This is a genomic window from Streptomyces sp. NPDC088915, from assembly GCF_044749825.1.
In the GTDB taxonomy this organism is placed as follows: Bacteria; Actinomycetota; Actinomycetes; order Streptomycetales; family Streptomycetaceae; genus Streptomyces.
The window spans coordinates 57,672-115,342 of the sequence record NZ_JBIVIR010000013.1 but is presented as its reverse complement, the minus strand read 5'-3'; the positions used below and the strand labels follow the sequence as shown (position 1 = coordinate 115,342).

Genomic DNA, 57,671 nt, shown 5'->3' with positions numbered 1-57,671 from the left:
TTTCCGCTGGTCCGAGGGACAGGAGGACGGGCCCGATCCGCGGAGCGTTCTGGAGTCCGAGGGCGTTCCGTTCGACGAGTGGGGGCGCGCTCGCCGGGCCCATCGACTCACGGCAGGGGACCTGGCCGCTCTGGTGGGCAAGGACGACTTCGAGGACGAGACGCCGCCTCGAACCGATGAGGGGGCAGGAGACTCCGGGGGCGTTGGCGACGGGGAGACCGCGGCGGTGCGCTTCGAGAGGCTGTTGCGCGACAACCAGACGCCCGGCACGGCGGAGGGAGTGCTCGCGAGCCTGCGGTTCTGGGAGGAGCAGGGCGGCTCCCTCGACTACGGGAAGAAGAGCGAGACCAGCTGCTTCCCGATGCTGTCCCTGGGCGGCGCTCGCGCCCGATCACTCTGGCCCCTGGCCCTGTATCCGGTGACCGGCACCGCCGAGGTGGTCTTCCAGCACCTGAAGCGCCGGCCGCCCTTCGACGACGAGATGCCGCGGCGCGAGCTGATGGCACGACTGAACGAGGTGGAGGGCGTCGACCTCGCGGAGGCGAAGCTGGACCTGCGTCCCTCGTTCCCGCTGGAGGTCTTCGCCGACCACGGTGAGGAGCTGCGCGGCGTCCTGGAGTGGTTCGTCCACACGGTCGCGCTCGCGGAGGCCCGCCGACCCGTCGATGACGCTCCCGACGGTCCCGCGTGAACCCGCCCGACGGGACCTGACACAGTCGAGGGCCCTGGCCGGATCTGCCTTTAACGGAAGATCACTGCTCGGTTACTCTGCCGGGCAGTGATCGGTGTCACTCCGGGCGTGGGCGCGTGGCGGGTGGCCTGCGACCGGAGCGCGGGGGCGGATGGAGCACAACAACCACCAGGGCTGGTACGGGGAGACCTTCGTGGCCGCCATCGCCGCCGCGGCGGGTTTCCAGGTGGCCGTGCCCTATCCGGACATCGGCAAGGACATGATCCTCGGGCGGGATCACGAGGATCCCGAGCTCGACGTCCAGATCGCCCTTCAGGTGAAGACCCGGAGGATCGGCGAAATCACGCTCACCGGATCCGGGGTCTGTATCACTCTGCCGATCGACCAGTTCAAGCGCCTGCGGGGGCGTCGGCAGGTGCCCTGCTACCTGGTGATCGTCCTGGTACCGAGAGACCCCGCCGACTACATCAGTGTGAGCGTGCCCGAGTTGACCCTGAAGCACTCGGCGTACTGGGTCTCGCTGGAAGACCGCCCGCTCCCGATTCAGCAGGGACAGAAGAGTGTCACCGTCACTGTCCCGAGGGAGAATCTGCTTACGGTCGACGCACTGCACGAGTTCTTCCACAGGGCGTGCGAGGAGGTGCCCGCACCATGACGGCAGTAGGGGTGCCCGAGCGTGAGTTGGAGCGGCTGCGGCCGCGCGACGTGGAGCGGTATCTGTACCAGAGAGGCTGGCGCCCGGGCGGCCGTGTCCGCTACAGCGCCCGCTGGGAACGAGAGTGGGACGGCCGGCCCTGGCGCGTACTGCTTCCCCTGGACCGCGAGCTCGCCGACTACGCGGACCGCATGGCCGATCTGATTGGCGTGCTCGCCGAGCTGGAGGGGCGGCCCCCGGCCGCCGTCCACCAGGACCTGACCCTGTCCGGCCTCGACGTGCAGTACATCCGGACCATGCCGCGCACACCGTCGGGCACCATTCCGGTACAGGCCGCGGTGCTCGCGGTCACCAGTGCGCGGGACCTGCTGATGGCGGCCGCGTGCGACACCGTCCTGGACGGACCGCGCCTGGTCCATCCGCGGCGCAAGCCCCAGCGGGCCAAGGACTTCGTCGACAGCGCCCGATTCGGCCCGTCGGCGCCGGGAAGCTACGTCTTCCAGGTCCAGGTGCCGCTGCCGGAGGCGGCGGCGTCGCAGGGACACCTCTTCGAGGACGAGCCCGAGTGGGACATGGCGCCGGAGCCGTTCGCCCGTAAGGTCTCGCGCCGGATGTACGGGGCGGTGTCGGCCGCGCGCTGGGCAGTGGGGCTCGCCGACAGCCGAGACGACTCCGCCCCGTTCGCGGCGGGCGCCCGCGTCGGCATCTCGGCGGACCTCTGCGAGGCCCTCGCCGGCATGGGCGGTCACGATGGGCGGGACTCTCCGGCGCTCCACGGCTTCTCCCTTTCGTTCGCCTGGTCTCCTGCCTGGCCGGCTCCCGCCGACACCCACCCCGTGTCGTTCTCCCCGAGAGACGTCCAGGTCCTGCGTGAGGGCGCACAGGACCTCCGCCGCCAGGAGCCCGAGCGCGGCGTGACGATCGTGGGCCGGACCACGAAGCTCAAGCGCGCCGCCGACATCGGTCCCGGCGACGTGACCGTCGTGGCCCGGCTGATGCGGGAGAACGGCGACCTCGTCGGTCAGGAACGGCAGATCCACATACACCTCACGGAAGCCGAGTACGACCGCGCCACCGACGCCCACCGGGACCGGCGGGACCTTCGGATCGAGGGCGATCTGACACGGCGCGGCAACTACCACGAGCTGACCCGGATCACCGGCTTCGACGTGCTGTGACAACACCGGTACGCCGGGTGTCCGGCCGTGCCGGAGTGGGCCCGGTGGGCCGCCGCCCACGTGTTTGAATGGCTGTGTTTGACGTGTTCGCCCAGGCCGGGGCGGTAAGAGGAGTGCGGAGAGCGATGACGACGCCGACCACCGACCTGGCGGGTGTGGCACAGCGGGCGGTCCGCCGCAGCGCCGAGGCCGGCGACGAGCGGGCGGTCCCCGAGATCGGCGACCTCGTCGAGGTCCGGGGCCTGCGCTGGGTCGTGGCCGAGGTCGACCGGGGCGGGGCGGACACGGGCGGGACCGGCAGGCCCGGCGCGGGCTCGCTCGTGACCCTCAACAGCGTCGAGGAGGGCCGCTACAACGACACCCTCTCCGTCATCTGGGAGGTCGAGCCGGGGCGGCGAAGGCTGCCCGCCGGCTCCCTCCCCGACGTCTCGGCCGGCAAGTTCGACCCGCCGGAGCGTCTCGCCGCCTTCCTCGACGCCGTCCGCTGGTCGGCGGTCACCTCGGCGGACGTGCGGACGCTTCAGGCGCCCTTCCGGTCCGGCGTCGCCATCGAGCCCTACCAGCTCGAACCGGTGTCCCGGGCTGTCGCGGCGCCCCGCGTGAACCTGCTCCTCGCCGACGACGTCGGCCTCGGCAAGACGATCGAGGCCGGCCTCGTCGCCCTTGAGCTGATGCTCCGCAACCGGGCCCACAAGATCATGATCGTCTGCCCGGCCGGTCTCACCGTGAAGTGGCGGGACGAGATGGCCGAGAAGTTCGGCCTGGACTTCACGGTCATCGACTCCGAGCGCAGCGCCGAGGTCCGCCGCACCCACGGAAGCGCCGCCAACCCCTTCAACATCTACCCGCTGTCGATCGTCAGCCTCCCCTGGCTGCGCGGCGCCAAGGCCCAGCGCCTGCTCTCCGAGGTCCTGCCCGCCCAGGACTCCGACACCGCCGTACCCGCCAAGCGCCCCTTCGACCTGCTGATCCTTGACGAGGCGCACCACGTGGCCCCCTCCGCGCCCAAGCAGCTGTACCCCGTCGACTCGCAGCAGACCAAGCTGATCCGCCGTCTCGCCCCGTACTTCGAGCACCGGCTCTTCCTGTCCGCCACCCCGCACAACGGCTACCAGGAGTCGTACACCGCCCTCCTCGAGATCATCGACGGCCAGCGCTTCGCCCGGGGCGTCGAGCCCGACCCGGAAGCGGTCAAGGACACGGTCGTCCGCCGCCTCAAGGACGACATCCGCGACCCGGAGACCGGCGAACGCCGCTTCCTGAAGCGCGGGACCAAGGCGCTGCCCGTCGACTACACCGAGGACGAGCGGCGCATCCATCAGCTCCTCAAGGAGTACGCCGCGCTGCGCCGCGCCAAGCTCGGCACCCGCTTCAAGGGCGGACGCAAGGCCGCCGACCTCGTCACCCTGCTCCTGAAGAAGCGCCTCTTCTCCTCCCCGGACGCCTTCGCCCGCACCATCGAGGTCTACCTGGAGACCCTGCGGACCAGGAAGCAGGAGGCGGCCGAGGAGATCGAGGACTGGCAGGAGACCTTCTTCGACGACTACGCGGACTACGACGACGAGCCCCTGGCGGACGCCGAGGACGACGCCATCGCCCGCGCGACCACCCTCCAGCCCGGCACCGACGGCGACGAGGCGGGCCTCCTGGAGCAGATGCGGGAGTGGGCCGTCCGCCACCAGGCCCAGGCCGATTCCAAGGCCCGCGAACTGATCGGCTACCTCAAGGCACAGTGCCTGACCGCCGACGGCGGGCACTGGCTCAACGAGCGCGTGGTCGTCTTCACCGAGTACCGCGACACCCAGATCTGGCTCCAGAACCTCCTCCGCGACCACGGCCTCGGCGGCGACCGCGTCGCCCTCCTCCACGGCGGCATGAACGCCGAGGAACGCGAGCGGCTCCGCCTCGCCTTCCAGGCCGAGCCCACGGAGAACGACGTCCGCATCCTGCTGGCCACCGACGCCGCCGGCGAAGGCATCGACCTCCAGCGGCACTGCCACCGCCTGGTCAACTACGACATCCCCTTCAACCCCAACAAGCTGGAGCAGCGGATCGGCCGCATCGACCGCTACGGCCAGACCGCCGCGCCGCAGATCGTGCACTTCGTCGGCAGCGGCTTCGACAAGACCCTCGACACCTACGACGCCGACCTCGAATTCCTCGCTCGCGTCGCCACCAAGGTCGCCCGCATGGAAGAGGACCTGGGCAAGGTCAACGCCGTCCTCGCCGAGGCCGTCCAGCGGCGGATGACCGGCGACCTCGGCGCCGACTTCGACGTCGACCGGGCCGAGATGTACGCGAACAGGAAGGCCCGGCGCGGCGGCAACGTCGTCGCCGAGCGCGACGCCCAGGCCCAGGCCCAGCGCCTCAAGGAGCAGGTCGAGGCCACGGTCGACACGCTCGGCATCACCCCGGGCAGGGTGGCCCGGGTCGTCTCCACCGCCCTCCCGCTCGCCCGCCAGCACGACATCCGCCCGGTCCCCGACGAGCGGGGCCGTGCGGACGGCTTCTACGAGGTCCCCACGCTCACCAGCTCCTGGGAGCGCGCCACGCAGGGCCTGGCGGACAAACTGCGCCCCGAGATCCAGCGCCCCATCACCTTCGACGCGGCCTCGGCGAAGGGTCGCGACGACGTGGTCCTCGCCCACCTCGGCCACCCCCTGGTCTCCATGTCCACGCGCCTGCTGCGCGCCGCCGTGTGGAACAAGAACCAGGCCGGCCTCGCCCGGGTCGCCGCTGTCGTCAGCGACCACCCCGAGCTGGAGACCACCCTCGTCGGCGCGTTCGCCCGCTTCGTCCTCGTCGGCGCGGACGGCATCCGCCTCCACGAGGAGGTGCTCCAGGCCGGCGGCTGGCTCCGCGAGGAGGCCGGAGCCCCGGCCCGCTTCAGCCGCCTGGAGAAGGTCACCACGGTCCGCGAGATCCTCGACGACGCCCTCACCGACTCCACCCAGGCCTCCCCGCTGCTCCGCGACCGGCTCACCGCGGCCTGGCCCCACGTGGGCGAGGGCCTCGTCTCCTCGCTGGAGTGGCGCGCCCGCAACCGCCAGACCGCCCTGGAGAGCCGACTGGAGAACCGCCGCCGCGACGAGGCGGAGCGGATCTCCGCCCAGATCGACCGCTTCCGCGACTCCCTGCGAGCCGCCATCGGCAGGACGGACACCGAGGAGGGCCAGCTGGAGCTGGAGTTCGAGGAGGCCGAGCAGCAGCGCCGCGACCGCGAGAACTGGGAGCGGCGCGTCCACGCCCTGGAGAGCGAGAAGGAGCGCGAACTCGCCTCCGTCGCCGCGCGTTACGCGGACCCCAAGCCGCTCCTCTTCCCCGTCGCCGTCGTCTTCGTCGTTCCCCGCCGGGAGGCCGTCAAGTGAGCACCAACCGTACGAACGGCGCCGGCGGCCGGGGCCGCGCCCGCGGCGGAGCCTTCCGCCCTGCGGCTCCCGACGGCAAGCAGCAGCACCTCGGCTGGCTCAGCCTGGTCGACGTGTCCGGCCCCTTCCTCACGCTGCCCGTCCTTCTCAAGGCCTGGCCGCAGCTCGACGCGATCGACAAGCCCCTGCGGACGAGCCTCCGCTACGAACACGGCGTCTGGCTCTCCGACCCGGTGGCCGGCCAGGAGGCGTGGACCGCCTTCGTCCTCGGCGAACTCCTCGGCTGGGGGGACGCGTTGCGGACGGGCGAGAGCCTGACCGAGCCCCTCGCCGTCGACATCCCGGAACACGACGGCGAGCGGGTGGCCCCCACCTTCGCCCTCCTGGAGCCCGGCAGCACGGCCACCGACACGGCCTCCCTGGTCGCCGACTGCGCGATCCTCGGCCTGTCCGTCCCCGCCGGCCAGCACCCCGCCAAGCGCGTTCCCACCTCCACCTGGTCGGCCACCCCCATCGACCGTATGGCCCACCTCTGCCGCCACCACGGCATCGAGCTCGGCCTCGTCACCGACGGCCGCTGGTGGGCCCTGGTGTGGGCGCCGCGCGGCGGCGTCACCACCTCCGCCGTCTTCGACACCGTCGACTGGCCCGCACCCGCCGAACGCGTGGTCGTCCGCGCCTTCCGTTCGCTCCTCAGCCGCCGCCGCTTCTTCTCCGTCGAGGACGACGAGATGCTGCTGCCGCTCCTCCGCGAGTCCCTGGACAGCCAGGAAGACGTCACCGACGCCCTCGGCGTCCAGGTCCGCCAGGCCGTCGAACTCCTCGTCGAGGCCATCGGCCGCGCCGACATCAACGAACGCGCCGAAGGCCGCCGCGGACTCGCCGAGGTCCCCGCCCACGACGTCTACCGGGGCGCCGTCGCCATCATGATGCGCGTCGTCTTCCTCCTCTTCGCCGAGGAACGCGGTCTCCTCCCCAGCGACAACGAGCTGTACGTCCAGTCCTATTCGGCCGGCCGGCTCAGCAAGGACCTCGAGGACCGTGCCGCCGAGACCACCGAGGAGGACCTGGAGCTCTCCTGGGCCGGTTGGCACCGGCTCATCGCCCTCTTCAACGCGGTCTACGGCGGGGTCGACCACCCGTCGCTGCCGATGCACGCCTACGACGGCTCGATCTTCGACCCCAACGCCTTCCCCTGGCTCGAAGGCCGCGGCACGGGCGCCGACGACCCCACGGACCCGCTCCCGATCGACGATCGGACCGTGCTCCACATGCTCCAGTCCGTCCAGTACGTCTCGATCGGGACGGGTAAGAAGCGCGAGCGCCGCCGCCTCACCTTCCGCACCCTGGACGTCGAGCAGATCGGCTACGTGTACGAGGGCCTGCTCTCCTACCAGGGCCGACGCGCCGAGGACACGATCGTGGGCCTGGCGGGCAAGCCGGGTCTGGAGGCGGAAGTCCTCCTGACCCGCCTCGAGTTGTTGGCCCGCACGCACGGGGACGGCCTGGGCGCGGCTTTGGCGGACGAGTACAACAAGACGACCGGTCTGGGCGCGGCGGCCAAGGTGACCAAGGCGCTGGCCCCTTTGGACGAGCCGGCACTTGGCGAGGCCCGGCGCAAGCTCCTCGCCGCGACCGGCGGCGACGCGGAGCTCACCGAGCGGCTGCTCCCCTTCCAGGGCATCATCCGCCCGGACCTGCGCGGCCTCCCGGTCGTGATTCAGTCCGGAGCCTTGTACGTGACGGAGTCCTCGCTCCGCAAGAACACGGGCACGCACTACACCCCGAAGACCCTGGCCCAGCAGGTCGCGGACGGGGCGCTGGAGCCGCTCATCTACGAGTACGGCCCGCTGCAGACGGCGGACAGGACCCAGTGGCGCCCGAAGCCGTCGAGCGAGCTGCTGAAGCTGAAGGTCGCGGACATCGCGATGGGCTCGGCGGCGTTCCTGGTGGCGGCGTGCCGCTACCTGGCGAACGCGCTGGTGGAAGCCTGGAGCCGCGAGGGTGACGCGCGGGCCGCCGCCTACCTGGAGGCGGCGGAGTCGCTGTCCGCCTCGGCGGTGGACGCGGAGGCGGACCCGGTGATGGTGGAGGCGCGGCGGCAGGTCATAGAGCACTGCCTGTACGGCGTCGACATCAACCCGATGGCCGTGGAGATGGCGAAGCTGTCGCTGTGGCTGGTCTCGATGGACCGGGAGCGCCCGTTCACGTTCCTGGACGACAGGCTGGTGGCGGGAGACTCGCTGCTGGGCGTCACATCCGTGGACCAGTTGGAGGCGATGCACCTGGACCCGGTGAGGGGGCGGAAGCTCCACGGGGACGGCATCGACTTCACGGGCGGCGTACGGCGGGTGGTGACGGAGGTCGCCGACGAGCGCCGCAAGCTGGCGGGCATCCCGGGGATGGGCCTGGAACAGCTGGTGGAGAAGCGCGCGATTCTGGCGTCTGTGAGGGAGAAGACCCGGCAGGCGAGCGTGTACGCGGATCTGGTGGTGGGCGCGGCGCTCGCGAGCGCGGGGCGCGGAGAGAAGGAGCAGGACCGCCTGTCGTTCGAGGCGGTGACCGCTGCGCACAACGTGGCGGACGCGCCGGAGGGTGACGCCGAGGCGGAGGAGCTGGGGGCTGCGGAGCGGCTGGCGCGGGGGTGGCTGGCTACGGGGCAACCGGAGGGCGCGTTCGACCGGGAGCCGGTGCACTTGCCGCTGGTGTTCCCGGAGGTGTGGGAGGAGCGGGGCGGGTTCGACGCGGTGGTGGGGAATCCGCCGTTCCTGGGTGGCAAGAAACTGACTGGGTCATTCGGGTCAGCCTATCGTGAGCATCTGGTTGGAGCGTTGGGAAATGATGCCCGAGGGAATGCCGACTTGGTGGCTTACTTCCTTCTGCGGGCGCATGTAATGTTGAATCAGGGTGGGCAAACCGGACTGATTGCTACGAACACGCTTGCGCAGGGTGACACGAGAGAGGTGGGGCTTGACCAGCTGGTTGCGGATGGGGTCGAGATCCGGCAGTCCGTGAAGAGCGCTCCGTGGCCTTCGCGAAGCGCGATGCTCGAGTACTGCGCGGTCTGGACGACTAGGGCTGAGATGGCTGAGGAGGTCTCGCGCTTTGCTGACGGAGTTTCGGTGGCCGGGATCACTCCGTCTTTGGAGGCCGCTTCCCGTGTAATCGGCTTTCCGGAACGCCTGGCCGAGAACCGGGCGATTTGCTTCCAAGGCGCTGTGATTCTTGGGGTTGGATTCACTATGGAACCGGAGGCTGCCCGGTTCCTGATCTCTGAGGATCCGCGATACGCCAACGTTTTGTTCCCGTATCTCAACGGACAGGACCTCAACTCAAGGCCGGACAGTTCGGCGAGTCGCTGGGTTATTGACTTCCATAACTGGCCGGAGGATGAAGCCAAGCAGTATGGCGTGGCCTATGAACAGGTTCGTCGGCTTGTGAAGCCTGATCGTGACCGCAGCAATCGAAAAGTCTACCGTGAGCGCTGGTGGCAGTTTGCTGAGCGAGGGCCGGCTCGATTGGAGGCTGTGAGTGGGCTCCGAAGAGTGCTTGCTATTGCCCTGGTGAGCAAGGTTGCGATGCCGGTCATGGCGCCGACAGGGCAGGTCTTCTCGCATATGCTTGGTGTATTCGCTTCGGATGACCCCGCGTTGCTGGCTCTGCTGAGCAGTGCCCCGCACTACTGGTGGTCTATCAGTCGCGGATCCACGATGAAGGGCGACCTCCGCTACACGCCCTCCGATGTGTTCGAGACCTTCGTGCGCCCCGAACTCACCCCCGCCCTCCGCGAGCTGGGTGACCAGCTCGACACCCGCCGTTGCGAGATCATGCTTCATCGCGGTGGGCTCACCGCCACCTACAACCTCGTCCACGACGAGACCTGCACCGACCCCGACATCGCCGAACTCCGCGAGATCCACCGCGCCATCGACGAAGAAGTTGCCCGCGCCTACGGATGGGACGACCTCCTCACCCAGCCCGGCGGGCTCGACCACGGTTTCCACGACACACGCCAGGGCCCCCGCTACACCGTCGGCCCCGTCGTCCGTCAGGAAATCCTCGACCGGCTCCTCGAAGAGAACCAGCGTCGCTACGCGGCCGAAGTCGCGGCCGGCCTGCATGACAAGAAGGGCGCCAAGAAGAAGGCGGCGGCCCCCGTCAAGCGGAAGCCGAAGCCTCCTGCCGAGGAACCGCCGAGCCTGTTCTGACCCGCAGAAGAAGGGTGGCGGCGTTCCAGGACGCCGCCGTCCCACCCTCACCCCGCACGCCCCCGCAACACCGACGCCAGCCGCCTCGCCACATCCGGCCGGCACCGCCCGAGGTCCACGAGCACGGGCCCGTACGCGCTGGCCAGGGACACGGCGTCCAGCCCCAGGGACGGCAGTAGCACGTCCACCTCCGTCAGCGCCTGCCGCAGTTCGTCCCGCGCGGCCCTCGCGTCCGCGATCGCTTCAACAGTCGTCCCCTGACTCGCCGTTCCCATAGTCCGCGCACCTTCCTCGTCGTCCGTGACTTCCCGTGACGATCATGGATGCGTATGGCTACGGCCACTAGGGGTAACGGTTTTCGGAACCACAGAGCGAAAACGGGGGACCGCCAGTGTCCGCACCGAAGGAACTCGACCCATCGGCCTCCCTCGCGGCCCTCTACGGCGCGAAGTTGCGCAAACTCCGATTGTGAGCCGGGCTCACCCAGCGCCAGTTAGGTGCCGAGGTCCCCATCACGCACAGCCGGATCGCTCAGTTCGAACTGGGCAACAAGGTCCCGCCGGAGGATGTGGACGCCAAGCTGGACAAGATCCTGGGTGCCGACGGTGACCTGACGGACCTATGGGGCCACATCCATCGGACGCCGTTCCCTGATTGGGTCAGTAAGTGCATGGCGCTGGAGCGCAAAGCGATCAAGAGGCTCAAGTACATGGCGCAGGCCGTGCCCGGCCTGTGGCAGACGGAGGCATACGCGCGCGCTCTGCTCCATACCAGCTGCCCCCGTGACACGGACGAGGAGATCGAGAAGCTCGTCATCGCGCGCATCGATCGGCAAGACATCATGCGTCGGAGTAGCCCACCGCTGTTCTGGTGCATCCTGGACTAGGCGGTTCTCCGACGCCCTGTGGGCTCCCCTGGCGTCATGTACGAGCAGCTTGCGTCGCTCATGAGCCTCGCGCGGTCACCGCATACGGTTCTTCAAGTGCTGCCGTTCAGCGCGGGGGAACATCCCGTCATAGGCGGCTCATTGACACTGCTCGGCTTCGGAAAAGGGCCGGATGTGGCGTACACGCAGAGCCCGCACTCCCGTGAACTCGTCGGGGGCCAGAACGAAGTGGCCGAATACGCACTCGCTTACGATCTGCTGCAAGCGAAGGCCCTCGCCCCCGAGTCGTCGCTGGATGTGAGCTGTTCCGTCATGGAGGAGTACTAAGCATGGCCGCACGCCGCGACCTGAGCGGCGCCGCGTGGCGCAAGAGCACCTACAGCAACGGGCAGGGCGGCGACTGCGTAGAGATCGCTGACAACATCCCCCCACATCGTCCCCGTCCGCGACAGCAAGAACCCCGTCGGTCCTGCCCTCCTCATTCCCGCCCCCGCCTGGGCTGCCTTCGTCGAGGCGATCAAGCACGCTTGATCCCCCACCGGGACGCGCTCCCGCGCGTCCCGGTCGCCCGCGTCACCCAAAGAAAGAGAACCGGGTGAGAACCTACCCAACCAATCCCCTTCCTCACTCGAACGGGTGACGGGTCGTCCGGAAACCGGACAGGTGCGGTACGGTCGGCCCCAACATAACCCCATACACGCATTCGGCCCCCGGCAGGACGGCAATCCTGACGAGGGCCTGACCGATCAGGAAGCGAGACCTTCCCGATGGCTGACCCGCAGTCTAACGCGGTCACATCCGCGTACCCCAAGCTCCCCGCCGACGCCCCGCCCTCCGGCGTGATCCACATCCGGCACCGCCACACCGAGCGCTTCACGGTCGTCGGCAACCACCTCGCCCAGCACGCCGAGCTCTCCGCCGCCGCGATCGGCATCGCCGTCTACATCCAGTCGCTCCCGGACGGCGTCTCCGTGACCGCCAAAGCCCTGGCGCTCCACTTCAGCGAAGGCGAGACGACCATCCGCCGGGCCCTGAACGAACTGGAGCGCGCCGGATACATCGCCCGCCCCCGCATCCCCCTCGGCAGCGGCAGGTTCGCCACCCGCACGCTCGCGTACGACAAGCCCGGCTGCGTACCGGAGCCGAGGCCGAAACCGGCCCCCGCGCAGGCTCCCGCGCCTGCCTCCGCCCCTGTGGCCCCACCCGCACCGAGCGATCCCCAGGCGCAGCCCCAGCCCTCGGCCCGTCCAGAGCCGCCGCAACCTCCCACCGGCCCCGCCGCCGACCTCCTCGCCCGCCTCCGCCTCGCCGACCCCCGGCTGCTGCTCTCCGCCGGAGACGTCCAGCGCCTCGCGCCCGCCGTCGAGACCTGGCTCTCCCGCGCCGCGACGCCCGCCCAGATCACTCGGACCCTGACCGCGAACCTTCCGCCCGGGCCCGTACCGATCCACCACCCGGCCCGGTTCCTGGAGTTCCGGCTCGGCCATCTCCTCCCGCCGCCCCTGCCCGCGGAGGAGCCACGGCCGTCCGGCCCCGCGCCCCTCGTCACCTGCGACGGCTGTGAGCGGGCCTTCCGCAGCCACGACCCGGACGCCTCCTGCGGGGACTGTCGAGAGGCCGCCGCGTGAATCAGGCCCTGTCCACGACCGCCAGGTGATGGCGCAGCTCGTCGGCCACTCGCTCCGCATCGCCCGCACCCGGCAGGCGCCAGTCCGTCTCGATGCCCTGGTCCACGGCCGCCTCGCTGCTGAAGCGGATCAGATCGGGAGCGGGCAGGTGGTCGTCCCGCAGCCAGATCAGGAAGGGCGCGGCCTCACCGGCCGTCGTGTCGGCCAGCACCACGCAGTCCCGCCCGTGGACGGTGGCCGTGCCGTCGTACTCGGCGCCGTCGTCGGTGGCGGCCCAGAAGGAGAGGTACGGCTCGCCCTGATGGGTGTGGTCCTGACGGACCTTGTAGCGGGCCTCGGTGAACGACTGCCGCAGCGCTTCGCCCAGACCGGCGAGGTCCAGGGACCAGGCGTGCGGCTGCCGTTCCGGCGCGTAGAAGAGAAAGGTGGTCCGGTCGTCGTCATCGTGCGCCACGGGCAGGTCCTTAGGGGAGGGGGCGGTATGGGGAAACGGGAAGGGGAACGGGGCGGGCTCGGGGTCGGCGAACCCGGTGTCACTTCACATAGCGGGCGGTACCGGGCACCTGCTGGAGGGCCATGAGCGTCTGCCAGTAGGGCACGGCCTCCTTGTCGTTGGTGACGATCTCCAGGCCCCGGATCTGGTCGTGTTCGTTCATCGCCTGGCGGTACTTCTCGAGTTCACCCTCGTCCTTGCCGATGAGGACGTCCTTCTTGTTCCACTTCTTCGTCCCGTCCTCCTTGTACTCGTCCTCGATCTCGAACGTGGACTGGCGACGCCAGGTGCTCTTCCGGCAGTCGTCGTCGGCGTCCTTGACGTACTTGGCGTCCACCATCATCCCGTCGGCGGGCCGCATGCCGTCCGCGCCGATCGCGGGCTTCTCGTAGTCGGCGGGCAGGGGGATGATCCGCTCGGGGTAGCCGGCGATCCTCAGCTGGTAGGCGTTCTCCGGACTGGTGGCATCCGGCTTGCCCCCGAAGCCCGCCGGCTTCAGGCCGTTGACCCAGCCGACGAAGTCCTTCCGCTCCTCCGACGTGAGCAACCGTGGCGGAGGCGCCGCGGCCGGCGGAATCGGGTCCCGCCACGGGATGCCCGGATCGGGGTCCCGGTAGACCGCGGGCACGATCCCCGGCATCCCGCCGGTGTACGAGGCGAGGACGAGCGGCACAGGCACCGGTACCGGCACCGGAACGGGGATCAGCGGAGGCAGGAACGGCAGACCCGGTGCGCTCGGCCCCTTCCCGCCCTCCGGCAGCCGTACCCGCTTCTCGGCCGAGTCCAGGGCGTGCCCCACCTCGCCCAGACGACGGATCCACGGGTCGCCGAGGACGGCGTCGAGCAGACCTCCGTCGAAGCCGTTCCCGCCGAACATCGGGCTGTCCCAGGGCATGTCCATCGCGAAGAGGTCCAGCTTGTGCTGCCGGATCGCCGACTCGGCCGCTTCGACGTGCTCGGCGTACCGGTCGCAGGCCTTCGCGATCTCGTTGCAGGCGGCCACGAGGTTGGCGACGAGCGGTTCGTCCTCCTGGACCCGGCCGGGCGGGCAGGTCAGTCCGACGGACATCTTGAAGTACGTCCGGAAGGCGTCGGCGGCTTCACCCGAGTGCGCCTTGTCGGCCGTCATGGCCGATGCCTGGGCGTCCTCCAGGAACCGCAGCATCAGCCTGCCCCCGCGGCGCCAGGACCCCGCCACCTCGCGCAGCTTCTCGGGCGATCCGCGGTAGCGGTCGCTGCCGCCGCCGGGGGCGTACTGCTCGTACCACGCGGTCTCGCCGACCGTCTCCGGCAGCTCGCGGCCCAGGCCGAGGTAGTTCTCGGGACAGCCGTCCCCCGGGTCGCCCATGCCGGCGGTCAGATCGGCCTGCCTGCCGAGGAGCGCGGCCACGACCGCGCTCTCCTGGGCCATGAACTCACGGGCGTTGCGCATCAGCCCGCGGCCGGCCTCGCCGAGCACGTACGAGCTGGAGCCGATCTTGTCCAGCGTGGCGGCGGCCGCCGATCGATACACCTTCGCGAACGCGCGCCCCGCGTCGTCGTCCCCTGCCATCCCGCGCTGCCGGTCCAGCTCGTGGTACAGGGCGATGGCGGTGTCCCGAGCCCCCCGCATGGTGTCGGTCAGGCCCATCGCGCCCTTGATCATTCCCTCGGCGATGAACTTGAGGTGTGGCGCCAGTCCGCTCGTCACTTCGCCCCTCCCGTGCCCCGCGTCGCGGGTGCGAACAATCGACCGTGCGAAGACAGTTCTATCGCACGGTGACGACAACCGGGTCCGACGGCGGTGGGCTGCGGTAACTTGGCCGGTGTGACTGCCCTGGCCATCGAAGAGGTCCGCCTCACCGCGTTCAAGAGCTTCCGGGACGAGAGGTTCCCGCTCGCGCCGCTGACCGTCCTCATCGGGCGCAACAGCAGCGGCAAGTCGAACGCGCTCGACGGCCTCGAAGTGCTGTCGAGGCTCGCCCGCGGCGAGGACATCATCGAGGCTCTGGAGAGCCGGCGCAGCTCCTCCGGGCCGGTGCGGGGTGGCCTTGCCGGGTGTGTGCCGCACGGGTCGGACCGGTTCTCCCTCGGCTGCACGGTACGAACCGAGGACGGTCCCTTGGACCTGGACGTGACGGTCCAGGTGGAGCCCGAGGTACGGATCATCGAGGAGCGACTGACCAGGCGCACGGCCAAGGGGCCCCGGAAGATCCTCGTCAGCGGCGAGCCGAGCCCGTACTCCGGCGACATCCAGGCGTCCTGGCACAACGGCAAGCCCGGCAAGAACCCCAGCGGTCCCTTCCGCGGCTCCCGGCTGCTGACCTCCCAGCTCCCCGGCCGCGTCGCCGGCGAGAGCGAGGGGGAGTGGGAGACCATCTGGTGCGCCGAGGCCATGCTGGCCGCGCTCGTCGGAGTCTTCCACCTCGATCCGGTCCCGCACCTCATGCGCCAGTACGTCCAGGCCCGGGACAGTCGCCTCCGCCGTACCGCCGAGAACCTCTCGGCCGCCGTCGGCGGGATCCAGCGGACCCGGCCCGAGCTGTTCGAGTCCCTGGTGCACCAGCTCAGGGACCTGGCCGACCACGACATCGAACGACTGTCCGTCACCAAGTCCGAACTCGGTGACGTGATGCTCGCGCTCGACGAAGGCATGCTCGGGCTGACCCCCGCCCGTGAGATGAGCGACGGCATGCTCCGCTTCCTCGCCATCACCACGGCGCTGCTCACCGGCGGCGACGGGCTCGACCTGGGGTCCTCGCCCTCCTCCAGCTTCAAAGAGGGGACGTTCCTGATGATGGTGGTCGAGGAGCTGGAGAACGGACTGCACCCCACCCAGGCCTCCCAAGTGCTCAGGCTCGTACGGGACGCCAGCGCGGCGAACGGCACCCAGGTCCTTGTCACCACCCACAGCCCGGCACTCCTCTCCGCCCTCGAGAGCACCGACCACGAAGGGGTCGTGGTGTGCTCCCGTGACCGGAAGACGGGCACCAGCAGACTCACCCGGCTCACCGAGCTCGACGGCTACCCCAAGGCGATGGCGGCCGGGTCGCTGGGGGACGTCGTCACCCAGGGGCGGCTCGACCTGGCCGGTCGGGCCGAGCGCGACTACAGCGAGTTCAACCGGCTCTTCGGGATCGGGTGAGGCATGGCCCGCCGAGTGGAATTCGTCGACACGTCGATCCTGTGCAACCTCCTCGAGGTGCCGGGCAAATGCCAGGACCTGGAGAAGGTCAGGGAAGAACTGCGGGGAAAGCTGGCGGCGCACGACTGCGACCTCCTGCTCCCGGTGACCGCCGTCATCGAGACCGGCAACCACATCGCGCAGCTGGCCGACGGGTTCCAGCGCCGCACCTGCGCGGAGAAGTTCGTCGCGGTGCTGCGCTTGGTCGTGGCGGGTGAGGCGCCGTGGGCGCTGAACGAGGTCGAGTGGAACGCGGCCCACCTCGAAGCGCTGATCGCGGGCGGCAGCTCGGGAATGAGCCTCGTCGACCATGCCGTCAACAGGGTCGGCTGCGGAGACGTCAACATCCTCATCGAGCGCGACCGTTACCTCGCCCGTACCTCCGGTGTGGATGCCACGGTGTGGACGCTCGACGGGGGACTGGCCGCGCACACCTGACGGAAATCCGCTTCACCCCTGGTCAGAGCGCCGATGTGTCGTGATCATGGGGGCTTGTCAGTGGGGGCTCCTAAGGTCGTGGACAACACGTCAGCCGTGGCCGTCGTCCCCTTCCCAGGAGTGTCGCCCGATCATGACCTCGCCCGTGCCCCACGCGTCCACCTGCCTCGCCGACCTCGTTCCCGCCATTCGTTACGCCGACCCGCACGCGCTCGCGGAGCGGCTCGGCGACGAGCGGCTCCCGCTCGGCTGGTGGTACGCGACCCCGCTCACGACGGCCGAGCGGACGATCGGATCCCCGGCGCTGGCCTCCGTGGTGGCCCGGGTGCTTCGGGCCCTGTGGCCGCGGATCCGGACCGGCGAACTCCTCCCTGTATCGCGGTTCCTGGACGCTGAAGCGGTCCCGCCGCACACGAGCGCGGAAGAGGCCGGTGAGGAGGCGCTCGCCGCTCTGGTGGGCGTGCTGCTCGACCGGCTTCACGGGCGCGGCGTGCCCCGGGCCACCCCGGGCGTCCGGGCCGCGGTGGCCGTGATCTCCGAGTGGCTGCCCGCCGACGCGCCGGCCGAGGTGCGCGCGGCCCTCGCAGTGCTCCGAGAGCTGGAACACGACTCTGCTGAGACGCCGGACGAGCCGGGGGCTGGGGACGGCGCCGAGCGTCGCTCCGCCTCGGCCGCCGTGCCGGAGCCCGTCGTCCTGCCCGTGCAGCGCGCCCACGAGGAAGCCGTCGCACCACCGGCCGTCGGGGCCGGTGAACCGGCGGAGGAAGACGTGGTGGAGGAGGAATCGGAGCCGACGGCTTCCGGGCCGGCGGATGCAGAGGCTCAGCCCGGCAGCGAGCCTCCCGCCCCCCACCCGAACCTGACGGACACCCCGCTCGCGGCCTTCGCCGCTCACGCCTCCACCTGGGACGAGAGGGAGCGCACGATCGCCGCGCGGCGGATCTTCGCCGAGCAGCCGGAGACCTTCGCGGCGCTCGGCGACCGCTTCGAGATCAGCCGGGAGCGCGTCCGCCAGCTGGAGCGGTCCCTTCTGGACTCGATCGCGCAGTGGCTCGCGTACGACGAGCAAGGCCGTTCCTTCGCCACGCACTTGGCCGCCGTCGCGGGACGTCTCGGCGCGGTGGGACGCCTCGCGGAGGTCCGTACGATGCACCCCGACCACGCCCGGCCCGTGGACGCGCTCGGCCTGCCGCTCGGAGACGTCGTCGCCCGCCTCCTGCCCGACCGTGCCGTCGACGGCGAGTGGATCGTCCAGGGGGACGCCGCCGCACTGAGGACGGCCATGACGGACGACCTGCTCGCCGCCTGCGGTGAGACCCCGCTCGCGTGGGGCGAAGCCGTCGCCGTCGGTGAGCGCCATGGGGTCCGGGCCGAAGTGCTCGCGGGCTGGGCGGCCGAGATCGGCCGGTTCAGGACCATGGACGGACACATGCTGTACTGGGGCCGATCGGTCAACGACCGCGCGGTGGCCGTGCTCTCCCTGCGCGGAGAGCCGCTGTCCATGGAGGACATCCACGACCGGCTCGCCGACGGCACCACCCTCAACAGCATGCGCAACCAGATCTGGACCGACGCGCGCTTCGTCCGGCTCGACCGGAACCTGTACGGGCTGCGTCAGTGGGGCGGAGAGGAGTACCTGGGCATCCGGGAGATGATCACCCGGGAGATCCGGCAGGCCGGCGGAGAGATCGAGGTCAACGCCCTCGTCGACGCGATCTGCGGCCGTTTCGACGTCGTCCCGGCCTCCGTCCGCACGAACCTCGGCGCGCCCGAGTTCACCCGCACCCGACGCGGCTGGGTGGGGCTCGCCGCAGAGCAGCCGACGGAGGACGAAGCCGCTCCGTACAACCCGCGCAAGGACGTGGCCAGGACCAGGCGGTGCTTCGTCGGCACCGACGGCCGTTGGTGGTACCGCTTCGAGGTCACCGGGGACCACCTGCGAGGTTCCGGCGCCCCCGTTCCGTCCGGCTGGGCGGCTCACCTCGGTGCCGCGCCCGCCTGCGAGCCGATCCCGCTGCGGCACGAGGCCGGCGAGAGTGTCCTCCAGTGGCGGACCCAGCCCGTACTCGGATCGATCCGTCCGCTGATGGAGCACATCGGGGCGGCCGTCGGCGACCAGGTCTTCCTCAACGTGACCGATGGGGAACTGTCGGCGCTGCGGCTGCCGGCCGCGCAGCCGGAAGCCCGCCCGGAGGCCGGAGCGGCCCGGCTCACCGGTTGGACCGCCGCCGTGACCACGGCCGAGGCGATCGACGTCATCGGGCTCCGGACCGGCATGGGTTCCGGGCAGGAAGCGACCGCTCTTCTCCAGCACCTCGGTGACCGGGGGGACCGGGACATCGTCGGGCTCCTCGAGCAGGCGCTGACCGCGACCGTTCCGATGAACTGACCGGCTGTCGGAGCAGGCCGCTAGCATCGGGACCGTGGCGGCTCGGCACGGCCCCGGCGGCACAGCCGCACGACCGAACGGCCCGCACGGGGCCACGTACCAGGGACGAGAAGGGGACGCCGCGGATGCCGCCGACCAAGAACGCCGACGTATCGCCCGGATCGCTGGAGCGGGACCTCCTCCAGCGGGTCCGCGAGGTGTCGCAGTCGTTCAGCCCCGCGACGTCCTATCAGGTCAGGGAGGAGCTGGGCGAGCTCATCAGCCGAGACCTGCTGGGACCTTGGAACGGCTCCGACGAGGAGTTCGACTACCGGGCCGCCGGCCCCAGGGACCGCTATCTGGTGGGGATGATCGGCCCCAAGCGGGCGCTGACCACCTCGCCCGCGGCCGCCGACACCCAGACCCTGGACGACTCCGACGGTGAGGGGGACGGCACCGACCAGGGGCTTCCCGAGCGGCTCACCACGCAGAACGCCGGGCGCATGTGGGCTTCCTCGATGGGCCTCATGTGCGCCGTACCGGCGGACGAGGGGGTGGACGCGATCTCCGTCAGGGCCCGCTGGGGCCGCTACCACCGTTCCCAGGTGCTGAACGACGAGGGCGTCGCGCGGTCGACGTGGACGCGGGAGCAGGTCGAGGAGACCCGTGAGGTCCGGCTCGACGGCCCGGCCCGGCAGGTGCTGCCGCTGACCTCCGAGGACACGGAGGCACCCGGAGTGCGTCTGCTCGTCGAGGTCCGGCACCGCCCCGGGCCCGTCGGCCCCACCCGCGTCGTGGAGCTCGCCCTGGTCAACGCCCAGGAAGAGCCCTCGGCGGCCAAGGACACGGCCTGGCTGTTCCAGACGGAGCTGCACGTCACGGCTCTGGACGGGGGCTCTGCCGTCTTCCTGCCGATCTCCGATCCTCTCGACGAGGCGTCGCAGGGCGAGGACGCCCGGGGGCTCGACGACCCCGAGGAGCAGCACCTCACGCTCCTCTACCGCGACCGCCTGAAGCACGCGGCGGGCCGCAACGTCGCCGTGGACGTCGTACGCGAGGGCGACAGCCGCCGGGCACGCGCGCTCACCACGACCTGGCTTCCCACCCACGACGTGCCGGCCACGATCGCCCCGTCCGGGGAGCAGGCGACGCATCTGAACGGTCTCGAACTCTCCATGGACGAGCTCGCCCAATTGCCTCCCGCGGCACTGCGGGAGGCTCTCGCCCCGCTTGCGGACGGGTACAGCGCGTGGCTCGACGAGCGCGAGTCCGAGGCCGAGCAGTTGCCAGGATCCCTCCGGGACAGCGCCCTGAACGCCGTGCGGCAGGCCCGGGACTCGTCCGTCCGCATCGCCCTCGGCGTGGACCTGCTGTCGCACCCCGACCGCCCGGACGTCCTGGAGGCATTCCGCTTCGCCAACCGGGCCATGGCGCTCCAGCGGCGCCACACGGCCATCGCCGCCCTCCGCGAACGGGAGGGTCTCGGCTTCGAGGCGGCGCGCGAGCGGGTCGCCGAGCAGGGCCCGGAAGCAGCGTCCTGGCGCCCGTTCCAGCTGGCGTTCTTCCTGCTCAACCTGAGGGCGCTCGCCAATCCCACCTCGGCGGAGCGGGAGGCCTCTCCCGCGGCCCTGGTCGACCTCCTGTTCTTCCCGACCGGCGGTGGCAAGACCGAGGCGTACCTGGGACTCGCCGCCTTCACCTTCGCCATCCGCAGGCTCCAGGGCACCATCGGCACAGGCGAGGACGCCCGCAGCGGCGACGCGGGCGTGGCCGTCCTGATGAGGTACACCCTGCGCCTGCTCACCGCCCAGCAGTTCCAGCGTGCCGCCGCGCTGGTCTGCGCCGCCGAGGTGCTGCGCCGTGAGGCGTACGACGGGGGCGACTACCGGTGGGGCGCCACCCCCTTCCGTATCGGGCTGTGGGTCGGCGGAGCGGTCTCGCCGAACCGCTACGAGGAAGCCGCGCAGCAGATCGCCGAGGCGAAGCAGGCGGGCAGCGGGCGGGGCGCCAAGGTGCTCCAGACCCTCGCCTGCCCGTGGTGCGGCACGGCTCTGAGCGCCCAGGACGACCTGCACCCCGACGACGACCTGCGTCGGATCCTCCTCTACTGCGCCAACGGCGAGGGCAAGGGCGCCTGCCCCTTCTCGAAGCGCCGCTCGCCCCGCGAGGGCCTGCCCATCCTCACCGTGGACGAGGAGATCTACCGGCTGGCGCCCAGCCTGCTGATCGCCACCGTGGACAAGCTCGCGCAGCTGCCGTGGCGTGGAGCTGCGGGCATGCTCTTCGGCCGGGTCACCGACCTCTGCCCGCGCCACGGCTACCGGCACGCCGATCTCGACGCCCGCACGAAGTGCGGCGAAAGGCACCACGCCAAGGGCAAGCTGGAGGCCGTCAAGAGCACGGAGGTGACCCGACTGCGCCCGCCGGACCTGATCATCCAGGACGAACTCCACCTGATCTCGGGTGCGCTGGGCACGACGGTCGGGCTCTTCGAGGCGGCGGTCGACGAGCTGTGCACCTGGCGCGCGCCCTCCCCGGACGGGGGCCTCCGGCTCGTCGGACCCAAGATCGTCGCCTCCACGGCGACCACCAAACGCGCGGCGGAGCAGATCACCGGCGTCTTCGCACGGAAGTCGGCGATCTTCCCGCCCCAGGTCATCGACATCGGTGACACGTTCTTCTCACAGCAGGTCGAGCTCTCGGAGAAGGCTCCCGGCCGTCGCTACCTCGGCATCTGCGCCCATGGCGTCAGGATGAAGCAGGCCGAGATCAGGGTGGCGGAGATCCTCCTGCTGGCGGGCCAGACCCTGTTCGACAGGCACGGAGCCGTCGCCGACCCGTACATGACACTCGTCGGTTACTTCAACGCCACCCGTGAACTGGCCGGTATGCGGCGCTTCCTGGACGACGACATCTCCACGCGCGTGCGCGTCCACGGCACCCGCAAGGGGCTCTCGAACCGCCTGCTCCGCCGGACCGAGATGCTCTCCGTCCAAGAGCTCACCTCCCGCATCTCCTCGGGCGACATCACGGAGGTGCTGGCCCGGCTGGAGATCGGTTTCGACGAAGAGACGGACACGACGGCCCGCCGCCAGGCGGTCGTCGAGGAACTGAAGGCGGCGGCGCAGCACAAGCAGCGTCTGGACGTCTCGAAGCTGGGCCTCCGCAACGAGGGGGCCGGGGCCGTGGACGCGGTGCTCGCCACCTCCATGCTCCAGGTCGGTGTGGACGTGTCCCGCTTCGGCCTGATGCTGGTGGTGGGCCAGCCCAAGAACACCGCCGAGTACATCCAGGCGTCCTCGCGCGTGGGCCGTGACGCCAAGCGCCCCGGACTCGTCGTCACGCTCTACAACTGGACCCGGCCACGGGACCTGGCGCACTTCGAGAACTTCGGCCATTACCACGCCACCTTCTACCGGCAGGTCGAGGCCCTCTCCGTCACCCCGTTCGCGCGCCGCTCCCTGGACCGCACGACCGCGGCCGCCTGGATCGCCGCCGTGCGCAACGCGACCGCTCCCCATTCCCGTAACCAGGACGCGTACGACGTCGACCTGGACGGCGTGGTCGCGCAAAGCGTCACCGAGCGCTTCCTGGCCCGGGCAGACGTCGTGGGCGGCCCGCGGGCCCGGGGCTACCTGGCCGAACGCATCGAGGTGCTCAAGGACGCCTGGGCACGCAAGAGGCAAGGCAGCGCCCGTCTCGGCTACGAAGAGGCCAAGTGGCAGGGACAGCAGCTCAGCGGACTGCTCAACCGGGCGACGGGCGCCGGCTGGGACGAACTCACGGTCGCCCAGTCGATGCGCGAGACGGAGAACGAGATCAATCTGCTGCTGCCGGGCGGCGGTCTGTTCGACGTGGTCGGCGGAGCCCCGGACTGGAGCTGCTCCGGCTCGGGCGGACCGGACGGCACCGGGTACGAGGAATCGCCCGAAGGAGACGAGACCGGCGCGGTACTGGACACCCGATCCGGAGCCGCCGGGCAGCACGGGAAGAAGGCCCAGGCATGACGGACCAGCCCCAGTACCGCCGACGCGTCGGCTCGGTACGCCCCAGCCACCTGATGTACACCGGCGGTGTCGGCGCGCTCGTCGACCTCCCCAACTTCGCCGTACTCGTCCGGGGGATCGACGACTGGAACTACGACTCCTTCGACTGGACGGACCTCAAGGAGCCCCGGCTGCTGCGGGCGGTCAACGGACTCCTCGGCGACCAGAACGGATCGCAGGTCACCCAGCTGCGGCCGGCCCCCTGGACGGACGGGACGGACTCCGACCCCAGCGGTCCCGCCGCCCGAGTGGGAGTGCCCGTTCTCCCGTTCCCGCAGTGGCTCCGCTGCACCGCCTGCAACGCGCTCGGCGGACTGGACTCGAAGATCTTCAAGTTCGAGAACGCCAAACCGCGCCGCCCCGACCACGCCCGCTTCTTCCACGAGAACTGCACGGCCAAGCGCAAGGGCAAGCGTCCGCTCGCGGTGGCCGCGCGTTTCGTCCTGACCTGCTCCGACGGACATCTGGACGACTTTCCCTACACCTGGTTCGTGCACCGGGGAGGCGAGTGCGACAAGGCGAGTCATCCACGCCTGGAGATGCTCGACCACGGCGGCAACCAGGCCGCCAACGTCAAGGTGCGGTGTGTGAACTGCGGCAAGGACCGCAACATCCGCGACGCCATGGGGCAGCGCGGCGAGTCCACCCTGCCGCGCTGCCGTGGCCGACACCCCCACCTGGCGACGTTCGCCCCCCAGGGATGCCTTCAGTCTCCCAAGCCGCTGGTCATCGGTGCCTCCAACCAGTGGTTCGCGCAGACGCTCAGCGTGCTCGCCGTTCCCCCGACGAGCGGCAGCGCCCTCCAGGGCAAGGTCGAGCAGCTGTGGGGGGACCTCCAGGCAGCGACCTCCCCCGAGATCCTCAACGCCTTCTGGGGGCTCCAGCAGTTCCGCCCTCTGCACCAGTGGAGCCAGTCCGAGGTGTGGGAGGCGATCGAGGCGCAGCGCTCAGGGGCTCAGGACACGCCGACCGTGCAGCCTGCCTCGTACCCCGATCTCCTGACCCCCGAGTGGGAGATCTTCACCAGCCCGCAGGTACCGGAACCGACCGAGGACTTCGCACTTCACGACGTCCCCGTCCCCCCGGCCCTGAGCGGCGTGTTCTCCCACGTGGTCCAGGCGGAGCGGCTGCGAGAGGTGCGCGCGCTCATCGGTTTCACCCGGCTCGACGCGCCGGACCCCGAGGATCCGGCCCTCGTGGTCCGTGCCCCGCTGTCCCGTGCCCGGGTTCCCTCCTGGGTGCCGGCGAGTGAGGTACGTGGCGAGGGGATCTTCCTGCGTGTCGAGGACTCCCTGGTCGCCGACTGGGAACAGCGCGTCGCGGGATCCGCGGCTCTCGCGGCCCATCGCGACGCCTACGTCGAGTTCCGCCGCAATCGGTACTCGGGCCGGGTGCAGGACGCCGACGACCCCCTGTGCGGCTGGCCCGGAGCCCGCTACATCGCCCTGCACACCTTGTCGCACCTGCTGATCCGAGCGATCTCCCTGGAATGCGGCTACTCCTCGGCGAGCCTGTCCGAACGGATCTACGCCGGCCGCGAGGACGACCGGCGTACCGGCATCCTCATCTACACAGCCGTCCCGGACGCGGAGGGGACTCTGGGCGGCCTGGTGTCGCTCGCCGAGCCGGAGAAGTTCGTACGGATCGTCCAGCGCGCGCTCAGGGACGCCCAGCGCTGTTCCTCCGACCCGCTCTGTGCGGACCGGCTGCCCCGTCCCCCGCACGAGGACTTCCTGCACGGCGCGGCCTGCCATGTCTGCCTCTTCGTCTCCGAGACGACATGTGAACGAGGCAACCGGTTCCTGGACCGTCGATTCGTCGTCCCCATCGACGACCCGGAACTCGTTCTTCTCCAGAGCCTCAAATGAAACCGGCGACCTTGCACCCGGCAGCCTCGCGAGCACTGGCCGCGATAGGTGCCGGAGCACTCAGGACGCTGGCCGACGCCATGGCGTCGGGCCGCCCCCGCGCAGAGCTGCTGACGGCCCGTGCCTCGACGGACTACATGGAGGCCGCGGCCGCGGTCCTGGACGCCGCGGTGACCGACGGTGCGTCCCCGCAGGAGGCAGCGGCATACCTGCACGGTCTCGCCGCCGGATACGAACTCAGAGCGCTGGAACAGGACGTGTCCCTGGTGTGGAGCGGGCCGTCGACCCATCGCGTCCCGGTGAGATCGACAGCCCGGGTGCTGCTCCAGCTCGTCACGGAGGCGAGGGCCGAGCTGACCCTGATGACCTACTCGGCAAGGCGCTACGCGCCGCTCGAGGAAGCCCTTCGGGCCGCGATCGCCCGGGGGGTCGTCGTCGACGTCGTCGTCGAGACCCTGCAAGGCGCGGGCACCGCCCTCACGGGAGTGGAGCCCGCGATGGCATTCGCCGATGTGACCGGGATCCGCCTCTGGCACTGGCCCACAGGCCGCAGAGCCGAGAAGGGGGCCAAGACCCACGCGAAACTGGCGGTGGCCGACCGACGCACGCTTCTGACGACGAGCGCGAACTTCACCCTCTCGGGAGTCGACCGCAACATAGAGGCAGGCGTGCTCATCACCGGTGGCTCCGCACCTGCGCGAGCGGCGGAGCATGTGCGGGAGCTCCAGCGTCGGGGAGTGCTCGAGCGCTACTGGTGATGTCCGGGGCCGTTCACGGGGTCTTCCGGCACACCTTGCGAAGTGGTCTCGGCAGGATTCGAAGCTGCGCACACGGTGTTCTGTCGACATGTTTGTGGTGACGCGCCACATGGAGTGCGTGGCGATTCTGGAGCCCGCCGAGAAGGCCCGCTGACCTGCTGCTTTGTCGAGAGTGCGTGATGGGCGTCATGTGCGGTACGGGCGATGTCCTGACGCGTATTCGACGCGCGTGACGCATACATGACGCACGCCGGGCGCCTTTCCCGACGGGTGGTCACGGGGGAAGGCTGCCGCGGGAAGCAGGTCGTGTTGTCTGCCGGGAGAGGTGGTTGTCGCGCGGTGCGACGGTCCGTCCCTCGTCGCGTCGGCGTCCGCATGGTCTCTCGACGCGGTGACGTTCTGCAGTCGAGCCCGGAGGTGCTCGCGGTCTCCCGGCAGACCCAAGGGCACCAGGTGGCGTCGCCGGTCAGCTGGTTACGGTTCGTGGCTTCCTGGGCAGTACGGCCTCGCCGGCGGAACCTCATGAGGCATCTGTCGGAGTCCGGGTGGCAGCCGGGCCGTAAGGGTGTGGCTGCGTTCATCCAAGCCTTCCCCAAGGGCGGTTCCGGCACGCCTGTACGCGACCGAATCCCTGGTTGACGCGGCCGGTCCGCTCGCGGCTCAGGTCCGGGGCGGATATTCCGGATTCGCGGCCCGGTGGTCGAAGTCGGGCGGGACGCGGTTTCGGAAGGCGTTTCTGTGCTTGCTTGCTTGCGTCGATCGGCCGTGTATCCCGGACGTCACGGGTCGTCGATGCGGTTGGTGTCACCGAATGCCTCGACGTAAGAATTCTGCGGATGGCGCCTGCTGCGATGTGAACGGGCGAATTCCTTCCGGTCGGCCGTCATTTGTCGCGCACAGAACCGTACGGCGGTGCCGGCGGAGGCCCCGGTCGACCGGCTGCGGGCCGCGAGTGCGTCGGGGTCCGGCACCTGGTTCCGGCGGAACGGCGGGCTCGCGGCCGGGGCGGGGTATGCCGCCCGCCGTGGTCCTCGTTTCCGCCGTTCCCCGGGCCGGTGTCTCTGCCGCGACAGAAGCGCCGGAGTCGGCGGTTCCTGTCGCAAGCCGTCTCGTATGGCGGCTGTCACACGGCAAATCGGGACATCCGGGAAGTTCCCGTCGGGGGCGCCGGTCGGCCGCCAAGGCGGGCCCCGCTCGCTCGACGAGGTGCGTGTCCTATGAAACTTCCTGGAAGTGGGGCCGGGCGGTGATGTGGGTTGGCGGAAACTCCTTCCTTCGTGTCCGAAATTCCTTGGCGTGATTCTCTTGTGGCGGGAGTTTCCCCGGCCGGACGGTCGGCGGTCCATGATTGATTGTTTGTGGACAGTGTCGATTGGTGACTCTAGGATCTGGCCTGGTCTGGCTGGAGATGGCCGAGAAAACAAATCGATGAAACCTTGACTTTCGGGGGATCCTGATATGCCCAACCCCACCGTGTGGAATATCGTCTCGGACGCGCGATCCGACGCCGACACCGATATCGTGCTCGCGGCTGATTTTCCGGTGACGGGGCGGAACGAGGGTGGATTCGCCGATCTGGCGCCCGGTCTGAAGCTGGACTGCGACCTGTGGCAGACCGTCGCCCCGGTCCGCGACCCCGAGACCGACGCCCTGGACGACAGCTACCTGGAGCCCTGGCTCTCCGAGGTGGCCGCCTCCGGTCGCACGGTCCGCGCCGTGCTCGGCTACTGCGCGGGCTCCGTCTTCGCCGGTGTGCTCGCCGAGAAGATCGGCGAGCGGCAGCCGACCGCCCCCCGCGTGGTGCTGTTCGACCCCGAACTGGTCGACGTGCCCACCGTCCACCTCCAGTTCGGCCGGGTCGTCGGCAACATGACCACCGTGCTGACCCCGGAGGAGATAGCCGAGCTGTCCGGCGCCGCCGAGCGGCTCGCCGCGCGGCCCGACTCGGCCCCGGCCGCTTTCGCCGCCGGCCTGTACGCGGCCTTCCGCCCGATCGGCACCACGGCGCTGCGGCGCGCCGGGCTCGACGAGGACTACGCCGGCGAGCTGGTCCAGCTGGTCGGCTCGTTCATGTCCTACCTCGCCACCGCCGCCGGTCTCGACCCGCGCCCCGGCTGGAAGGGGGCCACGGTCGTCACCTCCGCCAGTGCGACCAGCGGACTGAACCGGATGCGCACCACACCCGGCGTCGCCCCCGTCGAGGTCGCGGACGAGCGGCGCTTCGAGGTCGAGCACCGGGACCTGCTGCGCACCCCCGCCATCGCCGAAGCCGTGGCCGGAGTCCTGGCATGCCGCCCGGGGGAGCACGCGTGAGCGCCGAAACCACGGCCACCCCGGTCCGGGGCGACTCCGGTCCCGCGGCCGGGCGCGTACCGGCGAGCCGCAAGGAGACCACCCTCTGGCTCCTCGACGAGCTGGTCCCCGGGAGCGGCGCCAACAACCTGTCGCTGGCCCTGCGCGTACGGGGCCGCCTCGACGCCGCCGCCACCGCGCACGCCCTGCGACTCCTGACGGAGCGCTTCGAGGTGCTGCGCACGGTCTACCACCGCGAGGGCGCCGAGCTGACCAAGACCGTCGTACCGTCCCTGGCCGTCGGGCTGGAGGAGGCGGAGCACCACGGCGGCGCGGAGGACGAACCGGCCGTCCTGACGGCCTTCGTGGCCCGCCCGTTCACCCCGGACGGCCGCCCCCTCGTACGCGCCCTGCTGCTGCACGGGCCGGACGCCGACGTGCTGTGCCTGGCCCTCCACCACGCCGTGTCGGACGTGCAGTCGACGGCCATCCTGCGTGCCGAGTTCGTCACCTTCTACGAGGCGGTGCTGGAGGGCCGCCACCCCGCCCCCGCCGAGGTGCCCGCCCTGCGCGAGCCCGCCCCGTCTCCCGAGAGCCGCGGCTACTGGCAGGAACGCATGGCCGGCTTCCGCTCCTCGGGCCTGGAACTCCTGTGCGAACAGCGCGACCGGCCCGTCACCACGCTCCGGGGTGACGAGGTCACCCACGTCCTGTCACCGGAGGCCCACGAGGTCGTACGCCGCCTCCAGCGCGAGCTGCGGGCGCCGGAGTCCGTCGTCCTCCTCACCGCCTACGCGGTCCTCCTCGCGGCGCACGGCGCCGGGCCCGACCTCACCATCGGCTCGCCGGTCAACACCCGCCCCCGCGAGGCGGTGGACGCGGTCGGCTACCACAGCAACCTCGTCGTCCTGCGCCTGCTGCTCGACCGTGACGCCACCTTCCGGGACCTCACGGCCCTGACCCGGCGGACGTTCATGGAGGCGATGGCGCACAAGGACGTACCGACCGACGACGTGCTCGACATGGTCGAACGCGACGGGTCCGGCTGGCGCAACGCCCTGTTCAAGCACGTCTTCAACTACGTCCCCTTCGCCGAGGACCAGCGCACCTTCACCCTCGCCGGTGCCGAGGCCGAACTCCTCGTCGTCGAGAACGGCTTCAGCCAGTTCGACCTCGAATTCTTCGTCTCGGCCAACGAGGAGACCGCCACGGTCCGCGCCGCGTTCTACACCGGGGTGCTGGACCGGTCGGACGTCGAACTGATGGTCCAGCGCTACGACGCCCTGCTGGTCGCACTGGGTACCGGGGCGGACACCCCGATCGCCTCCCTGCCGTCCTGGTCGGCCCGCGACCACGAGATCATCGACGCCGCCAACGCCACGGACCGCGCGATCGGCCTGCCGTCGGTGCTCACCGGCTTCGCCCGCCGCGCCGCCGCCGACCCCACGGCCGTGGCCGTACGGGAGGGCGACCGCACGGCCACGTACGGCGCCCTGTGGTCCGCGGCCGTCGACACGGCCGCCCGGCTGGCCGAGGCCGGCGTACGTCCCGGCGACGTCGTCGCGCTCCTCCTGCCGCGCGGCGCCACGCTGGCCGCGTCGGTGTTCGGCACCTGGCTCGCGGGCGCCGCCTACCTGCCGCTCGACCCGAACCACCCCGTGGAGCGCCTGACCCACCAGCTCGACGACACGCGGGCCCGCGTCGTCATCGTCGGCGCCGGGACCACCGCCCCGGAGGGCCACGTCCCCGTGCCCGCCACCGACTGGGACCGGGTACCCCGGGTGACGGTGGACGAGGCGGCGGTGAAGGCCGACCCCGACGCCCTCGCGTACGTGATCCACACCTCCGGCTCGACCGGCAGGCCCAAGGGCATCCCGATCCGGCACGGCAGCCTCGTCAACCACATCGTCGACTACGCCGAACGCTTCGGCGTGGCCGGCTCCACGCGCCCCACCGGCTGGCTCAGCACGTACAGCTTCGACACCTCCTCGCTCGAACTGATGATGCCGCTGCTCCACGGCGGCCACACGGTGGTGCTCCCGGACGAGGCGCGCACGGACGGCGCCCTGCTGGCGGCTGCCGTCGCCGCCCACGACATCGGCCTGCTGCAGGCGACGCCCACGACGTGGCGGCTCGTCGCCCGCGAGGCCGCGGACGTGACGGCCGGACGCGTCCTCCTCACCGGCGGCGAACCCCTGCCCGCCGAACTGGCCACCCGGCTGCTCGACGCCGGAGCCGAACTCTGGAACGTCTACGGCCCCACCGAGAGCACGATCTGGGCGACCGCCGGCCGCGTACCGGCGGACCACGACGGAAGGGTGGACGTCGGCTCACCCGTCGCCAACACGCGGATCTTCATCGCCGACCCGTACGGCAGGCCACTTCCGGTCGGCCTCCGCGGAGAGCTGTGCGTCGCGGGCGTCGGCGTCGCCTCCGGCTACCACGAGCGGCCCGACCTGACCGCGGAACGCTTCGGGGAGAACGCCGAGTACGGGCGCTTCCACCGCTCGGGAGACGTGGCCCGCTGGCGGACCGACGGCAGGATCGACCTGTTCGGCCGGATGGACCGGCAGGTCAAGCTGCGCGGCAACCGGATCGAACCCGCCGAGATCGAGGCGGTCCTGCTCGCCCACCCCGACGTCGAGGCGGCGGCCGTCGTGGTCGTCGGCGATCCCGGGGCGGACGGTCACCTGGCCGCCTTCGTCCGGGTTCCGGGCCGTCCCGAGGCCGTGGACGAACTGTGGGACCACGCGCACGGGCAGCTCCCGCGCTCGGTCGTCCCGCACCGGTTCATCGCCGTGGACGCCTTCCCCCGCACCGGCAGCGACAAGGTCGACCACCTGGCCCTCGCCGAACAGGCCGCCCGGTATTCCGGCCCGGCCGTCGGCGGCCACGGCAGCCACGGCGGCGAAGGCGGTGCCGGAGCCCAGGACGACCTCACGGCCACCGTCGTCGGCCTGTTCGCCGAACTGCTGGACCGCGGCGACCTCGACGTCGGCGCGCACTTCTTCGCCAACGGCGGGCACTCGCTGCTGGCCGTGGCCCTCGCCCAGCGGATCAAGGACATCACCGGTGTCCGGCTCGCGCTGACCGACGTGTTCGAGACCCCCACCCCCGCCGCCCTGGCCGACCGGCTGCGCCGACTCGCCTGACGGAACCGAAGGAGACGCTCTCATGGAAATCCTCAAGCTCGCCGTCAGCGGCTGGTTCGCCCGGGCCCTCGCGGTCGCCGCCCGACTGGAGATGGCCGACATCCTCGACGGCGGATCGATGACCTCGGCCGAACTCGCCGAGCGCACCGGGACCGACCCCGACATCCTCCACCGCCTCCTCCAGATGCTCACCGTGCCGGGAGTCCTGGAGCGCGACGGAGAGAAGTTCCGGCTGACCGAGGCCTACGCGCCGCTGCGCGCGGACCACCCCTTCACCCAGCGCCACTTCGCCATCCTCGCCGCCGAGCTGTACGACGACGCCTTCGCCGGCCTGATGCACACCGTGAAGACCGGCAAGTCCGGCTTCCAGGAGGTGTTCGGAGAGTCCCTCTACGGCTACCTGGAGTCCCACCCCGAGACGGCCGACCTGTTCGACAAGGGCATGGTCGACCTGGCGACGCCGGTGGCCCAGTGCCTGCTCGGCCTGCACGACTTCAGCGCCGTGAAGACGGTCGTCGACGTGGGCGGCGGGAGCGGCGGACTGCTCCCCGGCCTGCTGGCCGCCCACCCGGACCTGCGCGGCACCGTCGCCGATCGGGCCAGCGTCTGCGCCAGGGGCCGCACGGCCCTGGAGCGGGTAGCGAAGGAGGACGTGCTCGACCGCATCGACTTCGCCCCGAGTGACTTCTTCGTCGGACTTCCCGCCGGAGCAGACCGCTACCTGCTCAAGAACGTGCTGCACGACTGGACCTACGAGAACTGCGTCCGGATCCTGCGCACCGTCGCCACCGCCATGGCCGACAGCCCCGCGGACGCCCGGCTGCTCGTCGTGGAGCCGCTGGTGGAGAACGACATCGACGGCTGGCGGGCGATGTTCCAGGCCGTGGCCTGCGACGAGGGCACCACCGGACTGGACGAGCCCGCCATGCGGCGCGCCCTCGAGGAGGCCGGCTTCGCCGTGGAGTCGGTCGGGCAACTGCCCACACAGCACAAGGTGTTCGAATCCTCCCTGCGTGTCTCCTGATGCTCACGCCGGTCTTCCTGTTCGCGGGGCAGGGCTCCCAGTACCACGGCATGGGCAAGTGGCTCTACGGGGCCGACGCCGCCTTCCGTGAAGCTCTCGACTCCCTGGACGCGACGGTCCGCGAGGTGCGCGGCGATTCGGTGATCGAGGCGATCCACGGCGCCGGCCGCGGCCCCGAGCACCCGATGACGCAGTTCTCCCTCACCCAGCCGGCCATCTTCATGGTCGAGTACGCGCTGGCGCGGATGCTCCGGGCCCACGGATTCGAACCCGGCGCGGTGCTCGGCGCCAGCCTCGGGGAGGTCGCGGCGGCAGCCGTCGCGGGCGCCGTGGACCCGGACGAGTGCCTGCGCTCCCTGCTCCGCCAGGTGGACGTCTTCGAGGCCGAGTGCCCGCGGGGCGGGATGCTCGCGGTCCTGGCCGACGTGGGACTCGCCGAGCGCGACCCGGCCCTCGCGGGGGCCCACGTCGCCGCCGTGAACTCACCGGAGAACTTCGTCCTGGCCGGTACCTCCGGGGTGCTGGACCGGATCGAACGGCACCTCCATGCCACCGGCACGCTCTGCCAGCGGCTGCCCGTCCTGTTCCCCTTCCACTCGCCCCTGATCGACCCGGTCGAGGTCGTGTTCAAGGACCTGATCGGCGACCTGGCCATGAAGCCGGCCACGATCCCGCTGATCTCCGGCACCACCGGCGCCACCGTGCCGATACCCGACCCCGCCCACCTGTGGCGGGTCCTCCGCGCCCCCTTCGACCTGACCCGGGCGCTGGGCCCCCTGCTGGAACGGGACGACCTGCTCTTCCTCGACCTGGGGCCCTCCGGCTCCATGGCCAACCTGGTGCGGGCCGCCCTGCCGGAGCGCAGCGGTTCCCGCGCGCTCCCCCTGCTGTCCCCGTACGCCCGCGACGAGGTGCTGTACCGGGCCGTCCTCGACGTGCGCCCCCACCTCGCCGCCACCCCCGCAAGAATCGAGGTGAACCCCGTGAGCGCTCCCGCAGCGACCGCCGTGCACCGGTCCGCCGCCGTCCCGACGCTCGACGTCCACGTCTTCCCCGGGCAGGGCGCGCAGGCCAAGGGCATGGGGCGGGAGGTGTTCGACCGCTTCCCCGACCTCGTCGCCCGCGCCGACGCCGTCCTCGGCTACTCGGTCCGGGAGCTGTGCCTGGAGGATCCGGGCCGCAACCTGCGCAACACCCGCTACACCCAGCCGGCGCTGTACGTGGTCAACTCCCTGACCTGGCTGGCGGCCGTGGGCGAGGGCGGGCGCCTGCCCGACTACGTCCTCGGGCACAGCCTGGGCGAGTTCTCCGCCCTGTTCGCCGCCGGGGTGTACGACTTCGAGACGGGCCTGCGCCTGGTCGCCGAGCGCGGCCGGCTCATGGGGCAGGTCACGGGCGGCACGATGGCCGCCGTCTCGTACGTCGACGCGGCGCTCGTGGAACGGGTGCTGCGCGACGAGGGCCTCTCCGACGTCGACATCGCCAACTACAACGCGCCCACGCAGACCGTGATCGCCGGTCCCGCGGACTCGGTCGACCGGGCGCTTCCCGCGCTGAAGGCGGCCGGCGCGCGGTGCGCGCCGCTGAACGTCAGCGCGCCCTTCCACAGCCGGTACATGGCCGACGCCGCCGAGGAGTTCGGCCGGCTGCTGGACGCCACCGCCTTCGCACCGCCGAAGATCCCGGTCATCGCCAACGTGGACGCGCGGCCCTACGAGGCGGGAGAGGTGGCCGCCACCCTGCGGCGGCAGATCGCCTCGCCCGTGCGCTGGACCGACAGCGTCCGGCTCCTGATGGGCCGGGGCGACTTCACGGTGCGCGAGCTCGGTCCGGGGCAGGTGCTGACCAAGCTCATCGCCCGCATCCGGACCGAGGCGACCCCGCTCCCCGCTGCCGGGCCGACGGGGTCCGCCGCGCCGCCGCCGTCCGAACCGGTCCGTACCGAGCCGGTCCGTACCGAGCCGGTCCGTACCGAGCCGGTCCGTACCGAGCCGGTCCGTACCGAACCGGTCCGTACCGAACCCGCGCCGGTCGCACCCGTACGCCCCGCGACGGCCTCCGCCGCGTCGCTCGGGTCGGCGGGCTTCCGGCGGGATTACGGCGTCCGCCTCGCCTACGCCGCCGGCGGGATGCGGCAGGGGATCGGCTCCGTCGACCTGGTCGCGCGGATGGCCGGCGCCGGACTGCTCTCCTACTACGGCGCCTCGGGGCTCCCGGCCCGCGAGGTGGCCTCGGCGGTCGCCGCGATCCGGGCACGCGTCCCTGCCGGAGCGCCGTTCGGGGTCAACGTCACGCACGACCCCTTCGACCCGCGCGCCGAGTCCGAGCTGGTCGACGTACTGATCCGGGACGACGTCCGGTTCGTGGAGGCCTCCACCCACGTCGAGGCGACCCCCGCCCTCGTACGGCACCGGCTGACGGGCGCCCGGGTGCTGGCGGACGGCATCGTGCACGTGCCCCGCAAGATCCTGGCGAAGGTGACCCGGCCGGACGCCGCCCGCCTGTTCCTGGAGCCGCCGCCCGCCGTGCTGGTGGGCCGGCTGGTGGCGGAGGGGCTGCTCACCGCCGAGGAGGCCGAGGCGGGCGCACGCGTCGCGCTGGCCGACGACGTCTGCGCGGTGGGGGATGCCGGGGACCACTCCGACATGGCGACCCTGTGGGCGCTGCTGCCCGCGCTGCGCGGACTGCGCGCGGAGCTCGGCGGCGTGGCCGGGGCCGTGCGCGTCGGGGCCGGCGGCGGCATCGGATCCCCCGAGTCGGCGGCGGCGGCCGTCGTCCTGGGCGCCGACTTCGTCCTCACCGGCTCCATCAACGCGTGCACCGCCGAGAGCGGGACCAGCGCGGCGGCGAAGGACCTCCTGCAGGAGGCGGACGTACACGACACCGCCTTCGCGCCCTACGGGGACCTCTTCGAACTGGGAGGCCGGGCACGCGTGTTGCGCAAGGGCGTGCTCTTCCACGCCCGCGCGGGAAAGCTCCACGACCTGTGGCGCAACCACGACGCCTGGGAGGCGGTGCCCGCCGCCGTGCGCGCGAAGGTGGAGCGCGACTACCTGGGCGCCTCCTTCGAGGAGGTCCTCGCCCGCCTCGGCGACTCCGCAGGGTCCGCCCTCGACCCCAAGCGGCGCATGGCACTCGTCTTCCGCTGGTACTGCGCACAGGCGGCCACCTGGGCGATCGAGGGCACGCCGGGCCGCGTCGCCGACTACCAGATCCCCTGCGGGCCGGCCCTCGGCGCCTGCAACCGGTGGCTGGCCCGCACCCCGCTGCGCGCCTGGCGGGACCGGCACGCCGACGTGCTCGCCGAGCGCCTGATGGCCGAGGCCGCCGAGATCGTGGGCAGCGGGCTCCCGAGCCGCAGCTCCTGATCTCCGACGGGGCGGCGGGACCGCGTACACAGCACCACCCGCACGAACGACATCCACAGCAACGAGCGAGGCACACCGCATGACCGAGACGCCCATCGCGAAACCCGGCACCGAACACGACGACCTGGCCAGTGAGTTCGACCTGTCCGACCCGAAGTTCATCACCGACCCGAAGGCGGGGGAGCGCTGGCTCGGCGGCCCCCGGCCCGTCTGCCGCGGGAAGTTCGCCGACGGCAGCGACGTCTGGGTGGTCACCGGACACCACGACGTCAAGGCGGTGCTCGGCGAGCCGACCCTGCGCAGCCGCCCGCCGGGCGACTCCCACCGCGAGAGCATGCTCAGCCGGGGCATTCCCGAGGACATCGTCGACATGTTCGACTCCACCCTCCTGACCATGGACGGCGAGGACCACATGAGGGTCCGCCGCCTCGTCACCCGGGCCCTGTCCGCCCGGCGCATGCTGGCCCTGACCCCGGCCGTCGAACGCGTGGCGGAGCGCCTGCTGGACGGGCTCTCCGGCAAGCCCGAGCCCGACCTGATCGCGGACTACGCGCACCCGCTGGCCATCATCGTCATCTGTGAACTCCTCGGCGTCGACGAGGAGTACCGCGAGCAGTGGCGCGAGTGGAGCGAGACCCTCGCCCAGGCCCTGCGCCCGAACCCCGAGCAGTTCGCCCCGGCCGTCCGGGGCATGGCCCGGGTGACCCGGGAACTGATTGCCGCCCGCCAGGCCGAGCCGCGCGACGACCTGATCTCCGAACTCGTGCAGGTCCACGAGGAGGACAGCGACCGGCTGACCGACGACGAGCTGACCGCCCTGGCGATGGTCCTCGTCCAGGCCGGCCACGAGACCGTCCGCAACCTCGTCGCCCTCGGGGTCTTCACCCTGCTCCAGCACCCCGATCAGCTGGAGCTGCTGAAGAAGGACCCCTCCCTCGGCACCCGGGCCGTCGCCGAACTCGTCCGCCACACCGCGCCGGTGAAGCACACCTTCCGCCGCTTCGCCACCGAGCCCGTCGAGATCGGCGGGGTGAACGTGCAGCCCGGAGAGGCCATCCAGGTGGTGCTCGCCGCCGCGAACCGGGACCCCGAGGTCTTCGAGGAGCCCGGACGCCTCGACGTCACCCGCGAGCAGAACCCGCACCTGGGCTTCGGCCGGGGCGCGCACTACTGCCTGGGCGCCAGCCTCGCCCTGATCGAGGGGGAGGTCGCCCTCACCGCACTGTTCAAGCGGTTCCCCGACCTGTCGCTGGCCGTCGACCCGCAGGAGATCGAGCCGCGCTACCTGATGTCGATGCAGCGGCTTCCCGTCCGCCTGTCCCCGGAGAACGAGGTGTGATGGCCGACGGCGTTCCCACGGTCCCGGGCCTGCCGATGACCCGGGGCCGGTGCCCCTTCGACCCCGCACCCGAACTGGGCGTGCTCCGCACCGACCACCCGGTCGCCCGCATGGAGTTCCCGGACGGGCACGTGGGCTGGCTGGTCACCGGCTACCCCCAGGTCCGCAGGCTGCTGGCCGACCCCCGGATGAGCTCACGGGGGGACGCGCTGCGCTCGCCCATCCCGCTGCCCATGGCGACGGACCGCACCGAGCCGGCCCCGGGCATGTTCACGGCGATGGACCCGCCGGAGCACACCCGCTACCGGCGGGCGGTGGCCGCCTGGTTCTCGGCGCGCCGCACCCGCACCCTCGAACCCCGGCTGAAGGAGCTCGCCGACAGCCACCTGGACGCCATGGCCGAAGGCGGGGGCGGGGGCCCGGTGGACCTGGTGACAGGGTTCGCCGAGCCCATGGCCGCGTCGGCCATCTGTGAACTGCTGGGCGTGCCGCTGTCGGAACGCCCGGCCTTCGCCCGGGCCATCAAGACCCTCTTCGCGGTGCACTCCAGCGCCGAGGAGGCCATCGCAGGCTGGCACGCCATCACCGGCCTGCTGCGCGGGCTGGTCGGGGCGAAGCGCGCCGAACCGGCGGACGACCTGCTCGCCACCCTCGTCACCGAGGGCCGGCTCACGGACGAGGAACTCGTCACGGTCGGCGCCGTGCTGCTGACCGCCGGATACGACACCAGCGCGAACATGATCGCGCTGGGGACCTTCGCCCTGCTGGAGCACCCCGAGCAGTCGGCCGTGCTGGCCGCCGACACCTCGCTGGCCGGGAGGGCGGTCGAGGAACTGCTCCGCTACCTCACGGTCGTCCACGCGGGCGGCATCCGCGCGGCCGACGAGGACCTGGAGTTCGAGGGACACCGGATGGCGGCCGGTGACGCGGTCTCGCTCTCCTTCGCGGCCGCCAACCGCGATCCGGTGCTCTGCGCCCTGCCGGACGCGCTCGACGTGACCCGCGAACCCGTACCGCACCTCGCCTTCGGGCACGGCGTCCACCAGTGCGTGGGCCAGCAACTCGCCCGGCTGGAACTGCGGGTCGCCTTCGAGACCCTGTTCGGGCGCTTCCCCGGGCTCCGCCTCGGCGTCCCCGCCGCCGAGGTCCGCACCCGCCCGGACATGATCATCTACGGGGTCCAAGAGCTACCGGTGACCTGGTGAACGGAGAGAACGTGCTGTACCGAGAGATGTTCAAGTCCAAGATCCACCGTGCGACGGTGACCCAGGCGGACCTGCACTACGTGGGCTCCGTCACCATCGACTCCACACTGATGGCCGCCGCGAACCTGCTGCCCGGCGAAAAGGTCGACATCGTCGACGTCGACAACGGGGCCCGCCTCAGCACCTACGTCATCGAGGGCGAGGCCGACAGCGGGGTCATCGGCATCAACGGCGCCGCGGCCCACCTCATCGACCCCGGCGACCTCGTCATCATCATCTCCTACGCCTCCATGAGCGAGGAGCACGCCCGCTCGTACCGACCGAGCGTGGTCTTCGTCGACGCCGACAACCGACCCGTCACGACCGGCACCGACCCCGCCGACGTACCCGACGGATTCGGCCTGGTGCGCGGCGACACCGTCAGCACCTGACCACCCACCTGCTCACCGGAGACCCACATGAGTGCCACTCCTGACGTCATGACCGCCTTCACCGGCGGTCTCGCGGACATCAACCTCGACGAGTCCGGCACCGCCCGCCGCGGCGAGAAGGCCGCCGGAATGAAGTCCGCCAGCGCCGCCATCTACGACATGGCCGCCACGCTCTCCGGCCACGGGGCACTGTGGAACTGGGGCATGCACGACCCCGCCCTCGTCGAGGAGATCCGCGCCCGCGTGCCCGGCTTCGGCGAGCCCTGGACCGACGGCTTCAGCGAGCAGCTCTACTTCCTCGCCCTGCGCGACCTGCCCATCGACCTCGACGACTACGCCGGACGCCACGTCCTGGAGGTCGGCTGCGGCATGGGGGAGGGCCTCAACCTCCTCTCCCGCGTCGCCCCCGGCGCCCGCATGACCGGCCTCGACCTGTCCCCGAAGGCCGTCGCACGGGCCACCGCCACCCTCTCCCGCGGGGACGCGCTCACCTTCGTCCACGGCGACGCGGAGGACCTGCCCTTCGAGGACGCCTCCGTGGACGTGCTCGTCAACATCGAGAGCTCGCACACCTACCCCGACCTCGGCACATTCCTCGCCGAGGCCGCACGCGTGCTGCGCCCCGGCGGCTTCCTCAGCCACATCGACGTCTACACCCGACAGCGCACGGAGACCATGCGGCGCACGGCGGAGGAGACCGAGGGCCTGGAATGGACGGCCGACCACGACATCTCCGACCGTGTCCGTGCGGCCGTGCGCCGCCGGATGGCACCCGGCAGCCACTTCCGCACCACCCTCGGCAAGCAGCGCATGAACCCGCTGGTGCGCCAGATCGCCGCGCACAGCCAGATCCTCATGTTCGGCGGCATGTTCGCGGGCTACCAGCCGCCGCCCGCCATCAAGGCGCTCAGCAAGCTGGGCATCGTGCCGTGGATGAGCGGCTTGCCGATGGAGAGCTACCGCCACCGGATCGCCGTCCGCCGATGACCCGCCGCCCGGGCCGAAACCGAAAAGGGGGAAGCATGAGTCCACGGCTGTTCGCCGTCGCCGCCGCCACCGAGGACCTGCTCCAGGTCCTGCTGCACACCCATCTCGACAGGATCCGTGCCGGACGCGCACTGCCCCCGCTCGCCCGGTACTGCCACGAGGCGGCGACGGGCACGAGCGGCGTCCACCGGACCGCCTTTGCCGTCGACTCCTACGACGACCTGCGCACGCAGCTCGAAGAGGCCTGCGCGGGTGAGGTGGGGCGGGTCCCCGCCCAGGTCACGGCCCGGCGCCCCGGGCTGGTGTTCGTCTTCGCCGGACAGGGGGCCCAGTGGTACGGGATGGGACGCGAACTCCTCGTGCACCAACCCGTGTTCCGCGAGGCGCTGCTCCAGTGCGACCGGCTGGTGCGCGAGTTCGCCGGCTTCTCCGTCGTCGAGCAGCTGGAGCTGCCCGCCGAGGAGGCCCGGCTGAACGAACTGGACGTCCTCCAGCCGACGATGGTCTCCCTGCAGATCGCCCTGACGGCGCTCTGGAGCAGCTGGGGGATCACGCCTGACGCGGTCGTCGGGCACAGCATGGGGGAGATCGCCGCCGCCCACACGGCCGGCGGACTGACCCTGCGCGAGGCCCTGATGGTCGCCTGCCGGCGCAGCGCGCTGCTGCGCCGGATCTCCGGCAAGGGAGCGCTGGTCACGACGGAACTCTCTCCGGCCGAGGCGCGGGCGGTGGCCGGGGCGAGCGACGGCGGGATCAGCGTGGCGGGGGAGAACAGCCCCCGCTCCACCGTCCTGGCGGGGGACTCGCACTCGCTCGCCGCGCTCGTCGGCGAGCTGGAGGCGCGGGACGTCTACTGCCGGGTGATCAAGGGGACGGTCGCCTCGCACAGCCACTACGTGGAGGAGCTGCGCGAGGACCTCCACGCCGCCCTGCGCACCCTGGAGCCGACCCCCACCCGTCTGCCGATGTACTCGACCGTGACGGCCGAGCCGGTGCGGGGCGCAGGACTCGGGGCCGCGTACTGGATGCGCAATCTGCGGGAACCCGTACGGTTCGCGGCCGCGGTGGAACATCTGGGCGCCGCGGGACACGAGGTGTTCCTCGAGGTCAGTGCCCATCCGGTGCTGCTGAGCCCGGTGCGCCAGACCCTCGAACACGGGGAACGGCAGGGATGGCTGCTGTCGTCCGGCAGGCGGCGGGCCGAGGTCCGCTCCATGCTCGCCTCGCTCGGGACCCTGTACGCCTGCGGGCGGGAGCCGAACTGGGCCGCACTGTTCCCGCAGGAGCGCGCGAACTCCCTCACCCCGTACCAGGCCGTCGTACTGGACGCGGTACGCCGGCCCCGTCCGGCACCGATGGCGGCGCGCCTGGCCGCCCCCGCCTAGGGGGTGTGCCTGCCGGTCGCCCGGAACCCGCGCGAAGACCCTTGGGCCCCCGTCCGGCAGGACGGGGGCCCAAGCGGTTTCAGGCGGCGCCGACCGGAGCGGCGGTGAGGCCGTACAGCCCCGACTCGCGGCGCAGCACCCCGAGGTCGACGAGGGCCCGGCGCAGGGACACGGCGTCCAGGACGCCGCCCTCGCACCACGGCTCCAGACGCTCCGTCACCGTACGCTCGTCGTACTCCTCGCCCGCGGTGAAGGTGACCTCCCCCACGTGCCGCAGCACCGTGCGCCGCGCCTCGTGGTCGGTCTCCTCGGGCAGACCCACCAGCACACGGTCGCGTACGAAACCGCGCAGCCGGGCGTCGGGCTGCGCGGCCGCGGCCTCCTCCTCCCGGCGGCGGGCGGCGGTCCGCGCCGCCTCCTCCAGGGCGCCTTCGTCGACGACGAGCCGGCCGCGCCCCTCGGGCACGAGCAGACCGGTCCGGGTCAGCTGCCCGATGGCCTTGGCCGCCACCGGGGTGTCGAGCCCCGCGGCCGTGAGGATCTCGGACGAGGTGGACGAGCCGAGCGCGACCGCGGAGAAGACGCGGCGCAGTGTCGGGTCGGACAGCACGAGGGTGAATTCGTCAGGTGTCATCAGAGTGTTCCGCGTTCCTGCCGGCACGGGCCGGCGCGGCGCCCGTGCGCCGCGCCGGCCGGGACCTTCGGGTCAGCGCCCCTTTCGCTTGATCTTGATGCTGGCCAGGTCGGTGGAGACCGACTTGAGGTCGAGGCATCCGGCGCCGAGCCTGGCGACGGCCGCCACGGCGAGCTCCTCGGCCTGCGACAGGACGAGCTCCTCGGTGTCGTTGTCGGTCGCGGGGATCAGCACGCGGAAGGTGAACCCGTGCAGTCCGCGCTCGTAGTTCACCGTCCCCTCCTCGGTGAACCGGGCGCTGAGCACGCCGTGGTCGTCGACCTGGGCGAGCAGCGACGCGCGCTGCTCCTCGTCGAGGGGAGCGAACTTGCCCCGGGTGAGGACCTGGTAGGTCGTACCGCTGCTCATGATGGGAGGTCTCCAGAGGTGTTTCTCGGGTTCGACTGGTCGTCAGAGGCGCGGCGCACTACGCCCTTTCCTCCCGCCGGACCCGGTGGTGCGGCAGGAGCAGCACGAGGGCGGTGACCGGGACGAGGCCACCGGCCGCCCAGTACAGCGTTTCGCTGTAGGTGGACACGAACGTCTTCGCGCGGATCTCGCCGAGCGCACCGTTGATCGTATCCCGGGTGTCGCCGTCGGCGCCCTGTACCAGGCGGGAGCACGTGGCCGGAACCTTGGCCAGGTCGTCCTGGCCGAGTGCCTCGGTCGCGCAGTCCTGTAGGTCCGCGGCCTGCCGGGGCGACACCGACTGCACGGTGGGGACGACCCGTTCGGCCTGCGGCCCGGCGTTGCCGGCGAGCGCCGCGAAGAAGAGGCTGCCGATGACCGCCACGCCGAGCGCGGCACCGAGCTGGCCGGTGGCGTTGATGATGCCGGAGGCGGCGCCGGCCTCCTGCGGCTGGACCTCCCTGAGGACCAGCGCCGTCAGCGGGGGCATGAGCAGGCCCATGCCGGAGCCGATCAGGAGCATGGACGGGACCGCGTGCCAGGAGGTGATGTCCGTACCGAAGTGGTCGGCCGCCCAGGCGTAGGAGACGATGCCCGCGAACATCAGGACGGCCCCCGCGAGCAGGCAGTAACGGCCGTAGAGCGGGGAGAACTTGCGGACGGCGAGCCCGCCGACGAGCGGCACGCACAGGGAGAACGGGATCGCTGTCAGACCCGTGTGCAGGGCGGACCAGCCGAGGCCGGCCTGGAGGTAGAGGGTCCAGCTGAGGAAGAAGCCGGCGGGAATGGCGCTGAAGAGGAGCTGCACGCCGATGCCGGCGCCGAACGCGCGGACCTTGAACAGGGACAGCGTCACCAGGGGCGAGCCGTCCTTGCGGGTCTTGTGGCGTTCGTACACCACGAACAGCACGAGGACGGGGGCGGCGGCGACGAGCGAGACGACGCTCCAGAGCGGCCAGTCGAGTTCGCGGCCGAGGGTCAGCGGCACCATGAGCAGCAGCAGCCCGAGGATCACCAGCAGCATGCCGACGATGTCCAGGCGCTTCGCGTGGGGGGAGCTCGACTCCCGCATCCACTTCGTGGCGCCGATCAGGGCCACCACGCCGACGGGCAGGTTCACCACGAAGATGCTGCGCCAGCCGAGGTCCAGCGGGCTCCAGCTGATCAGGGCGCCGCCGATGAGGGGACCGGAGACGATGGCCAGGCCGACCATGCTCGCGTAGAGGCTGACGACGCGGCCGATCTCCTGGGGAGCGAAGGAGACGTGGATGAGCGCGAGTACCTGGGGCACCATGATCGCTGCGGTGAGCCCCTGGAGCGCGCGGGCGAGGACGAGTAATTCGGTGCTGGGCGCGGCGGCGCACAGGGCGGACGCGAGGACGAAGCCGCTGACGCCGATGAGGAACATCCGCTTGCGGCCGAAGATGTCACCGAGCCGGCCGCCGGTGATCAGCAGGACCGCGAAGCTCAGGGTGTATCCGGCCGTCATCGCCTGGATGGCGACGGTCGAGGCGCCGAGGTCGCGTTGGATGCTCGGGATCGCCACGGTGATGATGTTGGCGTCGAGCAGGTCCATGAAGGTGGCGACCAGCAGGACGGTCAGCGCGAGCCACCGCTTCGGGTCGGGCTCGGGCGCGTCGGGGGTGGCAGGTGGGCCGGCGTTCGCCGGCTTTTCTGCCTGCCCTGCCTTGTTCATGGGTTCTTCTCCAGGTTCTCGATCGGGGGTTCGGCGGAGGGTTCCGCGGTCGGGTCGGCAACGGTCGCGGCGCTGCGGGCGAGTGCGGTCCAGGACTTCATCAGGAGCTCCACCACGTCCACGACGGAGTCCGTGCCGCTGTCGGCGGGGGAGAGCACGCGCTGGATGGACAGCCCGTCGTCCAGCGCGTGCACGATCAGGGCCAGCAGCTCCACGGGGGCCGGCGTGGTCACGCCGCGCGCGGCGAAGCCCTGCTCCAGCGACTGGGCGATCGCCTCCCGGGAGCGGCGCTCGCGGTCCGCCAGTACGGGCAGCAGCTCCGGGTCGCGCAGCCCGTAGAGCCAGAGTTCGGTGCGCAGGGCGAGCCAGCTGGCGAGGTTCTCGTCGCGTCGGCGGTGCCAGGAGCGGAGGTGGTCGAGCATCTCCTCGAAGGTGGCCGCCGTGCGGCTCATCGCCTGGATCTCTTCCAGTTCGTGCTGGGTCCGCTGTTCGAGCAGGGCGAGGACGAGCTCGTGCTTGCCCTCGAAGTTGCCGTAGAAGGCGCCCCGGGTGTACCCGGCGGCTTCGACGATCTGTTCCACCGAGGTTCCGCTGACCCCCTGGCCGGCGAACAGCGCGGCCGCCGATTGAAGGATCTGCTCGCGGGTGACCTGCCGGCTCTGCTCCCGGGTGAGTCGCTTGGTGATGGTGATCGCCTCCTTGGCGCGCTTCCTGGATACGAGACTGTATCCCAATACAGAGCTGTATATGAAAGGCATTCGGGGAGGGCGGCCGTTCCACGGGGCGCACATGCGAACGGGCCGCCACCGGTGCCCGAAGGCGTGGTGGCGGCCCGTGGTCGAACCGCGAGGTCAGACGGAGGCGGGCGCCGGGACCCGGAAGCGGTTGATGGCGTCGAGGTGCCGGGCGCGCAGTTCGTGGTCGCGGACACCCAGACCCTCCTCGGGGGCCAGCGCGAGGATCCCCACCTTGCCGTGGTGCAGGTTGCGGTGGACGTCGTACAGGGCCTGGCCGGTGTCCTCCAGCGCGTAGACCTTCGACAGCGTGGGGTGGATCCTGCCCTTGGCGATCAGCCGGTTCGACTCCCAGGATTCCCGGTAGTTCGCGAAGTGGGATCCGACGATCTTCTTGAGGGACATCCACAGGTAGCGGTTGTCGTACTGGTGCATGTAGCCGGAGGTGGAGGCGCAGGTGGTGATGGTGCCGCCCTTGCGGGTGACGTACACGCTCGCGCCGAAGGTCTCGCGGCCCGGGTGCTCGAAGACGATGTCGATGTCCTCGCCGCCGGTCAGCTCGCGGATGCGCTTGCCGAAGCGCTTCCACTCCTTCGGGTCCTGGGTGTGCTCGTCCTTCCAGAACCTGTAGCCCTCGGCGCTGCGGTCGATGATCGCGGTGGCGCCCATCGCGCGGCAGATGTCCGCCTTCTGCGCGCTGGAGACCACGCAGACCGGGTTGGCCCCGCCGGCGAGGGCGAACTGGGTGGCGTAGGAACCGAGTCCGCCGCCCGCGCCCCAGATCAGGACGTTGTCGCCCTGCTTCATGCCGGCGCCGTTGCGGGAGACCAGCTGGCGGTAGGCGGTGGAGGCGACCAGCCCCGGGGAAGCCGCCTCCTCCCAGCTCAGATGCCGGGGTTTGGGCATCAGTTGGGTGGACTTCACCAGGGCGATCTCGGCCAGGCCGCCGAAGTTGGTCTCGTAGCCTCAGATGCGCTGTTCGGGGTCGAGCATCGTGTCGTTGTGGCCGTCGGAGGATTCCAGCTCGACCGAGAGGCAGTGCGCGACGACCTCGTCGCCCGGCTTCCAGGAGTTGACGCCCGGGCCGGTGCGCAGCACGACGCCCGCGAGGTCGGAGCCTATGACGTGGTACGGCAGGTCGTGGCGCCTGGTGAGCTCGCTGAGCCTGCCGTAGCGCTCCAGGAAGCCGAAGGTCGGCAGCGGTTCGAAGAGGGACGACCAGACGGTGTTGTAGTTGACCGAGGAGGCCATGACGGCGACCAGGGCCTCACCCGGCCCGAGTTCGGGCACCGGCACCTCGTCCAGGTGCACCGACTTGCGCGGGTCCTTGTCGCGGGTGGCGAGCCCCGCGAACAGGTCCGTCTCGTCCTTGTGCAAGGTGACGGCGCGGTACGCCTCGGGGAGGGCGAGCGCGGCGAAGTCCTCCGGCGCCCCTTCCCGGCTCACGACGGCATCGATGATGTCCTGCATGTGGTGTCCTCGGTACGGGGGCGGGTGGTGGTGCGGGAGCGCGGCGGCTCAGCGCACCAGACGGTTCATCAGCCGGACCAGTTCGGCCGTCGGGTCGGCCGTGAGGCCGCCGTGCACCGGTCCGGTCTGCACGACCGCGCTGCGCGGGGCCGTCAGCCAGCCGAACCGCGAGCGCAGTGTGCCGGCGCCGGCCCGACCGGCCTTCGGGTCGCCCGCGCAGATGGCGCGGATCGCTTCGAGGGCGTCGGTGACACCGGTCAGGTCGACCTCGGGGTCGAGGGCGCGCAGACGCGCGGCGTCGATGTGGATCTCTGCCGCGAGGAAGTCGGCCTCCTTGCAGTAGAGCAGCGCGCCGACGTTGATCCGCTCACCGCGGTCCACGCGGGGGACGGCCTGCAGCAGCGCGTAGTCGAAACCGAGGGAGGGGGAGACGTGAGTGCTCATGCCGCCGCCTCCGGCCACCAGTCGCGCTCGCCCGCGAGACGGGCCAGCAGGTATGCGCAGTAGCGTTCGCGCAGGGTTTGCGGGTCCGCGCCGTTCGCCGAGTTCATGTTGACCAGGAAGTCGTCGGGCACGAGTCCGAGGATCCGCGTCAGCGCCTCCGGCGTCACGAGGGCGGCCAGCTCGGCGTCGAGGGCGTCGAGGACCGGGGGCGCCAGCGTGGACACGCGCTCGGACAGGACGTGCGAGCCCAACCCGTAGTCCCGGTTGGCCCAGCCGTCCACCGACGGCCACGAGTGCTGGAAGATCAGCGCCGCACCGTGGTCGATCGCCCACAACTGGCGGTGCCAGATGAGGAGGTTGGGGTTGGACCAGGTGCGGTCCACATTGGCCGTCAGGGCGTCCAGCCAGTAGATGCGGGCGGCCTCCTCCGCCGGCGCCCGCCAGGCGATGCCGTCGTAGCCGACCGAGCCGGGCAGGAAGTCCATGGCCAGATTGGGGCCGGTGCTGGCCTGGAGGAGCTGTTGCACCTCCTGGTCCGGCTCGCGCCGGGCCAGTTCGGCGTCCACGTCGAGGAGGACCAGGTCGGGGACCCGGATGCCGAGGTGCCGGCCGAGCTCGCCGACCACGATCTCGGCGACGAGGGCCGCGCTTCCCTGGCCGGCCCCCCGGAACTTGACGACATAAGTGCCGTCATTGTCGGCCTCGACGATACCGGGAAGTGAACCGCCCTCGCGCAGGGCCGTCAAATATTGCGTTCCTTTTACTTCTTGCAGCATGTTGATCACCCTACTGGCGCAAGATGGGCCCTCCAAGGGCGTGAACGAGTTCCGGCCATTGGCCCGGCGGCCCCGTCCGGGAGGGCTGGACGGGGTTCGGCGAATTAATTGGCCGATTTCCTGCGGAGCCCGCCGAGGGAATCCCCATGCCTCTCATGTATTTCGGCCACCTTCTCGAAGGTGTCCGGAATTCGGCTTGTGGTCACCGGTCTCCGGACGCTGCGGGTGCGAGGGGGCCGGTACGGCGATGCCCGTCGCCACGTACTCGACGCCCTCCCGTACGACGGTTCGCCAGCGCCCGGTGAAGGTGTTCACGCGGCGCCCGCCGACCACCGGGCCCGGCACGTGCAGCGAGCTGGTGAAGGTGCCCCGCTCCGGATCGGGCGTGATGGTGCAGTCGCTGAAATCCAGCAGCCTGCCCATGAGCGGGAAGCAGGTCTTGTACGTGCTCTCCTTCGCGCTGAACAGCAGCCTGTCCCAGGCCACGTCGGGACGGGACAGGGTGAGGCGGTCCAGCGTGTGCCGCTCCTCGGGCGAGGCCACCAGCTTCTCCACGCCTGTGGGCAGCGCGGAGTTCGGCTCGGCGTCGATCCCGACCGCGGCGACCGCGTCGGTCCTGGCGACCGCCGCCGCCCGGTAGCCGGGGCAGTGGGTCATGCTGCCGACGACGCCCTCGGGCCAGGCCGGCGCCCCGCCGGGACCGGGGAGGATCGGCCCCGGCGGTATCCCGAGCCGGGCCAGTGCCGTGCGGGCGCACAGTCGGACGGTGGCGAATTCTCGTCGGCGCTTGTCGACCGCACGCTCCACCCTGTCGGCCTCCTCCGGGTAGAGGTGGCTGTCCGGCGGGTCGGCGAACAGCTCCACGATCACGACGTCCGGCAGCGTACCGACGAGTAGGTCGGGCCCGGCGGGGAAGGGGCGGGGATCGGGCCCCGGGCCCGTGCGGGGCGCGGGATTCGTGCGGTCAGGCCGGGTCGCCCCGGGTTCCGGTATCGGATGGTGGACGCCGAGATCCGGCTCTGGAATTCCTGGCATGGGTCCCCCTCGGGTTGCGTAACCAGATGCGATCATCCAGGATGCATTCTCGTCGGCTTTCGAATTCCGGTCGCGGGAGAAGAGGGTCGGAGCGGGGGTAGTTTCAACACTCAACCACCTCCGCGACCACTGTGGTATACGGGGTCCTGCGAGGGTAGTTTCAATGATCAACTACCTCGTCGGCCGGTGTGTTGGACAGGTCTTCAAGGGAATGCATCGGGGGATGTGGATGATCCAGCGCTGTCATCAGTCGCGGGTGCGTCCGGGCGGGGGCACACGCCGGCCCGCAGCGGCCGCGGAGCGTACGGCGGCCGGACGGGTGCCCATATGCTGACCCGCAGGATCGTCCTCGGCCTTCCCGCGCTCTCCGTCGGCGGCCTCTCCGAGAACTGGCTGTTACGCGAGGCCGGCGACCTCCACTGGTCGCTGCTCGGCGAGCACTTCGGCCTCCCGGTCGCCGACCTCGCCGACGCCGACGGCGAACGGCTGCTGCCCGCCTTCACCCGCGCCCGGCTCGCCGCGGCCGACTCCCTCCGCTTCTTCACCGAGCACGACGAGGGAGAACTGACCGGCACGCTGGCCCGACTCGACGAGCACGCCTTCGTCAGCGACATCCGCTTCGCCACGCCCACGACGTCGGTCGACGTCCGGCTCCTGACCTCCTTCGTCCGCCGGGGTCCCGACAACTGGCTCGTCCCCGGCACCCCGCGCCACGAAGGCCGCGGTCCCGTGGCGGAGGCGAGCGCGGAACACCGTGCCTTCCAGGACGAGTTCCGGGCCCTGACCCGGCTGGAGCCCGACGGCACCCCCGGCCTTTACACCGACACGTACGAACTGAACCCCTTCGCGGACGTGAACGCGGCGGGCCTGCTCTACTTCGCCTCGTACCCGCACATCAACGACCGCGGCGAGCGCAAGTACGTACGGTCGGTGGCGCCCGGCGGCGAGTGGGCCGTCGACGCCGTCACCCTCAGCCGGGACATCGTCTACCTCGGCAACTGCGGCCTGGCCGACGCCGTGCGCTACCGCCTGGACGGGTGCCGGCGGGAGTCGGAGGACCGGGTGGTCCTCACCTCCTCCCTCCTGCGGGAACGCGACGGCCGGACGCTCGCCCGACTGGAGACCGTCAAGCGGCTCGTCCGGCCCGAGGTCTTCGCGGCCCTCCCGGGCGACGGCGCGGCCCCGGCCGCGACCGACTCCACCACGTCCTCTCCCGCTTCCGCCGGTCCCGCTTCCGCGTCACCGCGCGCTTCTCTGCCCGAAGACCTCGAAAGCCGGCTCCTGGCCCTGCTGGAGACCGTGCTCAAGGCCCCCGCCGGCTCGCTGACCGCGGACGACGACCTGCGCCCGCTCGGACTGGACAGCCTGTCCCTGTCGGAGACCGCCGTACGGGCCGAGGACGAGATCGGCTGCGAGGTCGACCCCAGCACCCTGTTCCAGGCCTTCACGGTCACCGCCATGGCCCGCGTCCTGCGCGGCGGACGTCCGGATCCGGCCCCGGCCCTGTCGTCGGCAGCGCCGACGGCCTTACCGTCGGCGGCGAGTGGCGCCGCCGTGCCGATCGCCGTGATCGGCATGGCCGGCCGGTTTCCCGGCGCGCGGAGCGTGCCCGAACTGTGGGACCTCCTGGGCCGCGACGAGGACGCCGTCCGTGACGTTCCCGCGGACCGCTGGAACGCGGCCGACCATCCCGGTCTGATCGGCAAGGCGGCCCTGCTCGACGACATCCGCGGCTTCGACCACGAGTTCTTCTCCATCAGTCCCCGCGAAGCCGCCTTGATGGACCCCCAGCAGCGGCTGCTGCTGGAGACCGTGTGGGCGACGGCCGAGGACGCCGGACGCGATCCGGCCTCGCTCACCGGCAGCCGCACCGGCGTCTACGCGGGCGTGTGCCACTCCGACTACGCCGGGCTGATCGCCCGCCACGCCGGGCGGGACGAGCCGCACCTGAGCGTCGCGGTCTCACCCTCCCTGGTGGCCAACCGCGTCTCGTACGCCCTCGGCCTGCGCGGGCCCAGCGTCGCCGTGGACACCCTCTGCTCCTCGTCCCTGGTGGCCGTCGCACAGGCCGTCGCCGCGCTGCGCGCCGGCGAATGCGACCAGGCGTTCGCGGGCGGCGTCAACGTCCTGTGCGACCCGGCCCGCCAACACGCCTACCAGCGCACCGGCGTGCTGAGTCCGCGCGGCCGCTGCCACACCTTCGACGAGGAAGCGGACGGATACGTCCGGGGCGAGGGCGTCGCCGCCCTGCTGCTCAAGCCGCTGGACCGCGCGCTGGCCGACGGTGACCGCGTGCACGCGGTGATCCGCGGCGTGGCCGTCAACCACGGCGGACAGGCCCGGTCCTTCACCGCCCCCAACCCCGACGCGCAGGCCGACCTGCTCGTCGCCGCCTACGACGAGGCGGGCGTCGACCCGCGCACCGTGGGCTACATCGAGGCGCACGGCACGGGCACGCGGCTGGGAGACCCGATCGAAGTCTCCGGCATGGCCGCCGCGTTCGAGCGGCTCTACGCGCAATGGGGCCACGCACGGCCCGCCGAACCGCACTGCGCCGTCGGCTCGGTCAAGACGAGCATCGGCCACCTGGAGGCGGCCGCCGGAATCGCCGGCATGGTCAAGGTGATCCTGGCCATGAGGCACCGTACGCTGCCGGCCGCGCGCAACCTGCACCGCCCGAACCGGATGATCAAGACCGACGGTACGCCGCTGCGGCTCCACCGCGACCGCAGTGCATGGGAGTCGCCCCCGGGCGGCGGTCCGCTGCGGGCCGGAGTCAGCTCCTTCGGGATGGGCGGCACCAACGCCCACGTGGTCCTCGAGGAAGGACCCCGCGCGGCGGCGGCCCCCACCACGGCCGCTCCGGTGGTCGTGCCCGTCTCCGCCCGGACCCCGCAGGCCCTGCGGGAGGCCGTGGCCCGTCTGCTGGAGGCGGTCCGCTCGCCGGACGCCCCGCCGCTCGCGTCGATCGCGAGGACCCTGTGCACCGGGCGCGCGGCACTGCCGTACCGCGTCGCCGTCGAGGCGTCGGACCTCGGCGAACTCGCCGCGCGGCTCGCCTCGGTACTCGACACCCCGCCGGACGCGCCCGTGAAGGGGCAGACCGAAGGCGCGGGACCGGCCTGGACGGCCCCGGACGCCCCGCCCGTGTCGCTGCCGACCTACCCCTTCAGCCGCGACCAGCACTGGGTGGCGCCCGTCGCGGGCGCGGAACTCCTCACCACCGAGTGGGCGGACGCACCCGCGCCGGACACCGGTGACACCGGCCGGCTGCTGGTGGTCACCACCGACCCGGAACTGGCCCGTACGGTGCTCCCGGAACGCGCCGTCGCGCACGTTCCCGGCGATCCCGTACCCGATCTGACCGGCCTCGACGGGATCGTCGACCTGGTCGACTGGTCCGCCCCCGGCACCCTCGTCACCGAGCGCATCGCCCTGCTGCAGCGGATGCTCACCTCGAACTCCCGCGTCGGGCTGCGCTGCGTCCACGTCAGCGGCGCCGAACGCTCCGCGCTCGCGGGCTTCTACCGCTCCCTGTCCGGCGAGTTCCAGGCCCTCCACGGGCGCACCGTCCGTGTCGACGGCGGCGCCGGCGAACTCGCCGCCGCCGTCCGGGCCGAGACCGCTGCCGTCGACCGGGAGACGGAGATCCGGTACGAGGGCACGCGCCGCCGCCGTCCCGTGGCCGCGTTCGCCCCGGCACGTGCCGCCGAGGACCTGCTCGCGGGCGTCGACCGCGGCGCGGTGCTCATCACCGGCGGCCTCGGCGGCATCGGCCTGCGCCTCGCGGCCCACCTGGCCGACCGGGGAGCCCGCCACATCGTGCTCGTCGGCCGTTCCCGGGTACCGGTCCGCAACCAGTGGGCCGCCCTCGTCGCCGCACCCGCCACGGACCCGGCGCTGCGCGCCCGCCTCACCGCGCTGCTCGCCCTCGTCGAGCGAGGGGTGACGCTGACCGTACGGACCGACGCCCTGGAGGACGTCGCCTCCCTGCGCCGGCTGATCGGCCGGGTCAGGAAGCAGGCCGGCGGGATCGACGCCGTCTTTCACTGCGCGGGGGTGATGGACCCGCCCACGTCCTTCCTGTCCCGTACGCCCGAGGAGATGTCCCGGGTGCTGCGGCCCAAGACCGACGGGCTGCGGGTGCTGTGGTCGGCCTTCGGGGCCACGCCGCCCCGGCTCATGGTGCTGTTCTCCTCCGTGGCCGGAGCGCTGCCGCTCCTCGCCGCGGGCCACCTGGACTACGCGGCGGCCAACGGCGTGCTCGACGACTTCGCCGCCGCCCACGACACCGGTGCCTCCGGGTGCGTGGTGCGCTCCCTGCGCTGGCCCCTGTGGCAGGGCGTGGGCATGGGGCTGGAGCGTACGAGTGCGAGCGGCGGGCTCGGCATCCCCGACCTCGCCGCCGATGACGCCCTGGCCCTGCTCGACCTCGCCCTGCGGGTGCCCGGCGACCCCGTGTCCCTGCCCTGCCGGGTGGAGCGCGCCGCCGTGACCGCCGACGAGCTGTTCCTGGCACCGCGGCGCACCGCCGCCCCGCGCCCCGGACGGCCCTCGGCGGAGGCCGTCGCCGTACCGGGAGCCGTCCCGGGCACGGTCGTTCCCGACTCGACCGTTGCGGGCGAGGCCGTCGCGGGCGAGGCCGTCGCGGGCCCGGGGGTGCCGGCCGCGGCCGCACCGTACGGCGAGTCCGCGACGGAGGCGGCGCCGGACTGGCTGTACGCCGTCGTGGCCCGCACCACCAAAGTGGACCCCGGCCTGCTGGGCGCCGACACCCTGCTCGGCGACATCGGCGTGGACTCGCTGCTGATGGCCGAACTGGTGCGCGATCTGGAGGGGATCCTCGGACACCCGGTCGATCCGAGCCTCCTCCAGGAGCACCCGACGCTCGGCGGCCTCGCCGCCGCGCTCGGCGCACCCCCGGCCGGTCCCGTACCCGAGCCCGCCGGACCGCTCGCCCCCGGGGCGCAGACACAGCCGTCCCGGGCCCGGGACGAACCACGGACACAGGCGCAGCTGCGGACCCCGGACGGGCGGCCGACGCCCATCGCCGTGATCGGGATGGGCTGCCGCCTGCCGGGCGCAGCCGACCCGGAGCAGTTCTGGGAGGTCCTGCTGGCGGGCCGAGACCTCGTGACCGAGGTGCCGGCCGACCGCTGGGACGTGACCTCCCTCTACAGCCCGGACGGCGGACCGGGACGCAGCCAGAGCAAATGGGGCGGTTTCCTGGACGACGCGGCCCTGTTCGATCCGGAGTTCTTCGGATTCGACGCCGAGGCGGCACGTCACCTGGACCCGCTGGCGCGCAAGGCGCTGGAGGTGTCCGTGGAATGCCTGCGGGACGCCGGGTACCGCGAGGACGAGGTACGGGGAGGGGCGGTCGGCGTCTTCGTCGGCACGCGCACCGGCAACCACCGCGCGCACCTGCAGCCCCCCGAGCGGCCCTACATCGCAGGCGTCAACCAGAACTTCGTCGCCGCCCACATCTCGCACTTCCTGGATCTGACGGGGCCGAACCTCGTGGTCGACAGCGCGTGTTCCTCGTCCCTGGTGACCATCCACCTGGCGGCCCGGAGCCTGGCGTCGGGGGAGTCGTCCATGGCGTTGGCCGGAGGCGTGGACCTGCTGTTCGACGAGGAGCCCTACCTCATGCTCAGCGCCGGCAAGGCGCTGTCGCCCAGCGGCCGTTGCCGCACCTTCGACGAGTCCGCCGACGGCCTCGTGCCGGGCGAGGGCGCCGGGATGGTGCTGCTCAAGCGCCTCGACGACGCCCTGCGCGACGGGGACCGGGTGCTGGCCGTGATCGAGTCCTCGGGCGTCAACAACGACGGCCGGACCATGGGGCACACCACGCCGAGCGGCCGCGCCCAACGCACGCTGATCTCCGACGTGCTGACGCGCGCCGGGGCCGACGCCCGCACCGTCGGCTACGTCGAGGCCCACGGCACCGGCACGATGATCGGCGACCCGATCGAACTCCAGGCCCTGACCGCCGTGCACCGGACGTACACCGAGGACCGCGGCTACTGCGGCATCGGCAGCGTCAAGAGCTCCATGGGGCACCTGCTGAGCGCCGCGGGCGTCGCCGGATTCATCAAGGCGGTACAGATCCTCCGGCACGGCCGCCTCGTGCCCACGCTCCACTGCGACCGGCCGAACCCGCGCTTCGCGTTCGCCGACTCGCCGTTCTTCCCCGTCACCCGGGTCACGGATCTGCCGGCCGGGAGCCGGGTGGGCGTCAGCGCCTTCGGCTTCGGAGGCACCAACGCCCACGTCCTGCTGGGCCCCGGCACCCCCGGGGAACCCGGACGGCCGGCACTGCCCAAGCCCGCCTACCGGCGCAGCAGATTCTGGCGCCTGCCCGCCGCGCCCGGACCGGCCGCCCGGCCGGTCCGCTCGGCCCGGCTCGAACTGACCTTCCCGTAACCCGGCGCGGCCGGGCCCGATCACGCCCCCGCATCGCCGACCACCAGGAGAGACACGTGGACCGAAGGTCCGTTCGCTGTGCCCTGCACCTGAAGCGGGACAACCCGATCGTCGACGACCATCGGGTCCACGGGGTGCGCACCCTGCCGGGTGTCACCTTCCTCGACGTCGTCTACCGGCTGCTCGCCGCCCGTGACATCCCTCTGGAACGCACCGAGTTGAGCGATGTGCTGTTCGTCGAGCCGGTGGTCACCACGGATTCGTCCGACCGCGAGCTGACCGTCGACATCGCACCCGACGGCGCCGTCTTCCGGGTGACGGCGACCAGCCGCCGGATCCGCGACGGAGTGCCCGTCGACGACGGTGTGACCACCCACCTCCGGGCCACCCTGCGCACCGACCTGCCCCCGCTCACCGGCGCTCCCGGACTCCAGCCGTCCGGCACGCGACGTGACGTCGGCGAGGTCTACGCCACCGGCCGGTCGGCCGGCATCGAGCACCGGACGTTCATGCGCTGCACGGGAACCCTGCGGGCCACGGCGGATCGGGTGCGTGCCGAGATCGCGCTCGGTGACGAGGCGCGGAGCACCGTGGAGGACTTCCTGCTGCACCCGGCGCTGCTCGACGGCTCGACCATGCAGTCGTACGCGCTCGCCTTCGACGGGGCGGACGCGGACGGGCGCCCCCTCATACCCCTGCACATCGGCTCCTTCCGCGCCGCCCGCACCCTCGGGGACGCCTGCACCGTCGACCTGCGCATGCACCCGGCCGGGGCGGGTGCCGGGGACGACGTGGTGAAGGCCGACATCGAACTGCGCGACGGGTCGGGCGCCTTGGCCGCCCGGTTCACGGACCTGACCTTCAAGCGCGTCCGCTCCGCCGCGGCGATCACCCGGCTCGCCGCCGAGCGGACGGAGCCGGCCCCGCGCGCCGAGGCCCCGGTCGTCCCCACGCGGCCGGAAGGCACCGCGGATCCGGCCCGCACCGACGGCGGACCGGTGGACATCCGGGCCGAGGTGGTCGAGCTGGTCCGCCGGGCGGTCGCCGATCCCGCACTGGTGGTGGAGGGCGACCGCGGTTTCTACGACCTCGGCCTGGACTCCTCGCAACTCCTCGCCCTGGTCAGACTGTTCGAGGAACACTGGGACATCGCGCTCTACCCGACCCTGCTGTTCGAGTACCCGACCGTCGACGCGGTCGCCGCTCACCTCGCCGGACTGCTGCCCGCCGAACGGACCGCCCGCCCGGCCACCGCCGCCCCGGCGACGGACGAGCCCGCCCGGACCCACTGCCTGACCGGCCTGTGGCAGGCGGCGCCGCGCCCCCTCGCACCGGCCGCCGGACCCCTGCTGGTCATCGGCGACCAGCGGGTGCGGACCGACCAGATCACCGTCCGGCGCGGTCCCGCGTTCCGCCGGGTCGCCCCCCGCACCTACGAGCTGCGCCCCTCCGAGACCGGGGACCTGCGGCTGCTCCTCGCCGACCTCGCCGGCCTCGGCACGGCCCCGGAAGCGGTCCTGCACCTCGCGGACCAGGACTCCGCCGACCTCCCCGAGGCCGTACGGTCGGCCTGCGCCGAGGTGCTCGCCCTGGCCCAGGCCCTCGCCGACCGCCCGGTCCCCGTCGTGCACGTGGCCCCGGCCCCGGTCGCCGCCGCCGTGGCCGGACTGGCCCGCACGGTACGCCTGGAGCAGCCGCGCCTCGCGATCACCGCCGTCGAGTGCGAGGGCCCCGCCGATACGGACGCCCTGCTCGCGGAGCTCGCGGACCACGGGGAGTCCTGGGTACGGCACACCCCCGGCCGCCGCCACGTCCGTCGCTACCGCGACGCCGACCTCGGCCCAGCGGCCCCTCTCCGGCCCGGAGGCGTCTACCTGGTCACCGGAGGCGCGGGCGGCATCGGCCGGGAACTCGCCGCCCGGATCACCGCGCGCGGAGCCACGGCCGTCCTCGTGGGACGCACACCGCGCCCCGCGGGACCGGAGGGCCCCTACGTCCGTGCCGACGTCACGGTGCCCGCCGAGGTCGACGCCCTGATCGGCGGCACCCTCGAACGGTACGGCCGGCTGGACGGCGTCGTCCACGCGGCCGGCGTCCTGCGCGACGGGCTGTTCACCACCAAGGCCGCCACGGACCTGGAGGCGGTCCTCGCGCCCAAGGTGCGCGGAGCCGTGCTGCTGCACGAGGCGACCCGCCACCTGGACCTCGACTTCTTCGCCCTCTTCTCCTCGGTGACCGGTGTCGCGGGCAACGCGGGGCAGAGCGACTACGCGGCCGCGAACGCCTTCCTGGACGCCTACGCCCGCGACCGCGGACTGCTCTCCTTCGCCTGGCCGCTGTGGGCCGGGGGCGGCATGCGCACGGACGCCGCCGCCGAAGCCCTCTTCGCCCGGCAGGGCCAGGCCCCGCTGCCGACGACGGCGGGCCTGGACGTGTTCGAGCGGTCCCTCGCCCTGTCCGGCAGCGAGCTGGTCGTGCTCCACGGCGACCCCGACCGGGCCCGCGAGGCCCTGGGCCTCACCCCCGCCGACGCCGTCCCCACCGAGGCCCCCACCGCCCCCCGGGCCGGGGAGAACCGCGGCACACCGGAGGCCGGCGACGGGGACGTCGCGGTGATCGGCGTCGCCGGCCGCTATCCCATGGCCGAGGACCTCGACCGGTTCTGGAGCAACCTCAGTGCCGGGCGGGACTGCGTCACCGAGATCCCGGCGGACCGCTGGACCTCCGACGGGTTCTACCGGTCCGACCGCGCGCCCGGCCACTCGTACAGCAAGTGGGGCGGATTCCTGGAGGGCATCGACGAGTTCGACCCCGGCTTCTTCCGGATCACCCCGCGCGAGGCCGCGGGGATGGACCCGCAGGAGCGGTTGTTCCTCCAGACCTCCTGGCACGCCCTGGAGTCCGCGGGGTTGACCCGCGCCGACGTGGCCGGCCGCATGGTGGGCGTCTTCGCCGGAGTGATGTTCAACCAGTACCAGATGCTCGGCCTGGGCGCCGAGGACCGGCTGACCGTCCTGCCGACGTCCTTCTCCTCGGCCGTGGCCAACCGCGTCTCCGCCTTCCTCGACCTGCGCGGCC

At 71.7% G+C, this 57,671-nt stretch carries 32 protein-coding genes and 3 pseudogenes (2 of these 35 cut by a window edge); 25 read left to right on the top strand and 10 right to left on the bottom strand.

All coding sequences use genetic code 11. The features are described from left to right. The 8 genes and pseudogenes from ACIP5O_RS23445 to ACIP5O_RS23410 all read left to right on the top strand — a co-directional run. Positions 1-691, top strand: partial view of a DUF262 domain-containing protein gene (locus ACIP5O_RS23445; RefSeq protein ID WP_401296362.1) — the end only. The gene continues 1,934 nt to the left of window position 1, outside the view; 691 of the gene's 2,625 nt are visible here — the last part of the coding sequence; its start codon lies beyond the left edge, outside the window; the stop codon is at positions 689-691. 151 nt (positions 692-842) lie between these two features. Then, a complete protein-coding gene (locus ACIP5O_RS23440) occupies positions 843-1,346 on the top strand; it encodes a DUF4365 domain-containing protein (RefSeq protein ID WP_401296360.1) in 504 nt (167 codons plus the stop codon). Then, positions 1,343-2,524, top strand: a complete 1,182-nt coding sequence (locus ACIP5O_RS23435) for a hypothetical protein (protein WP_401296358.1) — start codon at positions 1,343-1,345, stop codon at positions 2,522-2,524. Before ACIP5O_RS23440 ends, ACIP5O_RS23435 begins: the two co-directional genes overlap by 4 nt. A 125-nt stretch (positions 2,525-2,649) precedes the next feature. Further along, positions 2,650-5,892: a DISARM system SNF2-like helicase DrmD gene (drmD, locus tag ACIP5O_RS23430; RefSeq protein WP_401296356.1), complete on the top strand. Its 3,243-nt coding sequence runs from the start codon at positions 2,650-2,652 to the stop codon at positions 5,890-5,892. Further along, on the top strand, positions 5,889-10,100 hold the full coding sequence (locus ACIP5O_RS23425; RefSeq protein ID WP_401296354.1) for an Eco57I restriction-modification methylase domain-containing protein: 4,212 nt from the start codon (positions 5,889-5,891) through the stop codon (positions 10,098-10,100). The genes drmD and ACIP5O_RS23425 overlap by 4 nt, the downstream gene beginning before the upstream one ends. Positions 10,101-10,611: 511 nt before the next feature. Continuing rightward, positions 10,612-11,313: pseudogene (locus tag ACIP5O_RS23420) on the top strand (DUF5753 domain-containing protein). A gap of 2 nt (positions 11,314-11,315) precedes the next feature. After that, positions 11,316-11,517, top strand: a pseudogene (locus ACIP5O_RS23415) (DUF397 domain-containing protein). A 236-nt stretch (positions 11,518-11,753) separates the two neighbouring features. Continuing rightward, complete coding sequence (locus ACIP5O_RS23410) at positions 11,754-12,614, top strand: helix-turn-helix domain-containing protein (protein ID WP_401296352.1); 861 nt, start codon at positions 11,754-11,756, stop codon at positions 12,612-12,614. Position 12,615: 1 nt separating this feature from the next. Here ACIP5O_RS23410 and ACIP5O_RS23405 read toward each other — a convergent pair whose 3' ends face one another. Together ACIP5O_RS23405 and ACIP5O_RS23400 are read right to left on the bottom strand one after the other, a co-directional pair. Then, positions 12,616-13,068: a hypothetical protein gene (locus tag ACIP5O_RS23405; protein ID WP_401296350.1), complete on the bottom strand. Its 453-nt coding sequence runs from the start codon at positions 13,066-13,068 to the stop codon at positions 12,616-12,618. 79 nt (positions 13,069-13,147) lie between these two features. Further along, a complete protein-coding gene (locus ACIP5O_RS23400; protein WP_401296348.1) occupies positions 13,148-14,797 on the bottom strand; it encodes a restriction endonuclease fold toxin-2 domain-containing protein in 1,650 nt (549 codons plus the stop codon). A 117-nt stretch (positions 14,798-14,914) separates the two neighbouring features. On the opposite strand from ACIP5O_RS23400, the gene ACIP5O_RS23395 reads away from it, so the two are divergent. From ACIP5O_RS23395 to ACIP5O_RS23325, 15 genes are all read left to right on the top strand, one after another. Beyond that, positions 14,915-16,231 carry an AAA family ATPase gene (locus ACIP5O_RS23395; protein WP_401296346.1) on the top strand — a complete coding sequence of 439 codons (1,317 nt, stop codon included), beginning with the start codon at positions 14,915-14,917 and terminating at the stop codon, positions 16,229-16,231. Positions 16,232-16,234: 3 nt separating this feature from the next. Further along, positions 16,235-16,708 carry a hypothetical protein gene (locus ACIP5O_RS23390; protein WP_401296344.1) on the top strand — a complete coding sequence of 158 codons (474 nt, stop codon included), beginning with the start codon at positions 16,235-16,237 and terminating at the stop codon, positions 16,706-16,708. 133 nt (positions 16,709-16,841) lie between these two features. Next, the gene (locus tag ACIP5O_RS23385; RefSeq protein ID WP_401296343.1) at positions 16,842-19,097 is read left to right on the top strand and encodes a sigma factor-like helix-turn-helix DNA-binding protein; all 2,256 of its coding nucleotides are present in this window, start codon (positions 16,842-16,844) and stop codon (positions 19,095-19,097) included. 125 nt (positions 19,098-19,222) lie between these two features. After that, a complete protein-coding gene (drmA, locus tag ACIP5O_RS23380; RefSeq protein ID WP_401296342.1) occupies positions 19,223-23,083 on the top strand; it encodes a DISARM system helicase DrmA in 3,861 nt (1,286 codons plus the stop codon). Continuing rightward, positions 23,080-24,990: a DrmB family protein gene (gene drmB, locus ACIP5O_RS23375; RefSeq protein WP_401296340.1), complete on the top strand. Its 1,911-nt coding sequence runs from the start codon at positions 23,080-23,082 to the stop codon at positions 24,988-24,990. The genes drmA and drmB overlap by 4 nt, the downstream gene beginning before the upstream one ends. After that, complete coding sequence (gene drmC, locus ACIP5O_RS23370; RefSeq protein WP_401296338.1) at positions 24,987-25,748, top strand: DISARM system phospholipase D-like protein DrmC; 762 nt, start codon at positions 24,987-24,989, stop codon at positions 25,746-25,748. The genes drmB and drmC overlap by 4 nt, the downstream gene beginning before the upstream one ends. Positions 25,749-27,206: 1,458 nt before the next feature. Further along, on the top strand, positions 27,207-28,061 hold the full coding sequence (locus ACIP5O_RS23365) for a hypothetical protein (protein WP_401296336.1): 855 nt from the start codon (positions 27,207-27,209) through the stop codon (positions 28,059-28,061). Beyond that, positions 28,058-31,192 (top strand): amino acid adenylation domain-containing protein, encoded by a 3,135-nt coding sequence (locus tag ACIP5O_RS23360; protein ID WP_401296334.1) that lies wholly within the window; start codon positions 28,058-28,060, stop codon positions 31,190-31,192. The genes ACIP5O_RS23365 and ACIP5O_RS23360 overlap by 4 nt, the downstream gene beginning before the upstream one ends. A 22-nt stretch (positions 31,193-31,214) precedes the next feature. Continuing rightward, positions 31,215-32,216 (top strand): methyltransferase, encoded by a 1,002-nt coding sequence (locus ACIP5O_RS23355; RefSeq protein WP_401296333.1) that lies wholly within the window; start codon positions 31,215-31,217, stop codon positions 32,214-32,216. Further along, a complete protein-coding gene (fabD, locus tag ACIP5O_RS23350; RefSeq protein ID WP_401296331.1) occupies positions 32,216-35,584 on the top strand; it encodes an ACP S-malonyltransferase in 3,369 nt (1,122 codons plus the stop codon). The genes ACIP5O_RS23355 and fabD overlap by 1 nt, the downstream gene beginning before the upstream one ends. Before the next feature lie 79 nt (positions 35,585-35,663). Further along, positions 35,664-36,923: a cytochrome P450 gene (locus ACIP5O_RS23345; RefSeq protein WP_401296329.1), complete on the top strand. Its 1,260-nt coding sequence runs from the start codon at positions 35,664-35,666 to the stop codon at positions 36,921-36,923. Further along, positions 36,923-38,128 (top strand): cytochrome P450, encoded by a 1,206-nt coding sequence (locus ACIP5O_RS23340; protein WP_401296327.1) that lies wholly within the window; start codon positions 36,923-36,925, stop codon positions 38,126-38,128. The genes ACIP5O_RS23345 and ACIP5O_RS23340 overlap by 1 nt, the downstream gene beginning before the upstream one ends. Positions 38,129-38,142: 14 nt before the next feature. Beyond that, the gene (panD, locus tag ACIP5O_RS23335) at positions 38,143-38,559 is read left to right on the top strand and encodes an aspartate 1-decarboxylase (RefSeq protein WP_401296552.1); all 417 of its coding nucleotides are present in this window, start codon (positions 38,143-38,145) and stop codon (positions 38,557-38,559) included. A gap of 27 nt (positions 38,560-38,586) precedes the next feature. Further along, positions 38,587-39,546, top strand: coding sequence for a class I SAM-dependent methyltransferase (locus tag ACIP5O_RS23330; RefSeq protein ID WP_401296326.1), 960 nt, complete (start codon positions 38,587-38,589; stop codon positions 39,544-39,546). A gap of 35 nt (positions 39,547-39,581) precedes the next feature. Further along, on the top strand, positions 39,582-40,931 hold the full coding sequence (locus tag ACIP5O_RS23325; RefSeq protein WP_401296324.1) for an acyltransferase domain-containing protein: 1,350 nt from the start codon (positions 39,582-39,584) through the stop codon (positions 40,929-40,931). A gap of 79 nt (positions 40,932-41,010) precedes the next feature. Here ACIP5O_RS23325 and ACIP5O_RS23320 read toward each other — a convergent pair whose 3' ends face one another. From ACIP5O_RS23320 to ACIP5O_RS23285, 8 genes and pseudogenes are all read right to left on the bottom strand, one after another. Then, positions 41,011-41,565, bottom strand: coding sequence for a DUF2087 domain-containing protein (locus ACIP5O_RS23320; protein ID WP_401296322.1), 555 nt, complete (start codon positions 41,563-41,565; stop codon positions 41,011-41,013). Positions 41,566-41,637: 72 nt separating this feature from the next. Next, a complete protein-coding gene (locus ACIP5O_RS23315; RefSeq protein ID WP_401296320.1) occupies positions 41,638-41,973 on the bottom strand; it encodes a DUF6204 family protein in 336 nt (111 codons plus the stop codon). Between the two features lie 58 nt (positions 41,974-42,031). Next, positions 42,032-43,708, bottom strand: a complete 1,677-nt coding sequence (locus tag ACIP5O_RS23310) for an MFS transporter (RefSeq protein WP_401296318.1) — start codon at positions 43,706-43,708, stop codon at positions 42,032-42,034. Next, on the bottom strand, positions 43,705-44,442 hold the full coding sequence (locus ACIP5O_RS23305; protein ID WP_401296316.1) for a TetR/AcrR family transcriptional regulator: 738 nt from the start codon (positions 44,440-44,442) through the stop codon (positions 43,705-43,707). Before ACIP5O_RS23305 ends, ACIP5O_RS23310 begins: the two co-directional genes overlap by 4 nt. 117 nt (positions 44,443-44,559) lie before the next feature. Continuing rightward, positions 44,560-45,912: pseudogene (gene ccrA / locus ACIP5O_RS23300) on the bottom strand (crotonyl-CoA carboxylase/reductase). A 48-nt stretch (positions 45,913-45,960) separates the two neighbouring features. After that, the gene (locus tag ACIP5O_RS23295; protein ID WP_401296314.1) at positions 45,961-46,356 is read right to left on the bottom strand and encodes a DUF3037 domain-containing protein; all 396 of its coding nucleotides are present in this window, start codon (positions 46,354-46,356) and stop codon (positions 45,961-45,963) included. Further along, complete coding sequence (locus ACIP5O_RS23290) at positions 46,353-47,132, bottom strand: HipA family kinase (protein WP_401296312.1); 780 nt, start codon at positions 47,130-47,132, stop codon at positions 46,353-46,355. Before ACIP5O_RS23290 ends, ACIP5O_RS23295 begins: the two co-directional genes overlap by 4 nt. A gap of 153 nt (positions 47,133-47,285) precedes the next feature. Further along, entirely contained in the window at positions 47,286-48,002 is a 717-nt protein-coding gene (locus ACIP5O_RS23285) for a 4'-phosphopantetheinyl transferase (RefSeq protein WP_401296310.1), read from the bottom strand. A gap of 492 nt (positions 48,003-48,494) precedes the next feature. On the opposite strand from ACIP5O_RS23285, the gene ACIP5O_RS23280 reads away from it, so the two are divergent. Further along, complete coding sequence (locus tag ACIP5O_RS23280; RefSeq protein WP_401296309.1) at positions 48,495-54,593, top strand: beta-ketoacyl synthase N-terminal-like domain-containing protein; 6,099 nt, start codon at positions 48,495-48,497, stop codon at positions 54,591-54,593. Positions 54,594-54,649: 56 nt separating this feature from the next. Further along, positions 54,650-57,671, top strand: partial view of an SDR family NAD(P)-dependent oxidoreductase gene (locus ACIP5O_RS23275; protein WP_401296307.1) — the 5' portion only. Its footprint extends 10,199 nt past the window's final position; the window shows 3,022 of its 13,221 coding nt (coding positions 1-3,022); its start codon is at positions 54,650-54,652; its stop codon lies off the right edge, out of view.

What these genes read in the sequence shown, in the direction of transcription:
- ACIP5O_RS23440 (WP_401296360.1), top strand. Translation starts at nt 843, where the DNA reads ATGGAGCACAACAACCACCAGGGCTGGTACGGGGAGACCTTCGTGGCC.
- ACIP5O_RS23435 (WP_401296358.1), top strand. Translation starts at nt 1,343, where the DNA reads ATGACGGCAGTAGGGGTGCCCGAGCGTGAGTTGGAGCGGCTGCGGCCG.
- drmD (WP_401296356.1), top strand. Translation starts at nt 2,650, where the DNA reads ATGACGACGCCGACCACCGACCTGGCGGGTGTGGCACAGCGGGCGGTC.
- ACIP5O_RS23410 (WP_401296352.1), top strand. Translation starts at nt 11,754, where the DNA reads ATGGCTGACCCGCAGTCTAACGCGGTCACATCCGCGTACCCCAAGCTC.
- ACIP5O_RS23390 (WP_401296344.1), top strand. Translation starts at nt 16,235, where the DNA reads ATGGCCCGCCGAGTGGAATTCGTCGACACGTCGATCCTGTGCAACCTC.
- ACIP5O_RS23385 (WP_401296343.1), top strand. Translation starts at nt 16,842, where the DNA reads ATGACCTCGCCCGTGCCCCACGCGTCCACCTGCCTCGCCGACCTCGTT.
- drmA (WP_401296342.1), top strand. Translation starts at nt 19,223, where the DNA reads ATGCCGCCGACCAAGAACGCCGACGTATCGCCCGGATCGCTGGAGCGG.
- drmB (WP_401296340.1), top strand. Translation starts at nt 23,080, where the DNA reads ATGACGGACCAGCCCCAGTACCGCCGACGCGTCGGCTCGGTACGCCCC.
- drmC (WP_401296338.1), top strand. Translation starts at nt 24,987, where the DNA reads ATGAAACCGGCGACCTTGCACCCGGCAGCCTCGCGAGCACTGGCCGCG.
- ACIP5O_RS23365 (WP_401296336.1), top strand. Translation starts at nt 27,207, where the DNA reads ATGCCCAACCCCACCGTGTGGAATATCGTCTCGGACGCGCGATCCGAC.
- ACIP5O_RS23355 (WP_401296333.1), top strand. Translation starts at nt 31,215, where the DNA reads ATGGAAATCCTCAAGCTCGCCGTCAGCGGCTGGTTCGCCCGGGCCCTC.
- fabD (WP_401296331.1), top strand. Translation starts at nt 32,216, where the DNA reads ATGCTCACGCCGGTCTTCCTGTTCGCGGGGCAGGGCTCCCAGTACCAC.
- ACIP5O_RS23345 (WP_401296329.1), top strand. Translation starts at nt 35,664, where the DNA reads ATGACCGAGACGCCCATCGCGAAACCCGGCACCGAACACGACGACCTG.
- ACIP5O_RS23340 (WP_401296327.1), top strand. Translation starts at nt 36,923, where the DNA reads ATGGCCGACGGCGTTCCCACGGTCCCGGGCCTGCCGATGACCCGGGGC.
- ACIP5O_RS23330 (WP_401296326.1), top strand. Translation starts at nt 38,587, where the DNA reads ATGAGTGCCACTCCTGACGTCATGACCGCCTTCACCGGCGGTCTCGCG.
- ACIP5O_RS23325 (WP_401296324.1), top strand. Translation starts at nt 39,582, where the DNA reads ATGAGTCCACGGCTGTTCGCCGTCGCCGCCGCCACCGAGGACCTGCTC.
- ACIP5O_RS23320 (WP_401296322.1), bottom strand. Translation starts at nt 41,565, where the DNA reads ATGACACCTGACGAATTCACCCTCGTGCTGTCCGACCCGACACTGCGC.
- ACIP5O_RS23315 (WP_401296320.1), bottom strand. Translation starts at nt 41,973, where the DNA reads ATGAGCAGCGGTACGACCTACCAGGTCCTCACCCGGGGCAAGTTCGCT.
- ACIP5O_RS23310 (WP_401296318.1), bottom strand. Translation starts at nt 43,708, where the DNA reads ATGAACAAGGCAGGGCAGGCAGAAAAGCCGGCGAACGCCGGCCCACCT.
- ACIP5O_RS23295 (WP_401296314.1), bottom strand. Translation starts at nt 46,356, where the DNA reads ATGAGCACTCACGTCTCCCCCTCCCTCGGTTTCGACTACGCGCTGCTG.
- ACIP5O_RS23290 (WP_401296312.1), bottom strand. Translation starts at nt 47,132, where the DNA reads ATGCTGCAAGAAGTAAAAGGAACGCAATATTTGACGGCCCTGCGCGAG.
- ACIP5O_RS23280 (WP_401296309.1), top strand. Translation starts at nt 48,495, where the DNA reads ATGCTGACCCGCAGGATCGTCCTCGGCCTTCCCGCGCTCTCCGTCGGC.